Below are 57,671 nucleotides of genomic sequence, written 5' to 3'. Positions count from 1 at the left end.
GACTGAGGTAGTTCCATTTGCACCGATCAACATAGAAATCGCCAAAGCTATTTTCAAACTGCATCTGAGCCGTCTGCAGGAACAGTTAAGAACGATCAAAAATATTTCGTTTGATTTATCCGATGCGGCTTTAGAATATCTGACCAATAAAGGATTTTCTAAAAAATATGGTGCCAGACCTATTGCGGGAACCGTACGAACTTATCTGAAGAAAACCATTTCAAAACTGATTATATCCGAAGCTATTTTGGAGAACGAAAGTATTGTTCTGGATATAAAAGAGGATGAATTTATCTGGGAAAAGAAATAAGATATGGAACAGGATATCGCAGTTTTAAAGCAGCAGCTTAACTTTAATTTGAGAGGAGAAATTCTTTTTTATGAATTGCAAAATATTCTTAAAAAGGAAACCGAAGTCTTTGTCAGACACAAAGGCCTTTCAAAAAGACACAATTCAAGAGACGCTATTGATCTTTCGTCGATGCTGTATCAGGAAGATTCCAGATATACCAAAGAAGCGTTGGTGCTGCATTTGGCTAAAAACAGCATCTACCATAATTTACCCGAATTACTTTTTCATCCCTTATCGGTTAGTAATTCTACGATGTCGAATAAGGAAATTGTAGAGGCGGTAAGAGAAAACAAAAAAGCAGAAAATAATGCTTTAGACTTTTTTATGCCTTTTGACAATGAGCTTTTTGCGGCAAATTCAAATTATGCAATCAGAAGTCTTCACTTGTTTAATGATAAGATTGATTTGTTTCTGAAAATAGTAGATGAATTAGTTGCTATTGATTTTGATTTGTCCAATACACAAAAAAAGAACCTCTTCATTTACCTGTGTGAAGCTGATAAACTGAAAGAGAATCTTCCGGAACTGGAGAAAGTACTGGAAACTTTATTGGGTAATGTGGTAAAATTAAAATACAAGAAGCATGTTTTTACCAATTCTCCCTTTTTAAAGTTAAGTGAGGGAACATTAGGATTCAATCTGGGACTTTGCGGAGCGGTAGAAAGCGAGATAGACGATGTAGAAGTTGCGCTATATTTTGAAGGAAATATAGACTATAAGATACTGGAACGCAAGATGAACCTCACTCGTAAAGTATTAGAGTATTTCATCATTAGTAACAGAAAAATTGATATTGTCTTTTTTAATAATTATCAGTTAGGCATAAAACTAAACGAAAACTATTTAGGCATAAATACCATTTTATAATTTTTAAACCATAATAATGAGATAACATTCAGATATGAATACAATACTACCCTTTTTCTTAAAATACCTATTAGCTCCGTTTTTGATTTTAATCATAACGCTGATTATGAGCCAGTTTTCGAATGTAAAAATCAAAACAAAAGCGGCTATAATATTTACTTTATGTTTTTCGATTATAGCAGCTTTACCCTGTTTGTTTGCTTTCTTTAACAATGAATTTATCTGGTTTGGCTTATTGTTTTCGGTTATCTACTACATCGTACTTGGAATCGCATTGGTGTATTTTATGAATACAGCTTTATTTCAAAAAGTGGGAATACAGAATAATGTTGCGGCAAAGGTGTTTCTGTTTTTAATCATAGCGATTCTCTCTTCGTGGATTTATTATCTCGTTTTCAATTATATCGCCATATCGAGTTATGCGCACATCAGTATGCTTAATATTTTGTGGCTGTTTGTACCGATCTTTTTTCAGGAATCAAAAAACAAATACCTGCAAATTCCTGAACCTTTCTACGAATACTGGAGAGTGGGTAAGGAACGCAAGGATTTCGAATATTGGGATAATATCGATAAGTTCCGCCTCATGCAGGTGTCTATACACATCCGAAAAAAAGCCAATTCTGAATTCTTTTCCAAATTTGATGTAAAAATTGCTCAGGACGTCAATCTGGGGAGCTGGTTTGATAAGTTTATCGAAGACCAGAATTACAGATTCCCTAATGATGCTATCGAATCCAACGCAGAAAATGAAGATACCGGTTGGACTTTTTATACGGCAAAATACTTCAGCTTTCCTTTGTTTATCAAAAATTTGAGTCCTTACAGAACTATTTCTGAAAGTAAATTGAAAAATAAACAGACCATTTTTGCTAAAAGGGTTGCTTTAAACAGACATGAAAACGGTCTGGAAGAATAATTAAATACCACATCTTTTTCTTTAAAACCATTTTTAGGAAAAAAGAAAAAGAGATTAACAAATACCACAAAACAAACTTCAGGATTATGAAATCAAACATTCATTTACCAATCAACTGGACAGACGGTGTAAAACTTACGAAAGACCATTTTATCAATAATTATTTCAATTACATTACGATTGTCAGCGATTATAATAAAGTTCAGTTAAACAATTTTAATTATGGCTGTATCCAGCCGGCGGGAAATAAATCAATAGACATTGAGATAAAAATTGAGGGAGGACAATTAGTTGCCTATTTGAAAAAATGCGAAGTAATTGCCAAAAACGGTCACATCATTTCTTTTAATCCGGATAATTATGGTACCAAACTTCCGGAAGTAAGTATTAATGCCAACGACTTAGATCGAAATTCTTTTGAGCATTACTACGTCATTGTTTCCGTTAATCCTTATGATTTAATTCCTGTTGGTATTCCTGACCCGGAAAGCATTCCATTGCATCATCCGCATGCCCTTCCGGAAATCAAATTGCACATCATCAATAAAAAAGAGGTAAATGATAATTTTTTATCAGGTTACTTTTTAATTGTTAAAAAAATAATATTCCAAAACGGAACTTTTATCGAAGACAACAAGTACATCGCGCCTGTTGTTAAGACTAAAAACAATGAAATTCTGAATCAGTTTATTGCGAAAGTAAATACTGAATTGTATCAGCTGAATGACTTCTCGATTAAAATTCATAAAAAAAATGTGCAGAACTCATCTAATAACAGACTGGTATCAAACACCTTTAGTTTGTGCACCAAAATAATCGGGTATTATTCAGAAAACTGTTTTTACCTTAAAAATGTTGCTCCGGAGGAATCACCTGTTTATATGTTTGACAGAATCATTGTTCTGGCGAATCATCTTATTTCGACACTGACGTTAATGGATGATAAAGAAAAAGAGGTGTTACTGCAATACTATTATGAATGGATTGATGTAAAACCTTCAGAGTTGTTAAGTGTATTGTTTGAAGCAAAAAGTGCTGTATACGACCACAACGATATCGCACAAACGCTTGAAAAACTGAATCAGTTTTTGGGGATTTTAAAGCGCTTATGGCAAAAATTAAGCGAATTGGAGTATATCGGAATCAGAAAAGAGAACATTGTAATTAGTGAAGAAACGAAAGTGGCAGCACCAAAGAGCAATACATGGTCAATATTAGATTAAATAAAGCGCTATGAAACCACTTAATTCTCCTAAAATAGCGACTAAAAAACGCAAGTTTTTAATCCTCTTTTTTACAACGTCTGCTTTTATTTTCGGTTGTCTTTATATTACGCTGATAACTGCAAACAAAGGTGCTGCCGAGTTAGAGCAAAAACACAAATACTACAATGATATTGCAGTAAAACAGGGCGAAATGAACTTGCTTCTGGGTGAAATTCTGATCGAAATCAATGACTTAAGATTTAAAGACAGAACTTTAAACGAGCGTAAAAACCTTCAGTCCCTGATCAACGAAAAAAGATTTGCAATCAACAATGAGATTCAAAAATCAAAAACAAATCTGACCAATTCTTTCGGTTTGTATGAAGAACTTTTGGTTGAATTGCAGCGCATACAAACTAAAATTGATGTTTTGAAAGAAGCAGCGACAAGCTACGAAATCAAAAGCAATCAGCTTAAAAATTGTATTGAAAAACATAAACTGGAAAATAAAAAAAACAGCACCAAATCATGAAGAAGGCGATAATTTTTGATGAAACCTACTGGAAGAAAGCAAAGTTCAATTTATTATTTATCATTAGCGCCTGTGTCATTTTTATTGGTCTTACCAAGTTTTTACTGAAGACACCGGATTTTAATAATACGGATATGCTGAACAGAATTAATGATTATGAAAAAATGCAGAAGATTAAGGTAGACTATGCCAATAAATCGAAGTTGATTTTCAAAACCATTGATACGATTAAATACGACATTAATCAGGTACAGCGTATCGATGAAGTAAAAAGAAATATTTCAGAGTACAAACAGCTTTATAAAGACAACGAATTTCATTCGTCTTATAATTTTTGCTTAATCGGCGGGAACTTATTAAATGTTTTTTTAGAGATAAACCTGGAAGAAAGTACGGTGAAAAAGAACGATACTCTTGTACAGACAAGTCTTAACGAATGTAAAGCAAATTTTAAAAATGAACATTAAAAACAGAACAGTAGTTATCCTTTTGTCTTGCATTGCGGTAATTTTAGTGATAATAGCACTGCTATTTCCTTATAATAAACGATTAAGTAATCTTGATTTTTCGATTGTTGATGACAACAGTAATCACCAGTATGAATTAAACGAGGAGTTATCTTTTAAAGTAAACGACAGTACTTTAATATCAGATAAAAAAGCCGTTTGGTATTTTGGAAACGGTGATTCGATTGTTAGCAAAGGAAGTGTAAATTATACGTATGACAAAGCCGGAAAGTATTTGGTGACCTTAAAAATCGACGACAAGTTTGATTTTTCTAAACAGATCAATATTGTAAACGGCAGAAGATTAACAGCAAGAGATTCTATCACCAAGATATTTTGCCCGGAGTTTGGTTATGTAGGTGAGGAAATTGTGTTTACCGGATATTCTCCAAGTTCTAATAACTGGTATTGGGAGTTTGGCGAAACAGGAACCATAGATTCTTATGAAAAACAGGCCATTTATATTTTTACCCAACCGGGAATTTACACGGTTAAGCTCGAAACAGACAAGACAAAGTATCCGATAACAAAAGAAATTGAAGTACTTCAATTGTACGAACCTTTCAAAGAACCGGAGGCTGTAGATTCTTCAGGTATTGTATTGAACGATATTAAAAAACGGCTTCAAACCATTGCCAATCTGGGAGCGAGAGATACCAGAACATATAAAGAGCAGGTTAATTATCTGAAAAATAAATACATCTGCAATGATTTGTCTGATGTTGTGGTAGTAGTCAACGAAGAAAAATACAACGATTTTTTAAGTTACTGTCAGGGACTTCATTATCTGGAAGGCAATGAAACCATAATTGAGGATGTAAAATTAGATAATATTAAGTGCTTTAAGCAGATCAATATTACTCAAAAAACTAAAAATAAAACAAAGTAATAGATGAAAAGCAGCATTTTACTTCGATATACGTCTTTAATTTGTTTATTGATCACAAGTACCCTTTTTTCGCAGGTTAAGAACAGCACAAACGTTCTGAAAAAAACAGGAGAAACCGTTAATACTTACGATAATCAGGAGCAAAAAGAAAAGAAAAGGCCGGAATTGAAAATGGTTTTTTCAGATCGAAATGAGAATAAAATTTATGAGGAACCTTATGGCGCTAAAGTAAAAAATAAGGCCGCTATTTTGGCTCCCATGTACGTTATTGATGAAGATAAGAATTATTATGAAGTTGTCGTTGCGGATAAAAAACTGATTGGAAAACCCAAAGGAACATTTTCTGCTTTAAGAAGTAAAGACAACCATTTTTCTAAAGCTAAAGAAGTACAATATCTGGGATGGATTAAAAAAGAAAATGTACTGGAATACGGCAGAGCGATTCAGAATCAGGTTAATTTAAAATATGTAAAGTATTTTGTGGCTTGTAATACGCTGGATAATTTAGTAAACAGTAACAATAACGTCAAAAAAAGTACCCTTCTGTTAAAAGGAGATCCTAACTTAGAAACTGCAACAAAAAAAGGGATAAAGCTAAATGACTTTGTGTATGTTTACCATATAAACAAAACGGCAAATTCAGCCTTTGTATCCAATTCTGATGATTTGATGCCAAAAGACACCGCTAATTTTAAGTTTGGTTGGGTTCCTTTGCAATATCTGAATCCCATAACAGACAATGTGGTGGTGAAACTGAATCCTGCTGATACGTTGAAGTTTTCTTCGGGTAAAATCAACTTTCATGCAAACGAACTGTACAGAAATACCTTTTTCGTAAATGAAAATCAATCCAGTGATGCTGTCGGATTCGATACCACCACTAAGATTTTATTACCAGTAAATGTCTGGAACCACGACAAAAATAAAATTACAAATTTAAAAGGAGACGATATTACCATAAAGACAATCGAGCAGATCGATGTGCAAAGTAAAACGATTAACTTTTTTTACGTTTTTGAGAACAACGGCAGTACCAAACAATACCTGAAAAAGACACTTTCGGCATTGCAAAATTTAAAACTAACGACTAGCAGTGACTTGTATGCCAATTATAATTTTACGTATTCGTTTATTGCGAAAGGGAAGTCTAAAAGTTATTATTTGCTTAGAACATCCTCTTTTTCAAAGTGGTTTGATTTAATTGAAAAAAGTATCAAAACACCGGAAGAAATTACAAAGGATAATATTTTACCCAACAATAACATAAACATCACTCAGTTTCTGAGTGCGGGACCAAATTACGAAAACAATTTTTTTATTCTCGCAGGATTAGACGGATCAATAAATACCGTTTTACAGGACAATCTGAGCGCATTGGCTAAGAATAATGCCAAGTTATTGTACATTCTTTTTAGAAATGAAAACAGTTCTGATAATCAGGATTTTATTTCGCAGAGTAAAGCCTATTTAAGTGATGCCAGTAATGCCAATAAAAAATACATTCAGAACTATTATGTAGATCCAAAACTGGTTCCTAAAAATGATGAATTTGTTTATAATGGTGAAGCGGATAATGAGTACATCTACAATGCTCCTTTAAAAAGTAATTTTAATGGCGGAATTGTATTTCCTAAGTTAAATGGGGAGCTTACTCCTGAAACGATCAACAAGGCCATTGATACCGTTATCAGTAAAACGATCAAGACTAACAATGCATTGCTAAAATCACTGAATCAGTATAAAAATGAATTTAGCTTTTTAAGAAGCCAGCCAAGTGCAACCGTTAAAAACATTATAGAAAATTCTCCTTTAAAAGACAGCACAAGTACAGATGTGCCTAAAAAGTATAAAAATGAAACCTTTGCGATAAATGCAAAAGATTCGCTGGATAATGATTTAGAAAGTAAAGTACACATTTTACTGACTGAAAATGAAATCAAACAGCTTATTGAAAATTATAGGGAGTTAGTAAGCAAGGAATATACCAATGAAAATATTGATAAAGTAGAGATTCTGAATTTTAAAGACAGGTGCCAGACATTTGCTTCAATTATCAGAAAGACTGAGCCATTGAGAAATAGAAATTCTTTGGCAGATCTGTTTTATTTTAAGACAAGAGTATTTGTAAACAGTTCTGATCTGCATACCATAAGAATTAAAGATATCAGGAAGTTTAAGAGAAAACCAGCCGATTTCAGGGCGCTGTTTATAGGCTTAAATGCTAAAGTGGAAGCCTTAGAGAAAATGGTCAGAAATAGTGCTTTTGAGGTTTTTGATGAGGAGTCTCAACTCAAACATTATTATATATCGAAAAATATGCTACTATAAAATAACGATTATGGAACTTATCAATACAATAGAAATGACGAAACCTTTGCATGAAATAATTTTAGAGTTATTTTATTTTGAAAGCAAAGGGAAACCGTGCGAGTTTACCAAAAAAGAAATTTTGTGGAGGCTTAAAAATCCGAGTATTACAGAATATCAGATCGAAGAAGTACTCAATTGGATGGTACATCATAAAAAACTAAATGAGAATTTAGGTTTGTACAGCCTCGATCGCTTTGAACTAATTGATTTAGAAGAAAAATTTAAAGCAGAGAGACAGCACAATGAAAAAAAACAAGAGCCTATTTTTTTCACCAATTACAGTACGATAAACAATATACACAATGCCGCAAAGCCTAAAGCGCTTGAGATATTTATTCATTACATCTTGCCTACGTTTTTGCTTTCTTATATTGTATTTATCTTTTTCTTAGTGAACAAGCTAAACGACAGTTTTGCGGTAAACAATAATAAAATTGAAGACGTTAGCGAACTGACACTAAAAGAGCCTAAAACGGGAGTGATTAGAAAAAAAAGAGCACTGTCTGATAAAGAAGTGAAAAGACTGTTTTCGAATCAGCATCAGAATATTTTGTATTTGAACAAGACAATAGATTCATTACAAAAGCAGGTGAACAAAATTAATGAAATTCATACCACAGCAACTTTAGACTTAAAGAACCAGGTCAATTCTTTACAGCCACAGGTCAATTCAATAGTGTTGCACATAACCGTTGTGCTGCTGGGATTTATACTGTTGTTTTTCATGAAGAATGTTACAGATTAAATTGAATCAGTAAAAAACAGAAAAAAAGAGGTATTCTAAAATTATGCAGAATATCTCTTTTTGCGTTTATAGGGGTTAGATGAAGAAGCAAAAAAGAATGTTTGGAAAAATATTTTTTAGTAATTAGATTTTTTTTTGAAGTTACTATTTGTTTTTTAAAACGGATGAATTTTCTGTCAACCCTTGCGAATGCTGGATTCTTACATTTTTGAATTTAAAATGTCACTTTTTTTTCTTGATTCTTATGAAAAAGATTACGAATTAACTTGTTTTTTAAAAATGTATTTGTATATTCGTACAAATATTGATTGCGAATCACTCTCATCTTCCTACAAGAAGCAATTCAAAAAAGTACGTTAGTACAAAAAGAGGTATTCTAAAATCATGTAGAATACCTCTTTTTTTTTGTTCATACTAGTCATACAAAAAGAAAGGGGATTCTAAAAAAACTTTATTTAACAACTTAAATTTTTTATTATGGCATTTAAATCAATTTTAGAATTCGAAGGAAACGAGTACCAAGTATTATTTTCAAAAGTGGATATGTTGAGACATACTGACGGTAAAGGAGCAGTTTCTTCTGAAATTAAAGGAGGAAGATTAAACTTAAGAGTAAAATCTACTGACAACACTACAGTTATCGAGCAGGCAGTAAACAGCCAGCACAAGCCGGTAAGCGGAAAAGTAAAATTCTTCAAAGCTGACTCTGAGCAGGTAATGAAAGAACTTACTTTTGAAAACGCATTTATCGTGTTCTTTAGTGAGCAGTTAGACGCTTTGGCTGAAACTCCAATGACTACTGAGATTACATTCTCTGCAGAGAAAATTACATTAGGTAACGCTACACTGGATAACAACTGGGCTAAAATTTAATTTTTCTCATAAAACAAGAAGCAGCACACAGCTGCTTCTTGTTTTTTTATTTTCAGAATATGACATCTTTTAGCTTAAAATTGAATTCGGCGCGAAGAACTTTACAATAAAGGGCTTTGACTATACTCTGTTTAAGTTAAAAATTTTAAAGAATTAAACTTAAAACTAGACAGATTTATGGTCATTCCTAAAATAATCTTTGGTATAGACGGCAAAGAAATTTCTCATTTTACTAAAATCGATTTAAAGCAAAGCATTAATACTCACCATGAGTTTTCAATAAGTATTCCACATTCTGTTATAGAACGACCTCGGGCCTATACGATGGAAAGTGCCCAGGAATGTCTTGGAAAAGTACTTCATATCAGGCTAAGCGGTAATAATAATTTTTTAGGAATTATAACAAACGTTCGCTATCAGCAAGAATTGGGGCATGTAGGCAGTCAAATTGTTATTTCAGGATATTCTAAAACTATTTTGTTAGACTACGGTCAAAAGTTACATTCCTGGGAAAATCTCAATTTGAAAGATATGGTGCACGATCTCATACAAACTGCCGCGGGAGAACAGCTGCAATATGAAATCGAGCCCGAATTTACTTCAAAAATTGAATATCAAACGCAGTATCTGGAATCGGATTTTAAGTATATCCAGAGATTGGCGAAACAATATAACGAATGGTTATTTTATGATGGAGAAAAACTTTTCTTTGGAAAACCACAACAAGAAAGTTCTCCCATAAAATTAATTTACAACAAAGACCTGTTTAATTTAAGCATATCGGTAGAAGCAAAACCCCATCAGTACAGTGGGTATACTTACAATGAAAATATTGATCAGCTTTATCAGGCACAAACAGATGACAGTATAGTAGAAGGATTACCGAAATTAGGTAAAGATGCCTTCGAAGCTTCCAAAAAGTTATACAGTACAGCTTCTTACGAGTTCGGACAATTTAGTACCGGAGATGACGTATATTTTGAGAGTATCCTGAAAAAGAAACAGGAGAGTATAGCGGCAGAAGGAAACTACATTTCGGCAACAAGCTCCAATCCAAAACTAAGGATCGGCTCTATTATTAATATCGAATCTCAGCAAATATTAGATAAATCAGAGGTACTGCAAAAAGGATTGAGTACAAATAAGACACAATTTGAATCGAATGAAATTGGTACTTATATTATTACCGAAATCACCCATAAAGCTACTGAAATTGGAGAGTACGAAAATAGTTTCAGAGCACTTCCGGCTAAAATAAAAAAACTTCCCGAGCCACAGGTAGGCATGCCAATAGCGCAGGAACAAAGAGCTGTGGTAGTGGCTAATGATGATCCGAGTGGCAATGGAAGAGTCCGTGTAGAATTATTGTGGCAAAAAAAGCAACAATCCCGAACACCCTGGCTGTATGTACTAACTCCTAATGCCGGAATCAGCGATGTGGTAAATAAAAATCGCGGATGGGTAACCATACCCGAGGTAGGCGATCATGTAATGGTTAGTTTTCGTTACAATGATCCTAACAGACCCTATGTGATTGGTAGTATTTTTAACGGAAAAACAGGTGAAGGCGGTAAGCTGGACAATCATATTAAAAGTTTCTTTACCCGTTGCGGAAGTACCATCACTTTTGATGATAAGCAGAAAAGTATTTTGATAAAAGATCCGTCAGACAACAGTGTTTATTTGGATGGTGAAGGTAATATTACCGTAAATGCACCTAAAAATATGACCATCAATGTTGGTGATAATCTGGATATTACTGTTGGTAAAAATATGACTGTAGGGGTAGGCGGCAATAAGAAAACCACTATTGACGGTAACAGCAGCTTAAAAGTTGGAAAAAGCAGTACAGTTGATATTACAGAACTCTACAAACTAATTACAAACATGTACGAGCAAAAAGTATCAGGGGACAAAACCGTAAAGATCAATGGTAATTTGAGTAAAACTACAGCGACCACAACTCATAAAGCCATAGGAGGAGATATTTTGATAAAAAGTTCGGGAATCTCAAAAGTGCTGGGTGCCATTGATGCCAAAGTAAATAAAGGATAATGCAAGCGCACTTATAATGGTTTATCCTTATTGAAACGATCGAGACAGGCAAAGAAAACGTAATTGTAATATCAAATCAGAATGAAGCAGTTATTATTTTTTATTTTATTATTGATGAGTTTGCCATCTTTCGGACAAGCAGAAGAAATACAAAAAGCAGAAATAGAAGGCGGTACCTTATCAAAAAAGTATATTGACGGAAAACTGGAAAGTTTTATGGTAGAAATGTACGCGGTGAATTATGGAAATATCTTCAGTTTTACTAAAGAAAAAGATACCATTACCGTTAGTAACGGAGAAAAATCAGCTGCTGCTATTAAGATCTATTTTAAAGATCAAATGCAAATAAGCGAACTATTGTATAAGAAGAAAATAGTAGGCTATTTTGAAGCTATAAATCTGAATATTGATCAGTTACCCAAAAGCAACAGCATCTATAGTTTTCTTGTCAATAACAAAATAAAGAGTTCTATAAGCAGCTTTGATCTCAAAGATCTCGACGAAAATTTTGATCAGAATCTGATAAAGCTTTTTACTAGTTTAAATCATGTTGCAAGTGCTGAAAATTTAGATTCCGCCTTTAATTCAATAGCCCATTTTTTTTCGAAAGAAGATGCTCTTTACAGAATCTATTTAAGAAGTTATGCCGAAAAATTTGCTCCTCCGGTAATTAGTTATTTAAAAACGAATGCATCCGGAAAGATTGAATCCGGAATTGTCTGGACAGGGAAAGAAACCGGAAACGGGAAATATGAAATCTATAGTAAGGAGAAAATAATACAATCGGGAATTCAAAATTTATCCAATTTTAAAAAAACTTTTAGGGAGTATTTTAATAAAAATGGAATTGAAAACTAGATGAAGCATTCTTATCATAATTGTAATAGAGTAAAGAGTTGACCACTATGTATGGCATACTGAAACAGGTTTAGTTAAAGAAAAAATATGAGATGTATCTTACTTTTGATATATTTACAAGTAGTTCATTAAGACAGTACCAGTATGCATAAAACTTAAAAAGCATGAAGAAAATAGCCCTTTATTTACTATTATTTCTTATAACAAATACGTTAACAAGCTCTTGCCAGGAGAAAAAGCAAACCGATAAAAAGGTTAACAGCTCCGCAATAAAAGCCCCTCTTAGTAATATGGAAACAAATTTTAAATGGCAGGAAGGTTTAAGTTGTCCTTCAGGATACCCAATTCAAGTATATAGAGGCTGGCTTGAAGGCCCGTTAGTATCAAATGGTGTAAACGAAGAACCTAACAGTACAACCAGTATATACGGTTTTGGTACAACCACTGGTATAGGAGAATGGGGAGAAAATTCCTCAGGGATGAGTCAGGGCGAAAAACCAATTCCACAAAGACTTAACTGTACGTGGTATTCGTATGTTGAAGATGTGATGTATCATATCGATACAGAACTGGACTATCCTAAAATGGTAAAACTATTCAACGAAGGCTTTCAAAGCAACGTTCAGAAAAAAGGAAAAGTAATGACGACTTACAAGTACATTACGGTAGGTTTTGCTCCCGGTGGTGTAGTAGTCGTTTGGTTGAAAGGTGGACAGAAAGATGTAGAAATAGGACGTTATCAAGGAAAAAAGACAGAGATAAGTGCTAAAGAAATAGCTTCTTTGGACAGTCACGAACGACTATTATTTGATCCTGCAGACAGAGAACGAACTTTAAAAAATCCGAAAATTATAGCACCTGAAGTTCAGGAAGCAAATAAAAACAAACCCATTCCTTACGGACTCTGGGACAGCTACCGCATAAAATACAACTGGCGTCCTACAGCAATATTAGTGAGAGAAGGAAAAGTGCAGGATGAATTGTCATTTGCCCTGTTTAATGGAGAGCGGGAGACGCTGTTAGAAAAAGAATTTGCTAAAAATGAGTATCAGGAAAGAGCAATTCCGAGAAGTTTAGGAGTTCGTTGGTGGGATAAAAATGGACAGGGCTATAGCGGTTCATTCATTTTTGATGAAAAAGAAATTTTTGATGCTTTCAAAGAGCTGCGTAAAAAGAATCCTGAGGCAAATATTGATCTGGAAGTTAAAATAAACCCGGGCAGTGACTATTTGGGAGCCGCATTAAAAAACGGTAAAGATGTTATACCATTGAAAAAAAGTAAAACAAACGTTTTTGAGTCAAGCATAGTTACAAGAGAATACAAATACAATTGGCATCCTGTTTTTTCATTTCCTGAAGGAGAAAAGATGCCCGATAAAATTTATTTTTTGAGTCATACTTTAGGGCAGTCTCTTGCGGAAAAAAAAGAGATGAATGTACCGCTTCAGGAAAATGCGGCACCCTCCAAAATAAGTTTTGATTACAGCAAAGAGAATGGAGAAACAGGTTATTTAGAGTTGATATTTAAAGACGAGGAAGTTCGCGAGACGTTTAGAGATATTGAAAAACTAAAGCCTGGAGCACCCATAGAAATGCAGGTGAAAATTGGTAAATCCTATAATTCTTCTACCATTACACTAAAAGGTAACGGAAAAGAATTACCAGTGAAATTCACTACTTATCAGAATTAGTCTTATACAGAAAAACACTAGTTTACGAATCGTATTTACTAAAAGAATATACAAAAACAGAATCATTGTTATGGGAAAAACATTTGTATACAATACAGGAGCAGCAGCCGATGATATCAAAAAAGAAGAATTACGTGTAAGTTTTGGAATTTTTATTGATGGTACACTTAACAATAAGACGAATACCGATATGCGCAACAAGCATAGCCGTGGTAAAGATGCAGATGGAAATATTGATTATTCAAAAGACAATGCGACGCTGGAAAGTGAAGACCAAAAAAAGTATAAAAAAATAAAAAACAAAGGACGGATAGAAGAACTTCTCTCCAAGAAAAATAAAACCCCTGCCGAGGAAGCCGAGTTTAGAGCCATCGATGAAAGAGACAAATACCTGGTGGCTTCCTATAGAGTTCCTTTAAACGAGTTTGGTCTGGATCGTATGGGAACAGATAACAGTTATAGTAACGATTACACCAACGTGGCTCGAATGTGGCAATGCTGTGAACAAAAAAAGTACGCCATTTACGTGCCGGGTATGGGAACAGATAATCTAATGCGCGACAGTACAGACGGTTTTGCCTTTGGTTCCGGACAAACAGGTATACGTGCCAGAGTGCGTAACGCCTGTGAACAGATTGCAGATAAAGTAGCACAGAAGATGGCAGAGAGTGATGATGCAACAAAACTTACTCAAATCACACTCGATGTATTTGGATTTAGTCGGGGCGCTGCTACGTCCAGAAATTTAGTCTACGAGGTAAACCATGACAGTGGTTATGCAAATGCAGTGAAAAAACGAATCCCTTGTGGGGTAGAATATATAGAAAATCCATATTCGGAATCCGGTAGCGTTCGCATACAAAAAATGCGAGATGCCTTTGTAGATGTCGATAATTACGAGATAGACAACAGTTATTTAATAAGAGATCAGTTGCCTAAGATGGGGCATTTGGGATACAGTTTGCTAAAAAAAACCAGCCTTGATTTTGATGATTTGAAAAATGTAGAGATCATCGTCCGATTTGTTGGGATTTATGATACCGTTTCCTCTTATTTTGAAGAAAATGGTGTTCGGGATCATTATGATGATTATGGAAATGTGAAAGACGAAGGAGGAGGAAAATTAATAAAAGAAGCCTGGTCGACACATTTTAACGATGATGTTAGCGAACTGCATCTGAATAATTTACACTGTCAGAAAGTAGTACACTTTACGGCCAAAGATGAGCATCGTCAAAATTTTGCCCTTACCCGAATCAATCAAATTCCCGGCAGATTTATCGAAAAAAATTTTCCGGGAGTACATTGCGATATAGGAGGAGCTTACATGACCGAGAAAGAGGTTATCGATGAAATCGGAACTCAGATGAAAGACAGGCATTATGTTTCTGTTTTTCCAAATGGTTTTTTTGATGATAAAATTGGGCTAGAAGCACTGAGAAGAGATTTGATCAGACAGTATTGGTATAAAGAAGATCAAATCGAAACAAAAATTCAATGGAGTTTGCCACCTTATCGTAAACTTACAGGAATCCGTGGAAAAAAAATAGAAGGAACAGAAGATCAGTATGAAGGAGTTAAAAAAGAGTACAGTTATATTCCGCTGCACTTTATGGAAACTTATGCCAGAAGTACTGAAATGAAGGAATATTTTGTAGAAGAAACCGCTGTAAAATTTCCATTAGATGATTTTCTAACACATGTGGAAAGCTATTTAACACCTTACGCGTTGGATGAAACTAATGAGGTGAAAGAATGGGATTTTGTGAGCGATGAAGTAATCGAACAAAGAAGACTGGAAAGGATAGAAAAGGAGAGGAGGGAAGCTGAAATACAAGAAATAGAGCAAAAACTCAAAAATCATACTTATGAATACGAAGAGCTCAAGATGCCAATCGATAATTTACGGGTAGAGCAATATAAACCTAAGTTAGATTTTGAGACGCTTAAAATACCCCAAAAAGAGCCTGAAATGAAAACATATACTATAGAGGGAATTACTGTTGTGGGTTACAGTGGACAAACCATGTTGAGAAAGTTAAGGAATGAATATCTGCATTGGTCCTCAACGAGAGATTGGTTCGGAATGCAGCCCAATGAAGGCAGAAAAAGAAAAATACATTAAAGTATGACCTATTTAGATTACGATGTTATATTCCCTGAGCTTGATAAAATAAATGAGTTCGTATTTGAAACAGTAACAACAGATTTCTCTAATCCAAAAAAGGTAAAAAAAATAAATTACACCCGAAAGATTGCTATCACGAGGTACAAAGACAACGGAAATGATAAGTTGTTTCAGTTATTTCTTTCGGAGATTGAAATCACAAGTAATTTATCTACAGAGAATATTATTTTTCTCAAAAGAATAGGAGCTGCTTTTGACGAAGTTGAAGTAGAAGTAAATAATTATGGTAGAATAATCAAAATAGTAAATTTTGAGGAACTGGGGAAGCGATGGGAAATGGTACGTGCCAAATTGGCTATAGATAATGTAGGTTTTGCTGTAGCATCATACCTGCAGGATATTAGCAGTTCGTTAGAAGATGAGCAAAAAATGATAACCTTCTTCTCCGATTATAAAATGTTTGGTTTGTATTTTTTCAGTTTATACAGAAACTCGTCCCCCGTTGAACGGCAGAAAAAAATAATAGATTGTGGTGGCACTGTAATGTTGGAACATATTCATCCAAAAGATGAAAAATTGGATGCCTACTTCATAAAAGGAAAACCTTTTGAAGAGAAAGCAGAGACGGATAGTATAAAATATGATGGTACTATAGAGTACAGAGAACATCAAATAGAATTGGCAACATTAGAAATAGAAAAAGAAAGATTGAGCATTTTGTATAACATTAATAAAACATCACTTTAATGGCAAAACCAGATAATACTCAAAAACGAAAAGAACGCGAGGAAAAAGAGGAGGCCGAAGATGGCTTAAAATTTGTTATCGACGGAGCCAAACTAAAATGCGATTTATGTACCGTTCCGGAGGGCGACCTAAAAGTAAATTTTGACACCCCTACCATACAAGACAAAAAAGTTGCAACGATTGTCGAGAAAGACAAGAAGAGCGTAATCTTTAAAGGCAACTGCAAAAAAAGCCCGCAGAGTTCAAGTCCATGTGCTTCAGTAATGCAGCTTGCCGACTGGAAAGATGTGGGAACAGTGTATTTTCAGGAAAAATTTCCATTACTTCTTAAAAGCACAATTAAATGCAATTATGGAGGAGTTGATATTAAAATCACAGATTCTGCGCAACGCAATGCACCGGAAAAGATTGATACTACAGCTGCGCCAGTGCCGGAGAATATTGTGTCTTCTTCTAAATTAAAATCATTTATAATTCATTTTCGAAGACCCTCAACTTATAAGGGAGAATATGGATTTGATTGGATGCGGGATGAGTATATTTATCCAATTACAAGTGTAGGCGGTACAAATAAGGAATTATCTCTGGATCCCGCAAAATTAAAAACTGAATATAAAACTACTGATGTAAGTGATGGTATCTCTCCTTACAGTAAAGATTATTATAATTCTTTTTTGAATCTTATGCTTAACCAGGAGGCTGAATTGGATATTGAGATAGAAGCGTTAGAAGCATTATCGTCTGATGCTACAGAAATCACTTTTGAAAGTAGTAATCCGGATTTGATAGTAACACCAGCAAACATTCCTTTAAACGGATTAATAGCAGGAGGAAAACAAACTAAAAATTTAGGAGGAACTACTACCAAAGATTTTTATTTAGCAAATAATCAGGTAAAGGTGAAATGTAATAAGGCATTTACTAAAAATGAACAGATAAAAGTTTTTGCAAAACTAAAAGATGCAGCTACAGGTATAGAAGAAAAGAAAGAAGTAGGAAAAATGATGGTTATGAAGAATAATGATCAAGCAAAATATACAATTAATGTTTATGTTATAAAAGCTTTTATAAGTGATAATCCTGCTTTTGGAGAAACTATAATCGATACAGAGTTTGCAAAAATTGGAGGGCTATCAGGTTTAGAAAAGTATCTAAATGAAAACAGTCTTAATCAGGGACTAATACAAGTAAAATTAATCGATAAAGATAGTTCAGGAAACTTCCTAAAAATGCCATTGAGTACTAATACATTTGAAACAGCAAATCTTGGAAAAAGCCCAAATCCCGCAGCAGTTCCAGATAGTAAATATTCAAGGATAAAGGATATAATTAGTAATAGAAGTACATTTGAAGTGCAATCAGGAAAGAGTGTAGATTTATTTAATATTCAATTTGGCTTGCTTTATGGAAATATGGTCAGACAAAAATGTATACTGCTTTATTTATGTCCGTTAAAAACTCCAACAGCTGGAGGATCTAGTTATAATAACCCTCTTAACAATAAACATTGTATTATTTTTAAAAGTAATTTAGCTCATTTACCTTCTTATGCGCATGAAATTGCTCATACTTTAGGGTTGGAGCATACTTTTAAAGAAGGACAAACTGTTCAGCAAAAAATTACTGATGCCCAAAACAAATTAAATGAGAATCGTGGAAAACAAAACCAAGAAAAAATCAATAAAACGAATCACTTAAGTACAAATCGTGCCTATTATGATACACATCCTACAGAAAAAGCAAATGCTATTAGAACGTTAGATCTTAATATTAATGCCTATAATGATATTATTCAATATTATGAAGATGAATTAAATATTTTAAGAAAAAATCCACATAAATTTGAAGATAGGAAAACAGAAAATATTATGGATTACGATTTGTCAAACCAAAAAACATTTGATAAATGGCAGTGGAAAATTATACAAGATGAAACAAAAACTTATTATCATTAATCTTTTCCAAAATGAAAAAACTATTTTCAATAATTATAACTACTTTATTAGTTTCAACTAGTATTGCGCAAGATAAAAATATACCTGAAAAACCAGTTCCTATATCTTTTTCAAAACCGCACTATAAAACAGCTTGTAGAGATTTAGGAAGCAAATTTAAGAAAACAGATAACTGGTATAATGATAATAACATAGCCACAATCAGAGACTATGATTTTAAACATTCCAAAAGCCTTGAAGTTGTCAAGAAACAATATAGTATGAAGAATGGAAAACTATACTATAAAAAAAGTAAAATTGATAGTCTTCAAATTTTTTATCGCTCAGACGAGAATATTGATTATATAGTTTATATTATTAAGGGGAAACCAACAGGTTATACAATAAATGTAAATAATAATCCTCGTCCTAGTATGTATTCTGTTTCATATAATAATGAAGGTGATATACGTTATGATTTTATTAAACAAAATGGTTTTCTTTTAAAAGGGAATGGTTTTTTGAAAAATTATTATTATGCTGAATGGAATGGTAAGACTCAGGATTATTCAGAAGAAACTTTAAAAGAAGAAGGTGAAGTAAAAAATAATTTCAAATTTGGAGAATGGAAATATTATAATAAAAATGGGTCAATAGAAAGTACAAAGACATATACTTTAAAAGATTCAGTAGATGTTCGTTTTCCAAATTGTATTTTTAATAAAAAAGAACCATGCTACTAAATGTAGTATCCTATTAAAAAAAACTTTCACTGAAACTCATAAAATTAAAATGAAAATAAAGGAAATTTGATTTTTATGAATCCAAAGAACTGGATAAATTCATAAAAAAAGTATTGAAAAAATAAGAAATAGCCCGATAGGATTTTTTTTATACGACTACTTTGGCTGTAGAAGAAAAAGATGAATTTTCTGTCAGCCCCCGTGAATGCTGGATTCTTACATTTTTGATTGGTGCAAAGCAGGATTTTTTCTTTATTTTTATGAAAAAGATTACGAATTGGCTTGTTTTTCAAAATTGTATTTGTATATTCGTACAAATATTGATTGCGAATCACCCTCATCTTCCTACAAGAAGCAATTATGAAAAGTACGTTAGTACAAAAAGAGGTATTCTAAAATCATAGTAGAATACCTCTTTTTTTTGTTCATACTAGTCATACAAAAAGAAAGAGGATTCTAAAAAAAAACATTTTTTAACAACTTAAATTTTTTATTATGGCATTTAAAGCAGTTTTAGAATTCGAAGGAAACGAGTACCAAGTATTATTTTCAAAAGTTGATATGTTAAGACATACTGACGGTAAAGGAGCAGTTTCTTCTGAAATTAAAGGAGGTAGATTAAACTTAAGAGTAAAATCTACAGACAACACTACAGTTATCGAACAAGCGGTAAACAGTCAACACAAACCAGTAAGCGGAAAAGTAAAATTTTTCAAAGCTGACTCTGAGCAGGTAATGAAAGAGCTTTCTTTTGAAAATGCTTTTATCGTATTCTTTAGTGAGCAGTTAGACGCTTTGGCTGAAACTCCAATGACTACTGAGATTACATTCTCTGCAGAGAAAATTACATTAGGTAATGCAACATTAGATAACAACTGGGCTAAAATCTAATTTTAACTAGTTGTGAAACAAGAAGCGATGTTTTTATCGCTTCTTGTTTCTTTCCTTAAAAATAAAAAGATCCGGATTTTTTAACCCTTAATTTTAGCGGTTCAGTTGAAGTAAAATCTTAAAAAGAGATTTTTGCTCGGCCTGTTTTTAATTCCGTTGTCAGGGAAGTTGAAATGTTTTTTTCTTTTTATGCAGTAGATAAGTGTATTTCTAAAAATAGACTTTTCTGAGGGATTTTATATTAAAGCAACTTTAATATTAAAGTCTTCTTAATAAAATAATACCCAAAACCCCAATGATACCACAAAAAAGAACCTACGAAATAAATCCCCAAAAGAGATATTGTTTTATGACTATTGAGGTATATCAATCTAATAAACAATCTCATGGCTAAATCTTCATCTTCAGGAAAACATAAGAACGCTAGTTCATTAGGAGTTAAAGGGCCCCAGTATAATAGACAAACAGGTCAGTGGGAAAATACGGATAAAGTGGGCGCAATGATGCAAAGAAGGAGCCCGCAAGGTAATCGTGTAGCCGAAGATGTTAAAGCTAAAGCTATAAGTGCGCCGCCTAAAAAAGAAAAACCTGTACATCATCAGTTTTTGACCACAATTGCAGTCGAAATATATGATTTTGCAAAAGCAAAAGGAGCATCATCTCAAGGAGCATTATTAGTATTGGCACAGGCAAGTTTAGAAAGTGGATACGGAGCATCCGCAATAAAACATGGGGACTATAACTTGTTTGGAGTTATGGGAAAACCTTTCAAAAGAAGTACCAGTCACGGTACAGTTAAAGATTACTCCAATTCAGGGGGGTATCAGGCTGCTTTGACGGATTATTTCAACAAAATAGACAAAAACTGGAGTCATTTTTCCAGTATAATAAAAAATGATACCATAACAGCAGATGATATTGACAAGGCTTTTAATACCGGAACATATTATCCCACAGCTAAAGAAAGACATGGAGGAAAGTACGCCTATAATGCTGATATGGACAGCAGCGGTGCCAATCATTACGGAGAACATCTGCTCAAACAAATCGGCGGAGTAAAGAAGCGTTTTAAAAATAGTTTAGACTTTCAGACAGAGGCTAATAAAGAAAGGTTAAAGGAAATAAATACAATCCTGACCGGCAATTCACTTTTATTTAATGATCCGGTAAAAAGTACACTGGAAGAAGAAAAGAGACAATTGGTGATTCAGAACGAAAAATTTAACACTATTTCAAATGAAATTAACTAGTGAACTTAAGCTGCTTATAATCGTAACTTTTTTTGTTTTTCTTGGATGTAATTCGAAGAATAAAGAAAATGTTATTCCGATAAATGAAATTAAGAAGGAACAGGTAAAATTTGAAATTGACAGTTTAGAAGTTAAAGACCGAAAGGGAGTTTTATATACCATTAAATATTATAAAGATAGTATTTATGTGAATCAGGGCAGAAATAATATTATTAGAATAGCATATCCAAATCGGTTCGATAATGTATTTCCCATAAATGGTCTTATTGCCAATGATAAATCGACAAATGCTTACATCTCAAATAATCATATTCTTTTATTGCCCCTGAGTGAGGTAAATAATAGAATAAATCTGATTGCGATTGATTTAATTCATAAAAAAGAAATTAATTATCAGTTCAAACAAAGATCTGATATTATTACAACCGGGATTAATTCTTTTTATTTTAATGAAAAAAACAACATAATTATAAGCGCGAACAGCTTGAATTATGAAGGAAAAACAACCGTTCATTATTACAAAATTGGTAAAAATTTAATAACACATCAAGGTACTAAAGAGCTGAATTTAACCTCCGAAATGTTAGAGGACAACGAGGCATTATTGAAGTTTTTAAATACAGCTAATAATAACATTCCTTAAATACAATAATCAATACAAGATTTATAAAAATTAAATAACACCACACTGATCTGATAGACATAAATAGTTAGTACTAACTAAAAAGATTAAAATAATGATACCACAAACCATAATTTTTGGAATAGATTCCAAGAGAATAAGTCATTTTACCAGCATAGAATTGGTACAAGTGATAAACGATCATCATCGATTTGAAATTCGTGTTCCCCATGCTGTTGTCGAAAGTCCTTTGGCCTATACTCTCGAGAATGCTCAGGCCTGGTTAGGTAAAGTGGTACACATCATCCTTGAGGACAAAAACAACTTTTTAGGAGTAGTGACCAATATCGATTTTGATCAGGAAATGGGGCATTCGGGTAACCATATTGTCGTATCGGGTTATTCTAAAACCATCTTGTTAGAATCGGGAGAAAAACTACACTCCTGGGAAGAAATGAATTTAAAAGATATTGTCAAAGATGCCATAAAAAATGGAGCAGGAGAGCAGTTGCAAAACGAGGTAAATCCAGAGTATACCAGCAAAATGGACTATCAGAATCAATATATTGAAACCGATTTTCAGTTCATTCAGCGATTGGCAAAACAATACAATGAATGGTTGTATTATGATGGTGAAAAGTTAATCTTCGGGAAACCTAAAAGTTTCGACAAGCCAATCTCTCTAACCTACAACAGTGATATCTCAAAACTAAAAATATCCGTACAGGCAGTACCAAATAAATTCAGTGCTTTTACTTACAATGAAAGTGCCGATAAACGTTATACAGCAAAATCGAAAGATACTGTAGGTGGTTTGCCAAAATTAGGTAATGAAGCTTTTGCCACTTCTAAAGAGGTATTCGCAACACCGGCATTTACGCACGGGATAGTGAGTACAGGAGATGATTTGGTTTTGGAATCCTTCTTAAAAAAGAAACAGGAAAGTGCTGCAGCCGATACCAACTATGTTTCGGCAACTACTAAAAATACAAAATTAAAAATAGGAAGCATAGTCAACATAAAATCGAGTGTTTTAGAAAACGAAAGTATGATAACACAAGAAGTGGGCTCTTATATTATTACCGAAATTAGCCATTATGCAACGCATTTAGGAGAATACGAGAATAACTTCAGAGCAATACCTTCAAAAGTACTGAGCCTTCCGGAACCGGATGTAGCTTATCCAATAGCACAAACACAGCAAGCTTTGGTAGAAAGCAATACAGATCCTAAAAATAAAGGAAGAATTAGAGTGCAAATGCTTTGGCAGCAAGGTACTTCTATGAAAACGGCCTGGCTTCGTGTTCTAACTCCTGATGCAGGAAGCAGTGGCAAAGTAGGAACCAACAGAGGAATGGTATTTATTCCGGATGTAGGCGATCACGTAATGGTTCATTTCCGTTATGGAGATCCAAACAGACCTTTCATTATGGGAAGTGTATTTCATGGAAAAAGCGGTGGAGGCGGTGGCCAGGATAACAACAAAAGGAGCTTTGCAACCAGAGGAGGAACTTCTTTAGTTTTAGATGAAGGAGATAATAGTTTTACCGCAACAGACCCAAGTGGTAATATGATAAAATTGAACGGTGACGGAACCATGACCATTTATGCACCAAACAAAATAGACGTTTTGTCTAAAGAAATTAACATTCTTGCTGACGAAAAGGTAAATATAAATGGTATAAATGAAGTCAATGTCGACAGTAAAAAAATAGTCGCTGTTGGTACGGATGAGGTGAGTGTACAAAGTGATACACAAATTGGTAATGAAGCACCAAGTATTAATATTAAAGGTAAAAATACCATTTTGGCAGAAGGGAAAGTTGTTGATATAGACGGTAAAACAATGACCAATGTTAAAGGTGGAGTGGTGAACTTAAATTAGAATTTAAAATGCATAATACGCACAATCCTGTCGCTGTAAGAGTCGAGAACATTCAAAAAATCTGGATTAAAACCCGAAAAGAAAAACCAAAAGCGAAAGTATTCAGCATGGTTTGTTTTAAGGAAGATTTTCCTTTATTGGATGCTTTCATTCACTTAGAATCTTCCGCCTATGGTAAATCCGAAGATTCGTTTGTTGCTTTTGTTGTTGATTTTGAAGATAAAAAAGATTTTTACATCTCTATCATAGAGCAATGGATTGTAACCTTTGAAGAGGACCTGAAAAAAAATCCCAATTGGAATTGGAAAGACTTTACCACTTTTAAAGAAGTACTTCCCGAAATTAATCAGCTTAGTATTGAAGGTCTTAAGGAATTCTATATCAAAATGCTCATTAGTTTTAAAGAATTTGAAGCAAAAACCGGAAATCTTCTAATCGTAAGTTTTTTGATAAAAAAAGTTAGCAATACCGATTTGTTGACGGAAAGCCTCAATGAACTGGCTGTTTTGCTACCGGAAAATATAGGTTTTCTGTTTTTGGATTATCAGGAAAGGCAGCAGTATCGTGATGTGATTCTGGCAGCAAAAGAAAAAGGAATCAGTATAGAAATTCCGAACCAGGAAATAAATAAAGCCTATCAACAAATTGCGACTCAGGGAAACCCAAACGATCCACAGGTGCGTTATCGAAAATGTTTGTTTGAAATTGGTGAGGCAGCAAAAAATAAAAAACAGGAGAAAGTTAAAAAACTGGGCAATGAGCTTATCGACATTAGTAAGAGTACCGGAGAAACCAGTTTTTGGGCTTCGTCTTATCTGATCTTTGCCAGCTTTTTGTTTCAATTTAAAGATGAGAAGGAGCTTATTCATCAATTGTTGGATAAAGGAATTAAAATAACAACTCCACTTTATAAGGAGAAAGAGGATGTCGCGGGAATTTTAATGCAATTATTAGTTTACAAAGGCTCGCATCACAGCATCATCGGAAATACCGATACAGCAATTGATTATTTTCTGAAACAAGTGGCCATCGCCAAAGAAATAGAAAACGGAATGCAGGTTATCAACGGGTATAATTATGCATTACTGCTGGCTGCCAAGAAAAAAGGCAGTCGCTATACCGAAATTTTAAACGATGCTTTTGAGTACGGATATGCGCTAACCGACGAAACTCTTAAAATCGTCAACTTTACTTTTATAGCAAACAGTTATCTGGAGAATGATCCTAAAATTAGTTATTCAGAGAAAGAAGCTGTTTTCGACCGAATGATACTCATTTTTGGAGAAAACTGGAACGACAATCCAAAACAGATAGCCAAGCAGATACAAGAGGAATATCAATTAAGCAACACCTATTAATTATGTTACTAACCGATAATCATTTGACCATTGTGGTAGGTATAGACATTCATTTTACCACCCTGCCGCCGTTTAACCCGTTTCATCCCTATATAGGTATTGTGATGGATCCTTTTGATTATGTTCCGTTTTTAGGTACCAACGTACATGTTAATGGTTTTAAAAGAGGGAATTCTGATACCAGCGGAATCATAATTCCATTGGTGCATATTCCGCTTTTTACACCACCCTGGCTTATGACACCTATCATAGGCCATGAAAGTATGAACTTTTTCGCCTCACAAACTGTTTTCTCAGACAGTACCAGAATGAGCCCGAAAGGACATATGCTAATGACCTGTAATGATATCGGCATCCCACTATCGATGTCTTTAGGAAAAACCAAAATAGGCAAGAAGATGCTACCGTTTGCCCCAACCCTTTTTGCCCCCACTTCATTTTCCTTGCCTATCCCAACGGGGAAACCCGTAATGGTTGGTGGACCCTATCCTCCCGATTGGGGAGGAGTCCTTACAGGCTTATTAGCTAGTATTGGTTTTAGCACCTTGATGAAAGTCGGAAAAAAAGCATTCAATAAACTTCTAAAAGGGGCTATAGGTCCTAATAAACTGAGTAGATTATTGTGTAAAGCAGGATTCGAACCTGTAAACCTTATTAATGGTGCCGTGATTTATGAAGGAAGCGATTTCGAACTGGCCAGTCCGATTCCTTTAAACTGGGAGCGCAGTTGGTATTCAGATTCTCCATATGTGGGATGGCTGGGTCATGGCGTACATTGTGTATACGACAGAGCTGTAGAGTTATATCCTGAAGATGATGCCCTTGGACTTCGTATGGATGACGGACGAGTTGTAGCTTTTCCAATGTTGTTGCCTGAAGAAGAATTTTATTTGCGTCAGGAAAAAATAACCCTGAAAAGAACACAAGAAGGTTATACGGCCTACGAACATAAAAGTAAACTTTTGTATGAGTTTACTCTTTTTAATGGTAAAAAATACCAGCTTACTAAAATTAACAATCCAAACGGACTTTGCATCATTTTTGAATTTACAGCTAACCGTTTGAAAAAAATAATCGATGCTGCGGGCAGAGAGATCAAAGTAAGTACTAAGGACGGATTTATTCAAAAGCTGGAACTTGTCGGACCGGAGCAGGATGAGCTATTGGTAGCTTACGAGTACGATCAGGACGGTAACATAAATGCGATCATCGACGCGCTTCAAAAACCAACAACCATTGAATATGAAAACCATTTGATGGTCAAAAAAACCGATCGTAACGGACAAACTTTTTATTGGGAATACGATAATGAAAACCGTTGTACACACACCTGGGGTGACGGAGGCTGGCAGGAAGGCTGGATGGAATACCATCCTGAGGAAGGTTACAATTTAGTAACAGACGCCAACGGGGCAGTAACTACTTATTATTACGAGCCTAGTCAATTGGTCACACAGGTAAAAGATCCAATGGGCAACAGTACCTTTTACGACTACACCGAGTTTATGGAACTCTATCGCGAGATTGATCCCGAAGGACGTATACTAGGTTTTAACTACGATGACAGAGGAAACAAAACCGGCACTGTTTATCCGGATGGTACCGAAGAAATCATGATTTACGATGAGGAGAACCGCCCGTCGATAGCCATAGATCCCGAAGGAAACAAAACGGTTTATCTGTACAAAGAAGACAGACCGGATCAGCTCAAAACGATTATCGCTCCGGATAAAACTACCAGTCATTTCACTTATAATGATGATGGACTATTGGCAACAGTGGCCAAAAACAACAACAAACTCGAATTGATTTATGACGATCAATTCAACCTTATAGAATGGCGTGAGAATAATGAAAAGCTAAAATCATGGGAGTACGACCATCGTGGACGGGTACAGGCGATTTACACTCCAATGCAAATGGCCGATTACTTTAGTTATGACGCATTAGACAGGGTAAGGCAAATTGTAGAGAAAGACAGCAATGTCATACAGTTCACGTACAACAATTATGATGAGGTAATAGCCCTAAAAGACAATAAAAACAGCATTAAGTTTAGTTATACCCCAATGGGAAGCCTTGCTACGCGTGAGCAAAATGGTGTAAAAGTGCGTTTTGATTACGACAAGATGGAACAGCTGCAAGGCATCAAAAACGAAGACAACGAAGTGTACTATTTTGCCCGAAACAAAGCCGGACAAATTGTAAAAGAAACTGCCTTTGACGGTATGGTAAAAAAATACCAGCGTAATCTTGCCGGGGAAGTCACCAGAATTGATCATGGCAACGGCAGATTTACCGAATACGAGCAGGATGCATTGGGACGCATCACCAGAGCCGACTACCACGATGGCAGTTGGGAAACCTACAGTTACAACAAAAACGGACTTTTAACAGAAGCCGTGAATCAAAATGTAAGCATACTTCTGGAGCGTGATGAAATGGGGCGTGTCGTAAAAGAAACCCAGAAGCAGCAGCTCGATACAAATGATAATGCCGTTACCCTTACCTCCGCTTACAACAAACTGGGACAGCGTATTAGTATAAATAGTTCATTAGGAGCAGAGATCAATACTCATTACGATTCAAGAGGACAGCTTGAGCGAATAGAAGCCCAAAGCAATGAGTTAAAAGAACAGCACCAGAAGTGGGAAACTACCCTGAAACGCGATGAACTGGGAAGAGAAATAGAACGATTTACCACCGGCGGACTCCATATCAAAACCAGTTACAACAACAGCGGAAAACAAAAAGAGCAGGAAGTATTTGCCAATGGCAAACGCACGGGATCACGTTATTACAACTGGGATACCAACCAGCAATTACGCAGTGCGGTAAACCAAATGACCTCCAGTATCACCTATTTTGATTATGATGATTTTGGTAATCTGGCCAAGGCAGATTATAATGGTAAAGAACAGCTTTACAAAACCCCCGATGCAGTAGGAAATCTTTATAAAACTCCCGACCGTAGCGATCGTAAGTATGGTAAAGGAGGAAAATTGTTGAAAGATGAAAAGTACCATTACAGATACGACGAACTAGGTAACTTGGTACACAAAAGTTCCAGAAATATTAATGAAGAACTAAAATTCGAGGAAGCCACCAACTGGATTGATAAACTGGCGGGTAACAAAACCGAAGAAACCAGATTACAGCAGGACCACCAACAGTGGCAGGATGGAGATACTACCTATAATTGGCTGGCCAACGGCATGCTGGAAAGCATTACCAATCCCGATGGGGAAACAGTATATTTTGAGTACGATGCCTTAGGAAGACGTACGGCAAAAATTGCAAACCAAAAAATAAATCGTTATGTTTGGGATGAAAACGTTCTGATTCACGAATGGAAATACGATTTAAAAGATCGCCCTAAATTAATTGCCACAGAGGATGACTTAGTCTATGATAAACTGGAACCGATTGAGAATTTAATCACTTGGGTTTATGACGAAGGTTCTTTTGTACCAAGTGCTAGAATTATTGGAGAAGAGAAGTTCTCTATTATTAATGACTACATTGGTCGTCCCGTACAGGCGTATAACGAAAAAGGTAAGTTAGTCTGGGAAACAGATTATGACATTTATGGAGATTTACGTAACCTAAAAGGTGATAGAAGTTTTATTCCTTTTAGACAGTTAGGACAGTATGAGGATATAGAAACGGGGGTATACTATAATAGGTTTAGGTATTATAATCCGGAAACTGGCAGCTATATAAGTCAAGATCCGATTGGACTAAAAGGAGATAACCCGAATTTTTATGCCTATGTTTATAATAATAATAATTGGGTTGACCTTTTTGGGTTAAGTACAAATCCTTCAAGTTTTATTACTTTTACAGATAGTGCAGGTACATCATTACAAGTAAATGGATATACTGATTTAAGTCATTTATCGGATAAAGAGCTGGAAAAGTTATATTATGCTAATAAAAGAAGTGGTTGGGGGCTTTCTCCTAAAGATAAACAAGGAAATACTATAGTTCTACATCATTACAAACAGAACCCTGCAGGTCCAATAGTTGGGATGCCCGCTAAACATCATGATAAACCACATACAAATCCTGGACAGCATCCATTTGGAAAGAAAAAAGGAGGCGGATTAACAAAAGCGGAGAGAGAAGCATTTGATAATTGGAGAAAAGAATATCATGCTCATTTAGCAGAAACGGAACTTAATAAGAGAGGAATAAAATGTAAATAAAGAATATGAAACAAGAACTAATAGATAAGATTAGATTGATACTGTCAGATAATGATTTGTTTGCAGGTGAATCTGTTGATGAAGAAATAATTAAAAGTGCTGAAAATGAACTTAATGTGAAATTTGATAAAGATTATGTTCAGTTTTTAAGTCTGTTTGGAGGCAGTTATACAGGTGTTCCTGTTTATGGTTTCAATAATTGTGAAATGCTATCGGAAGAAACTGTAGTAGATTTAACAAAGGATTTTCGAAGCAATTATCTGGTTGATAACAGATGTGAATTAATACAATCTAGTTACGTAATTTCTGTGAGTGGAAATGGTGATCCTGTATTTATTTCCCCTGATGATAAAGTTTGGATTTATTATCATGATGATGACGAAACAGAAGAATTAAATAAATCTTTTGAAGATTTAATCGAACAAAACCTGATGGATTAATTTGCTATGTAAATATCAAAAGTTAAAAAACTAAACCCCGCTCATTTCAGCGGGGTTTGTTTTGATTATTGAATTAATTTTTGATTTCTTTTACTGGACTAATAATGAGCATGTTTTTCATTATGGTAATGGTAAAATGAAACCTATATGGATTATGTTAAAATACAACATAGTTTACTTTGTCAATACCGGTATTCCCCGTTTTTGAATCATAAGCATACACGGTTATTTGGTAATTTCCCGGTTGTGAAATCAAGAAATCTCCTTCCAATAAATTGGTTGAAACCAACTTTAGATTCACTTCATTAAGCAGTTTCCCATCTTTACTGATTATTGCTTTTGTTTCTATTTTATCCGAATCCCAAATACCGCCTTTTTCAATAATACAGCCACACATCATGACAATATTAGCCTGTATTTGAAAAGGTTTTTCGTTTATTGATTTTAAAGCAATGTACTGGTGGGTTCTGGGTTTTAAAATATCAATAATAAATCCGGGGATTTCTAAAATGATTCCGTCACCCAGTATGTCTTTGCCCGGAATTAGCCAAATTTCAGTACTTACTAAAGTCTGTGCCTGTTTGTTGTTATTAGGAGAATGTACTTCAATGCTCACAAAGGTTGGCTCCTCGATATCTATAGAAGCCGTAAATTTTGCTGTTGCATCGTCTGTAATGACCGTATTTCTTTCTTTGGGAAACTTCATGATCAAATCTGTGTTTCCGGTACTTCCGCTTGTTTTTCCTTCCGCCAGTATAATGTTGTTGGTTTTATTGCGTATAATCACGTAAGCACCACCCAAAGAACTGCCAATAAACTTGGCATCCTTTGCTTTAGCTCTGACAATAATTTTAGTTTCTTTGGCATACCCCGAAAAGCAGCATATCGATAATAGGATAATGATTAAATTTTTCATTTTTAGGTTTTTAAAATTGCTTTTGAATATTCTTGTTTAAATCTGTAGTAAAATGTGGATTTGTCCAGAGCTTCATCGATCTCGTCCAGATATTTAAGAATACCTAAATCGTGATCCAATACACTTAATATAGTAGCCTCACAGCTGTTCCATATCAATTCAAATTGCGGCAGAGAATGAATTGATTTTTCAGAGAGAGAAACCATTTGTTTTCTTTTGTCCTGCTGGTCTTTTTCTACAATTAAATAGCCTTTTGAATTCATATTTTTTACGGTCATCACCAGAGTGGGATGCGCGTATCCCAGACTATCGGCTATTTCAGCGATGGATAGTTTTCCTTTATCCCGCAGAAGCATAAAAATCAGGTACCAATGCGGTTCAATTTCAATGTTGTTTTCTTTATAGAGTTTTTTTACACTATAAGACATTTTATCACTGATTCTTTTCATTCTCGAATCTAGCGCTTTGTATCCTAAATCTTTTAAAAAGTCTGAATTCATGTGTTTCTATGTTTAGTACTAAAGTAATAAAAAAAATATATTTAAAACTATATAGTTAGCTATATTTTTTGCAGTATGTAAATCGTTAGTTTTGAAAAGCAGAGGGGACTCAAAAAAACATTGGGGACATGATGGAGTTCATCAAAAGATTCTAATTTAATTTTATTAGAAAAAATGAATATTACTTTTTTTCTAATAAAAGAATGAAAAATAGTACTTAAAAGTATCAAAATAGGGTTGTTATCTAGAATAAATCAAAATAATTTGGTTTGATTTGATACAAATAATACATTTGCGTTATTAAAAATAATTCTAAATAACATGAAAGTAAAAGTACTATTGCCACTTTTGGGCTGTTTGATGATGCTGCTTACGGCTTCTGCATCATTTGCGCAGACTGGTACAATAAAAGGAACGGTTTCATTGTCTAATGATGAGGCAGCGGATAATATCTCTGTAACGCTAAGAGGAACAAAAATTGGAACTACTACTGACGCTCAGGGAAATTATGAAATCAAAAACATCAGACCCGGAAATTATATTCTGAAGGTTTCGGTAATTGGGTTTTCCTCTAAAGAAAAAAATGTTGAAGTTTCAGCAGGAAGTAATCTTGTTGAAAATTTTACACTGCTTACTACATCTGAGGCACTTACAGAAGTATTTGTAAAAGGGAATGCTAATAAATATACCAAATCTGAAAGCCAGTATGTGTCGAGGATGACGATTAAAAACCTTGAAAATGCACAGGTTTATAATGTGGTTACAAAAGAGTTAATCAAAGATCAGTTGGTAACCAATCAGGACGAGGCATTAAAAAATGTACCGGGTTTATATCAATTATGGGCAGCTACAAACCGTGCCGGTGACGGAGCTTCATGGTATTCTTTACGTGGATTTACGACTCAGAGTTTAGTAAGAAATGGTCTTGCCGGAAAAGTTAACAGTAACACTGATGCGGTAAATTTAGAAAGAATTGAAGTGATAAAAGGGCCATCAGCTACACTTTTTGGAAATGTGGTTTCTTCTTACGGAGGATTAATCAACCGTGTAACTAAAAAACCTTACGAAAATTTCGGTGGAGAAATTTCATATCAAAACGGAAGTTATGGTTTTAACCGTTTAACTGCCGATATCAATACGCCAATTAATGACGATCATACAGCATTGTTCAGATTGAATGCTGCTTTTGGAAATGCGAATACTTTTCAGGATTTCGGTTACTCAAAGAGTTTCTTCGTAGCACCGTCTTTTGCTTATAAAGTAAATGATAAATTAACGATCTCTATCGACGCCGAAATTGGAAATCAGGACAACTCCGGGATGCCTTTGATTTATCTTCCATTTGGAGTTTCTATTGCCGACTTAGGCGTTAATAATGCTAAAAATCTGGATGTTAATTTCAAAAGATCATTTTTAGGAGATGAATTTATGACCAACACCAAAACCTTAAACGTTTTTGCACAGGCTCTTTATCAAATCTCAGACGAATGGACTTCTCAAACGGTATTCAGCAGCAGTTCTAATAAAGCCAGTGGTTTACAAACATGGTTTTACCTTTTACCAAATCAAGAATTTTCAAGAAATGCATGGGATGCAAACGGAAAAGATAATGCGATCGAATTCCAGCAAAACTTTAATGGTGATTTCAAAATTGGATCCATGAGAAATCGCTTTTTAGTAGGGGCTGATATCTATTATGGTTCAAACAAATTATTATTCCAAAGTGCACCGGGTTATGCTGCATACGATAAGATAAATTATACAGGAGCAGCAGCTAATTATTACGATTTTAATCCAACAAATGTAAAGGAGCAGCTTAAAGGAAATGGGAATCCTCCTTATACAACTAACAGTTCTATAGCGACTTACAGCGCATACGTTGCGGATGCAATCAATGTTACGGATAGATTAATTCTTTCTGCAGGGGTTCGTTTTGATCATTTTGAAAATCAGGGATCATTTGATGCGGCTTCAAATAAAAACACGAACAGTTTTTCTCAAAATGCTTTCTCGCCAAAATTTGGTGCAGTGTATCAAGTGGTAAAAGATCAGGTATCTGTTTTTGGAAATTATCAAAATAGTTTTACGAATAAAGGATTCTTAGATGCTAATGTGGGCGGTAAGCTTGAATTGAAACAATTTGATCCGGAAAGAGCAAATCAGCTTGAAGTAGGGGTGAAAGTGAATGCTTTCCAAAATAAAGTGAGTGCAACTTTCAGCTATTATGATATTAAAGTGAAAGATATTGTAACTGCCGATCCGAATTTACCAAATGCAAGCATACAAAACGGAACGCAATTTAGTAATGGTTTTGAAGTAGAACTTACAGCTAATCCAATTCCGGGATTGAACCTTCTTGTGGGGTATTCTAATAACAATTCTAAATTAAATGATTTAAGACCTGTAACCGCAGGACCAGAAAATCTAATCAACTACTGGTTCAGTTATAATCTTCAAAGAACAAAATTGAAAGGATTAGGTTTAGGATTTGGAGGGAATTACGGAGACGCTACTTACATTTACAACAACGGACCTGGTCAAACTTTTGAGCTTCCGTCATATGCTGTGGTTAATGCTGCTTTGTACTACGATCAGCCAAAATACAGAGTGTCTTTAAAAGTAAATAACTTAACAGACCAGTTGTATTTTAATGGTTATACCACAATAAATGTTCAGGCTCCACGTACCCTTATGGGAAGTGTAACGTATAAATTCTAGTTTTTTTTAGAATACTGAATGCAAAAGGCTCGAACGTAATGTTCGGGCCTTTTTTTGTTTTATGTAGTGTCGCAGAAGTTAGTTATTTAATTCAGCAGATTGAAGTTTTGTTATTCTTTCCTGAAGAATTAGATCTTTCAAAGTTTAATAACGGTCAGTCCAAATGACTATGTAACAGCTATAAATAACTTTTACCTCAATTTTAATTTTTATATTTGAATGGTCTGATACAGAACCAATTGTTGAATTTTAATCATTACTTATGTTATTAAATAGAAGAATATCACTTATGTACTTTGTGAATGAGATTCGATCACAGATTGTACTGATCGTACTATTTGCGATATTAATTGGACTGCTCGACATGCATCCCTTATTTCAACAGGTATCTCTGCCGTTAAGTATTCCTGCCTTAGTGGGTACTGCGGTTTCGCTTCTGCTTGCTTTTCGAACGGCACAATCGTACGAAAGATGGTGGGAAGCCCGAACCGTTTGGGGAGCAATAGTAAATGACTCCAGAACTTTTATCCGGCAGATCATCCAGTTTACTCCAAAAGAAAATAAAGAAAGTGTTGATGCTTTTACAGAAAGACAGATTGTCTGGCTTTATGCCTTGGGAGAGTCATTGCGTAAGCAGCAGTTTTCATCAAGGGTGCAGACTTACCTTGATACTTTTCAGATCAAAGCCTCTAATATTCCTAATGCTTTGTTGGATAAACACTCCGTGGATGTTGCCGAAATGGCTTCACAAGGTTTAATTTCAGATTTTAAACAGGTGCAGTTAAATGAAACACTAGCCAGGCTTTGCGACAGTATGGGCAAATGTGAACGTTTAAAAAATACCGTCTTTCCAAAATCATACAGTGTATTGGTTCATACGCTGATCTATGTATTTGCGGCTATACTTCCTTTTGGACTCGAAGATTCACAGCTGGTCGTAGAGATTCTTATAACGATATTGATTCCTGTTCTGTTTATTTCCATAGAAAAGACCGCTATTATAATGCAGGACCCATTTGAGAATACACCTGTTGATACCCCAATGACTTCACTTGCAAAGACCATAGAGATCAATCTGCTTGAAATGACTGGGGCAGAAAATATACCGGTAAAGGAAAAAAATGATTTGTATTACGAAATGTAATAAGTTTAAGATGAGGCATTAAAAAATATTTCATTATGGATATAGAATTTGAACTGTTACTTTCTGCTAAATTACTTTTGGCGCTTTTATTGGGAGGAATTATTGGTGTTGAGAGAGAAAGGGAACAGCAGAATGCGGGTGTTCGGACTTTTGCCTGTATCTGTGTAGCTTCTTGTCTTTTTGTTTCTATTGCTGCCCATCTCACCGAGGATAAATCCGCTATTGCCAGAATGCTTGCGGCTATTGCAACCGGACTTGGTTTTATAGGAGCAGGACTTATTTTCAGGGATGAAAAAAATCTTCTTAAGGGATTAACCACCGCATCGGGTTTATGGACAACTTCGGCTGTTGGTATGGCCATTGCACTCAATATGTTTGTTATTGCAATCTGTTCTACAGCCATCATCCTTTTTATTTTTACCATTAATCAATTTTCATGGTACAGAAAGTTTGTCGGGAAATTATTTAAAGATAAAAATCTGAAAAAATAATATAACGAAATAGGCAGATCCTCAATGTGAGATTATTAAGAACAACACAAAAGAGATTTTTTTGAACAATGTAAATTTGTATTTTTAATTCATCTATAAGAGAGTAAGAAATTAAAAGAAAAAATTGGCATTGATCACAAAAATTAAAACATATCATTTTCTTCCCTATAAGTATGGTTCGGAGTTGTTATTGGATATCGGACGTATTGAAACATTGGAAAATTATGTATTAGATGCTACGTTGCATCAGCTTAGTTTTTACGAAGTTATTTTTATCGAAGAGGGAGCGGGCACTATTGCATTGAACGAAAATAAGATAGCTATAAACCCGCGGACTATTATTTTCACAAGTCCGGGACAAGTCCGTCGTTGGGATATTGAGGAAGCAGTAAAAGGGTATACGCTTTTCTTTGAAAAGGATTTTCTCTATCTTTTTTTTTCGGATGAACTATTTCTGTATCGATTTCAATATTTCCATCAATATTCTCGTCCAACCGAGATGCAGCTATCAGAGACATCATTTGCAAAATGTCTTGAACTTTTATATGGAATTGAACAGGAGTTTGGTCAGCTTCAGAATGACAGCAGTCATTTAATCAGGTCGTTATTGTATCAATTGCTTGTCATTCTCAATCGATACTATGCAAAGGTTCACAATGTTCAGAGAGATACTTATGTTCATTTAGATTTTTATAGGTTTCGATCTTTGCTGGAAAAGAAATTCACAGACGACCATACTGTTGAAGCTTATTCAAAAGCCCTTAATGTCAGTTCGGGATTTCTTAATAAAATTTGTAGACAATTTAGCGGATTATCAGCCCAGCAGATGATTCATTACAAGCTGATTTCGGAAATAAAGAAACAACTTGGCCAAAATAAATCCGCAAAAGAGATTTCATACGAGTTTGGTTTTTCAGATCCCTCTAACTTTAACCGCTTCTTTAAAAAAATAACGGGGACTACGCCACAACAATATCGAAAGAAGCAATAATTGACCATTTTAAAGATAAAATGATCATTTTGACGCGATGTGAATATTCTAATTTTACAAAAAAAAAAGATATGACAAAATTCACACTTAATTTTCTATTGTTGGTAATGAGTGTATTCTCCCTGCAGGCAGAACAGCTCTACGTTAATCCTAAGACTGGTAACGATATAAATTCCGGACTAAAAACGCATCCGCTAAAAACACTTGCAGAGGCCGCAAAGCGTGTAAATTTAAACCAAGAACAGGGAGCAACGACCATTTTCCTTTCAGAAGGGGTACACCTTTTAACAGAAACAGTTTTATTCACAAATGATAAGTATACTTTAAAAAACCGTCTGATCATTCGGGCAGAGATTATGCCTGACGATACTGACTGGACTCCTCAGAAAATGCCGGTGGTGGTTACGGCAGTACCGCTTTTACCGGGAGTGGGAGGGGAAGAGGCCAAAGGGATACAGCCCGAGGTGAGCCATGTGACCATTGAAGGTTTACGATTTACAGGCAGTCCCGATTATTCTTATATGGATGGCAGTAATCTGCGTCGTTCTTATCCGATATGGCGTAATGGAAAAAAATTGGACGATTTGCTCGTAACACAGTGCCTGTTTGCAGGAGATGTTGATGTATTACCGCTGCATGTAGGAGTTATAGCCAACGGTTATGGACTGGTTATCGATCATTGTGTTTTTTTCAACTGTAAAAACCCCGTTGTCTTTTGGCAGACTGATGGAGGTGCAGGCAGCCCTAACGCTATGCGTTATTCACTCGTCTATGGCAGTTATTTTAGTGGCGTTTGGACGACACAAAGTACCAATGGAGACAGTTTCGATTTTCATCATAACGTAATAGCAAACAGCAGTACCGTATGGATAAGAGAAAAAGGAAGCACGCGCCGTTACAAAGCTTCAGACTGCCTTTTTACAAATTATACCAATCTGGCAGGATACGGAAGCGGTCCGTTAAGTGGTAACGATGCAACTTCAACAGACTTTTTAAAAATGGAAAACGTACAAACTACCGGAACTGTAAAAATTGAAAAAGATCAGAGCAAACGGAACTATCTGCAATTGGCTGAAGGTTCAGCTGGTTCAAATTTAAAAGCGGGACTTTTCAAAAAAGAGCAATAAGCCGTTATAAAATTAGGACCATAAAACTAGTTAATTTGTACTATGTTAACCCTAAATTGGAGTATATTATCTGATTGTGCATGAAATAGTATTAAGATAGAATAATCTTCTATTTTTAATGAAATTTCAACACCAAACATGGAACCAATAGCACTTATTTCAGATCATTTTATTGAAGGAAAATGTAATTTTAAAGAACTCATAGAAAGACTTCGGGCCGGGTTTTCGAATTCGGATATCAACGTGCCTATGCGCCATCATCATGATTATCCTAATCCGGAAGAAGGCAAAGATTCTACACTGCTGCTAATGCCAGCATTCCAATCGGGTAAAGATTTAGGCGTGAAAATAGTGACGGTAAGTCCTAATAATGGTAAATATGACCTTCCTTCTATTCAGGGAACTTACATTTATCTCGACGGACACAAAGGAAATATCAAAGCCATTCTCGATGCAAAATCACTAACCGGGAAACGTACTGCGGCAACATCTGCTTTGGCGAGCAGTTATCTTTCGCGAAAAGACTCCTCGTCTATGCTAATGATTGGCACGGGAGCATTAGCCATCAATTTAATTCAGGCCCATGCCAGTGTAAGACCTATAAATGAGGTTTATGTTTGGGGAAGAACGATAGAAAAAGCGCAACTGGTTTGCGATGCTCTTAAAAACACTTCGCTTATTTGTAAACCGGTTTCAACGATAGAAGAAGTTATTTCTCAGGTTGATATCATCTCGTCAGCCACTTTATCACCCGTTCCGCTTGTTTTTGGAAAATGGCTCAAAGCAGGACAGCATTTAGATCTTGTTGGGGCATATAAAAAAGACATGCGTGAGGCAGATGACGAAGCGGTTTTAAAATCGAGTCTGTTTTTGGATACCTATCAGGGTGGATTAAAGGAAAGCGGTGATATTTTTATTCCGCTGACCACCGGTATTATTACAAAAGAAACCATCAAAGCCGATTTGTTTGAATTATGCAGTACGACAAAATCAGGCAGGACATCTGAGACTGAAATCACTTATTTTAAATCGGTTGGACATGCTTTAGAAGACCTTGTTGCGGCCGGATATTTTTATGAAGAGTATAATTTAAAAGTAGAAAAGAATGTCTAATACCTATCAAAATATTTGTAATAATACTGTTTATAAAGCAGACGCTTCCGTACTACAGATCCAAACAATTGATATGCATACAGGCGGTGAGCCTTTGCGTGTAATTGTTTCCGGTTTTCCAGAATTGAAAGGAAATAGTGTTCTGGAATACCGAAGAGATATCAAAGAAAACTACGATTATCTAAGAACGGCACTGATGTTTGAGCCTCGAGGTCATGCGGATATGTACGGTTGTATTTTACTTCCGCCAAATGATGAGGAAGCTGATTTTGGTATTCTTTTTATGCACAATGAAGGATACAGCAGTATGTGTGGTCATGCCATTATTGCGATAAGTTCTTTGGCAGCAAAAATGAAGTGGATCACAGTAAAAGAAGGCGAGAATGAATTAAAAATTGATGCTCCGTGCGGTAGGATTTTTTCGTTTGTGACGGTAGTAAACGGAGAAGTAACAGGAGTTCGGTTTCATTGTGTGCCAAGTTTTGCCGTAGGTTTAGATCGTGTTGTAAATGTTGAGGGGATTGGTGATGTCGTTTATGATTTGGCCTATGGAGGTGCTTTTTATGCTTACGTTGATTTGAGAAAAAATACACATTTGAATTTTGGATTAACGGAAGAAAATTACCGAACCATTATTCAAACCGGGGTCGATATCAAACATGCCGTAATGAAGCAGGATACAAAAATTCAGCATCCGTTTGAGGAAGATTTAAGCTTTCTATACGGCACTATTTTTATCGATGAACCCTTAAATATCTCTAATCATAGCCGAAATGTCTGTGTTTTTGCCGACGGAGAAGTGGATCGTTCACCAACAGGTTCCGGTGTTTCGGGAAGAATTGCGATTGAAAAAGCCAGAAATGCTATAAATCCGGGTGAAGTTATCACGATAGAAAGTATCACAGGAAGTACTTTTAAAGGATCACTGGTCAGAGAAGAAAAATTTGGTCCTTTCGAGGCTGTAATTCCGCAAGTGGAAGGAACGGCTTTTGTAACAGGAATCAATACATTTTTAATAGATCCGAAAGATCCTATGAAGAATGGTTTTATACTGAGATAAGGATCAATTTTAAAAAATATTCAGAATCTCAATGGGCATAAGATTGGGAATTTCTAAAAAAAAATCTCTAAATAAGTTTCCAAATCAGGAAGCTTATTTAGAGATAAGATTATTTAAGTATGATTTAGAAATTAAAATTTGTAGCTGTATCCAAATCGTACAACCTGTGTTTCATAAAAATCTTTACTTCTGTAATTAAAACCTTCACCCTGAATATCTTTTCGTATGCTTAGCGTGTTGAAAATATCTGTAGCATTTATAAACACTTCCCCTTTTCCTTTTTGTACTGTTTTCTTTAGTCCGAGATCAACAGAAAATCTGGAGTCGATTTTTCCTTGTGGAATAATGTCCGGAGCCAGATAAACAGCAGAAATTTGACCTTTTAGTGTTTTGCTTAACTGAAGGCTGTTGTTCCATTTTAAATTTCCGGAGACCATTTGCTGACGTTTTCCATAGTAAGTACTTGGCGTCGGATATAGATTTGTTACGGTAAATGCATCAATGGTATTTTGATATAGATTTCCATTCAGGTTGAAAGAATACCAGGGTGTTATTTCTTTTGAATAAACAGCTTCGATTCCAACAGATGAACTTTTATCTGCGTTTTGAAAAACATTATAGATCAGAGAACTTCCGGGTACAGTAGTGGCAATACGGGCAATAGTTCCATTAATGATTCTATAATAAACAGAAGAAGTAAAATAGCCTTTTTCCATCGTTTTTTTATACCCTACTTCAAAGGCACTTGTAAATTGCGGACGTAATGCAGGATTTCCAACTTTGATAATTTCGGCATCATCATATTTTGGAAAAATACGGATGTCAACCTCTGCCGGTCGGTCTACCCGACGGTTGTAAAAAGCTGTAATTTTATTTTTGTCGTCAATTTTGTATCCAAAACGTACATTCGGAAACGGTTCTGTATAGTTGTATCCGTCACTTTTGTAAGTGGGATGATTGGGATTAACATCGTACTGCAGTTTTACATATTCAAGTCTTAAACCAAGTTCTGCTTCAATTCTGTCCGTTTCGAAAATATAATTGGAGTAAAGAGCAGGAATGATTTCTTTATAATTGGCCCATCCTCCCGCATTGGCGTCAATAGGAGAGTTCGCGCCCGGGAAGAATTGCATGTTGGTAGGGATTTCTCTGTTTCTGAATTTGAAACCTGTTTCAAATCGCCCATATTTTAATGGCCTTATGTAATCAACATTAATATCTACAACTTTTTCATCCGAAAGCAGTTTAAAAGCATCCTGTCCAACCGAAGCTGGCAATGTATTGGTAAAGAAGTATTTTTCATCTTCCCTGTGATAGGTATAGTTGATACCGGCATTTAATTTATGCCCGGGCTGTTTGAATTTATGTTCATAAGAAGCGCTGGCCATTACCGTTGTTTTGAGCTCATCTTCTAAAAACGACCACAGGCGTAACCTTTGAGAATAATCCTGATTGAAGAAAGGCTCATCACCGTTGTCAATAATTTTTTCACTTCCAAAAAGTGCCGAAAAAGAAAAACTGTTTTGTTCATTGTAGTTCCAGTCTATTCCGGATTTTAAAGTGGTAAAATGAGTATTGCGGTTTCGTACCGTTTGCTGATTGATGATGGTGCCGTCATCATAAGTACGGGTTACAAATTCATTTTTATTGAGTGTTTCGGTATACAGATAATCGGCCTGTAAATAGGTATTTATTTTTTCTTTCCTATAATTCAGAGACAGGGAAGGATTGATTTTAGGGGTCATCTGATATTGCGGACGAATGGTTGGTAAATTGGTCTTGCGTTCCCATAAAGCACCGTATCCTGAGCTGATTCCTATTTTACCGTTTAGTCCTTCCTGTTTGTTTTTTTTGTAAATAATATTGATAATACCTGCATTTCCATTGGCATCAAACTTGGCCGAGGGATTGTTTATGATTTCAATTTTTTCAATGGCAGATGCCGGAATATTGTCCAGACCCGATTGATTTCCAAAACCGGTCAGGGCAGTCTGTTTTCCGTCAATCAGAACCATTACTTTATCATTGCCTCGAAGCTGTACCTTCCCTTCATGGAGTGTAACGCCGGGAAGATTCTGCATAGATTGTAAAACTGAGCCTCCGCTTTGGGCGATGTTGTCGGATACGGAGAAAACTTTTTTATCCATTTTGGCACTTACCTCAGATGATTTAGAAGTCACAACAACTTCAGACAATGTATTGATGTCCTCCTCAAGTTCAATGGTGTTGAGGTCCAGGAAATCGGATAGCGTCCCTACAAAGATTTTTTGAGATTTGGTTTTGTAGCCAACAGAAGTAATTTCCAGCGTATAATTTCCGCTAGTTACATTGGTCAGGTTAAAGCGCCCTTCTTCATTCGTTAGAGTGCCGAACAGCATTTTTTGATCTTTGGCCGTCTTTAAAACGACATTTATATAGGGTAGTGGAGATTTTGTTGTTTTGTCTTTAATTAAGCCCGAAAGTGTTGCGGAGCTGTTTTGCGCCGTTGCATTGAATGTTTTAAATACAAGTAAGGCGAATACTAAAAATATCTTTAATTTCATTGGAATGGTTTTAATCTGCTATGCTTTTAAGGTAAGTTCCTTGTTTGTCAAAAATCAGGTCGATAGCGTTAACCTGTGCTTCAAAAGTTATCGTGCCTTGAGCATCAGTGATGACAGCAGCTTCTTTTATCTGTTTGTTTTTATAATTTTTTTGAATGTAAGCCAACGCTTTAGCCGGAAGTTTTTTCACGCTGATTTCTTCTTCCGTTTCCAAAATACTACCGTTGGAATCTAAGAGTACCGCGTGTTCTGTTTGGACTACTGTAAAAGAAGCTTCGTAATTGTTCTTTTCTTTTTCCCAGTTCACATTCTTTTGATTGGGATAAGATTTTAAAAAGGCTGATTTTACAATATGTGGAATGTCTTTTTCATTTACTTTTTGCGCTATGGCATAAGAAGAAAAAAGCAGGACCAAACATGCCAGAATTGAATTTTTCATGAGTACTATTCTTTTAATTAAAAATTATAGTACAAATGTTATATATGAATCTGTAGGAAGTTTGAATTTTTAGAATTTAACGATAAAACGGTGCATATTGTCAGAAAAAATATAGTTTATTTCCCATCGATTCAGTTCCGTAATTTTTTTGATGATTGCCAGTCCAAGACCATTACCGGTAGCGGAAGGGTTGTTTTTATAGAATCGGTTAAAGAGTTTTTCGATTGTCAGGGAAGTGGTTTGTCCGGTATTTGAAAAAACTAATTCCTTCTCAGTAACTTGGATAGTGATTTTCCCGTTTTGTTTGTTGTGGCGAATTGCATTCAAAAACAAATTATTAATCAGGACTTCCGTAAGAGCCGGATTTCCTGTGATGGTTAATGTCGATACAAATTCAGTAGTGATTGTTATGTTTTTGGTATTTGCCTGCTCGGTAAAAAAGTCCAAATGTTTGGTAATATAATCAGTAAGGACAATTGTACTTTTTTCAAGAAAACTTTCATTGTCAATTTTAGAGAGCAGCAACAAGTTTTTATTCAATCGGTTAAGTCTTGCGACATCAAGATTTAAGGACGAAACCAGATTGGATTGTTCCTGGTCTAAATTCAATTGTGTCAGTGTATCTATTTTGGTTTGAAACAAAGCCAGTGGTGTTTGAAGCTCATGGGCTGCATTTTCAACAAATTCTCTCTGATTTTTGTAAATAGCCGTGTTTTTTTCAATCAGTCTTTCAAGGCTTTTATTCAAACGGTCAAATTCATCGATATCGGTAGGCAGAAAGTGAGGCGCTTTGTTTTTGTCTATTTCAAAATTCTCAATCTGACGCAGCGTATTATAAAAAGGACTCCATATTTTGGCCGCTGTGGCTTTTGAAATCAAGATGATTCCGATTAACAGCATAATGATGATGAAAAGAAAGATAAGAGCAATGCTAAATACCATCCCCTCCATTTCCAGCAGATTTATTTTTTCGGTGTAGGTGTATTTCCTGCCGTTTATAGTTACAGGGGCATAAAGTACACGGAAGGGCTCTTTTTCTTTTGCAATAGAATCATACAGCATTTTTCCAACAATAGAATCTTCTTTAACGCCCATGTCCGGAACAATCATTACTTCATGGTTGTACTTGTTCCATAAGTCAATATCTTTTTGTGTAAAATCTTTATGACTTTCTTTGATAAAAGCACCTTTGTGAAAATGCAGTACTTCATCGGTCTCATAAATATAAAGCTGCTGGCTGATAAAGTAGAATAATGGCGCTGCTATTACTAAAATGATAATAGCATAAGTAAGAAAACTGCTGGTTGTTTTTTGGAGTAATTTTTTGCTATTCATTTTCCCATTTGTATCCCAGTCCGTAAACTGTTTTTATATAATCACCGCTTCCTGCCTGACTGAGTTTTTTCTTTAAATTTTTAATATGCGCATAAATAAAATCATGATTGTCCAGCATATCTGCCATATCTCCGGAAAGATGCTCGGCAATGGCGGCTTTCGACAATACTTTATTGTCATTTGCAATTAAAAATAACAACAGATCGATTTCTTTTTTGGTAAGATCCAGTTTAATATCGTTTACCATTACCGATTTTGAAAGTATGTCGATTACAATTTCATTAAAAATGATAGTATTATTTCCCTTAAAATTTTTGCGCCGTATGAGAGCCTGCATGCGCACCAATAGTTCAGAAAGGTGAAATGGTTTGGTCAGAAAATCATCTGCGCCAAGGTTAAATCCTTCAATCCGCGTTTCGAGTGTTTCTTTGGCAGAAATGACAATAACACCGTCCGTTTTATTTTTTCTTTTGAGTTCCCTTAAAATATCAAAACCATCACCATCAGGAAGCATAATATCCAAAAGGATACAGTCATAGTCGTAAGAATCAATTTTACTAAGTGCCAGGCTGTAGCTTTCGGCTGTTTCACACTGAATGCCGTTTGTTTTAAAATAATTCCTGATGCTTTGAGCAATTTGCTGCTCATCTTCTATGATTAAAATTTTCATGCTGCAAGTATAACCTGGAATTTTGTAGAAAAATTGAATCTTTAAATATTTCTATTTTAAAGTAATTGAATCTATTCTGCTTTTTCTTTTTGATATTCAATTTAAAAGTAGTGATTATAAAAATAAAATGAAAAAAATGCCAATAGGTCTTATGTATAGAGTTTGAATTTGGAGAAATAATACCGTTGTTTGTATCAGTATTATCAGGTGTCAGGATGTTTTTGTAAGGTTTTTACCTTTTTATTTAGGTGTAATATCGAATTTAAATCAAATGAAAGAAATTTATTACGTTAATAAAATGTTATGAAGTACTAATTATTTTAAATAAAGTATTTATTTTGGCTCAAAATTCTAAATTTCTTCTAAATTGAATCATTACTTTACTTGCCATTAAAGGTTATTATATGAGAATCGAAAAAAAATTAAACAAAGTTTCGCAAGACGGATTTTATAAATTATCCGCTTTTTCGAATGTTTCTGTTTTTTTTTCGTTTTTCTTTCAAACCGCTTTTTATTATTGGTACTCAAAAATTATCAGTTTTATTTCAATTTGCTTTTTTAAGATTTTATTTCCCTTTCGTAAAGGGCTATCACTTGTGTTATTCTACTTATTGTATCTTTTACTTTTCTCTAAAAGATGGATCGGTACATAAACTGTTATGGATTTTTTAATCTCCTCTTCATTTTAATTACAAAACTTTGCGGACGGAATGAACAGTGATAGTTAAGTTGCTTTCCGCTTAAAAGAAATTCTCAGCCTTTAAATTTACCATAACAACAACACAATGAATACTAGTATTATTAAAAATTATTCTAAACTTAAGTTCTCCTTATATTTTTTGCCCTTATTCTGCTTAGCTGCTGTTGTACTGTTTCTGTATTATGAGAATGCTTTAAGCGTTTATAATTATGCACAAATTCAAAAAAGCACCTTTCTTTATATTAATTCCCATTTGGGGCTTTATCCTAATTTACAATACAATCTTACTCAATTGGGAGATGCTTCGATTTTTTTATCCTTTTTAGCTCTTTTTGTAATCTATGGACCCAAGTTATGGGAAGCTTTGCTGTCGGGTTTATTGTTTTCGTTATTATTATCCTGTCCGTTAAAAGCAATATTTGCTGTTCCGAGACCTGCTGTGATTTATAATAGTGAGATTACATGCATCATGGGAAGAAAATTATGTGGCTTCAATAGTCTGCCTTCAGGACATTCGATTGTAGTTTTTACCGTGCTGACCATTATTTTATTTGCCTTTATGCCACAGCGATTAAAATTTAAAATTCTGTGGTCGGTATCGATCATTACCATTGGACTTATTTTAGCATTTACAAGAGTAGGTGTAGGGGCGCATTATCCTCTTGATGTAATTACAGGGAGTATTCTGGGGTATATTTCCGGTATTACAGGTATTTTTATTAGCAGAAAATATAAAATAGGGGCCTGGATCAACAATGACAGATACTATCCCATTTTTATGGCATTGTTTATCATTTGTTGTATTTGTTTGATCGAGAAAATTATTAGAGAAAATTTGATCATATATTATCTTTCGTTTATTAGCTTAGCAGTCTCACTTTATAAGATCACTTATGTTTACCTTAAAAAAAAATAATTTCAAAATAACTCATTTTGTTTTATTGATGAGTTTTTTGATTTTTTTATTCTTCCACCTGCCATTTTACACCTTTGTTTTTAACAATGTCGATTATAAAAGTCTGAACGGTATTGTTTTGATTGTGAGTTTGGTAATTTTAATGCTGGTGCTTAATGCATTTGTTTTATACCTCCTGTTTTCGCTCTCTCGACGTGTTGGGAAATTTTTGCTGATCTTGTTTTTTATGATCAGTTCAATTGCAGTTTACTTTGTGAATACCTATAGCGTCATCATTGACGAAAGTATGATCGGTAATATTTTGAATACGAATTACGAAGAGTCCAGCAGTTTTTTTTCCTTTAAAGTAATTTTATATGTAGTTTTTCTTGGAATTATTCCGAGTATTTACATCGCAAAAGCCAAAATAACAAAGGTACCATTGAAGGAGTTTTCAATTACCGCTTCGGTGACTTTAGTATTTATTGCCGTTTTGGTATTTGTTAATGCCAGTAATTGGCTTTGGATTGATAAAAATTCGAAACGACTTGGAGGTCTTGCAATGCCCTGGTCATATTCGGTTAATACACCGCTATTTTACATTCATAAGTTCAAGAAAAATGAAAAGGAAATTTTGCTGCCAAATGCGGTTATAAAAGACAATGAGAAATCGGTTGTAGTTTTGGTTATCGGAGAATCGGCGAGGAGACAAAATTTTTCTCTTTACGGTTATAAGAAAAACACCAATCCGTTACTTTCCAAAACAGAAAATGTATTTCATTTTAATGCCAATTCTTGCGCTACTTATACTACTGCTGGTGTAAAATGTATTTTAGAACATAAAGACAGTAATGATCTCTATGAGATTTTGCCTAATTATTTGTATCGCAATAATGTTGAAGTGATTTGGAGAACAACCAATTGGGGAGAGCCGCCGGTTCATATCAAGAACTATCAAAATAAAGAAGCATTAAAAGCGGATTGTAAAGGGGAGGAATGCGAATATGATGAGGTTTTACTAAGAGGATTGAAAGAGCAGATTCAGGCCAGTAAAAAGAATAAAATACTAATTGTGCTCCATACCAGTACAAGTCACGGACCTACATACAGTAAAAAGTATCCACCAAAGTTTGAGACTTTTAAACCTGTTTGTAATAGTGTTGAATTGGGTAAATGTTCTCAGGATGAACTTCTTAATGCTTATGATAACACGATCGTGTATACCGATTATATACTTCATAGCGTGATCGAGGATTTAAAAGAACTAAAAGAATATAAAAGCACCATGATTTTTGTTTCGGATCACGGAGAATCTCTTGGAGAAAAAAATCTTTATATGCACGGTGTGCCAATTAGCATTGCCCCTAAAGAGCAATATGAGATTCCGTTTATTGTTTGGGTGTCCGATCATTCAAAACAGCTGAAGCCTAATGAAACATTGACTCAAAACCATGTTTTTCATAGTGTTTTAAAATTTCTTAATGTTGAAAGTCCTGTTTATGATGAGAAGATGAACATTTTTAAATAAGAAGTATTGATGGTTTTGTCGTATCTAATTCATTTCTAATTTAGTTGGACAGCTGCGACAAAACCAAATTTTAACTGTAAGCATAATTTCTGAAGACTTATTTTAACCCGATAGGTGTGATTATTTTTAAGCATAGACTTTCTTTCTATAAAAAAAATATGCTTATAATGTATTAAATATTTTGACATGCAGATTGCTTCGCCTGTTCGCTATCGCTCGGGTCTGCAGATTTTTTGGATCTTTTTAGTTCGTTAATTTGTAGCTATTCTTCAAACATATAAACATAGACTTTCTTACTTAAAAATGGGACGTTTGACATTTCACTTCTTACTTTTTTCAGAAAATCTATGTGTTAAATATTTTTTCACACGCAGATCTTGAAGATTGCTTCTTCTTTTCGCTATCGCTTGAGTCTGCAGATTTTTGGATCTTTTTAGTTCGTTAATTTGTAGCTATTCTTCAAACATATAAACATAGACTTTCTTACTTAAAAAGGGACATTTTACATTTCACTTCTTACTTTTTCACAAAATCTATGTGTTAAATAATTTTTGTATCAAGCACCCGAACTATGCTTATTTAAAAATTTTTTGACCAGAGGGATAAAAAATCTGCTTTCTACTAATTAAAACAGGTAGAACTACGCTTAAAAATCACAGTTTTAGTGAGTTTATTTGTTATGACCAATAACATATCAAACAAATAAACTCCCTGATTATGGAAAACTACTTACACGGCTTACTCGACGAAGAGAATGACCCAATTATTCAGCAATATTTAAAATACATAGACGAAGGAATTCCGCATACGGATAAACCAAAAGATGTATTGATCATTGGTGCCGGAATGGCCGGAATGGTTGCGGCCGCTATGTTAAAGGAAGCCGGTCACAAGGTTACAATAGTGGAATCTAATACCCGTGTTGGCGGCCGAATTAAGACATTTCGAAATTCTAAAGACAAAAAGTATTTTGAAGACGATACTGTTTATGGCGAAGCCGGAGCAATGCGTATCCCGACCATACATCAGATGGTACTCAAATATATCGATAAACTTGGGCTGAAAACAGAGCCTTTTTATTACCTGTCTGTCGATAAAGCGCAGGCAATTGCCCATCAGGCAGATCCTTCCAAACCGGAACCCGAAGTTACAAGAAATTCTATTTTCTATATTAACCGCAAACGTGTAGTTCAAAATGAATATATTCCTAAGGACAAGAACAAAACGGTTGATGTAAACCAATTGCTCGACTTTCATTTGGGCAGCAGCGAAAACATGCGTGCAGACCAGTTAATGGCTAATCTGATCAATCCGCTTAAAGCGTTTATTGCAGAAGATCCGGAGAAGAACTGGCCGGTGCTGATTGAACGCTACGGAGAGTATTCGATGCGTCGTTTCCTGAAAGAACATTCCATGTATTCAGAAAACGCCATTGAAATGATTGGTGTTCTCCAAAATCTGGAATCCAGAATGGCTTACGACTTTATTCAGAGTTTTATAGAACAAAATATTATTAAGGACTCTACACGATTTATGGAAATTGTAGGCGGATGTGACAAGCTGCCGAATGCCTTTTTTAAAGCCCATAAACTCGAAGAAAACACCTATTTCGATTGTAGGATGACCAAAATGATGCTGGTCAATGATAAGGTAAAAATAGAAGTAGACATTGAGGTACAGCGCGATCCTCAGTTTTATGAAGATGCAGGATTCAAAGCATTAAAAACACCCGTAAGCGAAATGGAATTTGATGAGGTAATTGTCAGCATACCATTTTCGGCACTAAGACACGTTTATGTAACACCACAATTCAAACAGCAAAAACGAAAAGCAATTCGGGAACTGCATTATGATTCTGCTACAAAAATATTACTTGAATTCCGTGAAAAATGGTGGCAGGAAGCTCCGTATAATATCGTTGGCGGTGGCACCATCACTGATTTCTCTAACCGTTTTACCTATTATCCGAGTAATGATTTAGGAAGTAACGGACATGGTGTCGTTTTAGCTTCTTATTGCTGGTCAGACGAAGCAAGCCGCTGGGATTCTATGGATGATGATGACCGATATTTCTATGCACTTAAAAATCTGGCCATCATGCACAGCGATGACGAGAAGGAACAGCAGCGTATTATCGACCTTGCCGTAATCAGTTCAAGTATCAAAGACCGCAGAGGCAAAGCCGGAAAATTAGTTGGTGCTGCAACACAAAGCTGGATGCGTGATCCTTATGCTTTTGGCGAAGCGGCAATCTTCAATCCGGGTCAGTTACAGTTATTGCAGCGTCATATTATTTCTACGGAATGGAAAGGAAAAGCGCATTTTGCAGGAGAGCATACTTCTCTGAAACACGCCTGGATAGAAGGCGCTATTGAATCGGGAATTCGTACCGCACTGGAAGTCAACGAAAATATTGGTAATCTTAATAACCCGATTTAAGATGGCCGATAAAAAAATATCAGTAGCAAAATACCTGCAGATACGCCTGGAAGAATTAGGACTTACACATTTATTTGGTATTGCAGGCAATTATACCGCTCCGTTTTTAAATACAATCCTCGAGGATAAAAACGCGAAAATTAAAGTTGTTAATGATACCAATGAAATAAATGCCGGACACTGTACGGATGCTTATGCACGACAAAATGGTTTTGCAGCAGTTGCAGTAACCTACGGTGTGGGAGCCTTTACATTGTTGAATTCGGTTGCGGGCTCGTATGTAGAACATTGTCCTGTTTTGGTTATCAATGGAGCGCCAACTAACAAAGACCAGCAGCGAAGCCTTGTTCAGGGAATGCTGGCCTCACATATGACGGGAGATATGTACAGTAATATCAATGTGTTCCGTAATGTTACCGTTGCTGCCGAACAGATTACAGGTTCATCTGATGCTCCTTATAAGATTGATGCGGTACTGAATGCCTGTCTTTTATACGGAAGACCGGTTTACCTTGAGGTTTTTGAAGATGCATGGCGAATGGAATGTGATGCGCCTGTTACTCCATTGGTAGAAAGAGGAACATCAAAATGTAAAACAAGTGCCCGCAAGGCAGCTCAGAAGGTTGCTGCAATGGCTCGTGGAAAAGAAATCATTTTCTGGGGCGGAATTGAAATTCAGCGCTACGGCATTCAAAAAGAATTTCTGGATCTGATTGAAACTACCGATACAGAATTTGTAACTTCCATACTCGGAAAATCAATTGTTTCTGAAAACCATCCTAAATTCAAGGGTGTTTTTAATGGCAAAGCATCTCCAAAAGATGTTAAAGAGCAATTTGAAAAGGCTGAGTTAAAAATTGGTCTTGGAGTATGGACTACAGGTAAGAATCTGGGTGGTTTTGATGTTTGGAAAGACGACACTGTACTCGCAAACCACAGTGGTGTAAGGATAGGAGCTTCTTATATAGCTAATGTATCGCTAAAGGATTTTATTATTTTTCTAAAAGAAGAACTCACTAAAGTTACCTTTAGCGCCTACGAAATGTATGACACAGAAAAACTGCCGAAATCATTTTTCGTTGCTGATGTTAGCATAGCAAAAAATGAAAAACCGCTTTTGACCTATGATACTTTTTTCAAACGGATCAATAGTTTTATAAATAGCAGTCACATCGTAGTTGCTGATGCAGGGTTTCCTTTATTGGGTGCTCAGGGCATTCGTATTGCAGAACCTAACGGATTTGTGGCACAGGCATCATGGCTTTCTATCGGTTATTCTGTACCTGCTGCAACCGGAGTAAAATGTGCCAGACCTGATAAAAGGGCCGTAGTATTTGTTGGCGATGGTGCTTTTCAGGAAACCTGTCAGGCCATCTCAACACAGAATAAGTTAAAACATGATACTATCGTTTTTGTATTGGATAATGGTATTTATGGTATCGAACAAATGCTCGTGAATCCAAATCCTTTTCGTGGTGACGACAAAGTAGATTATGATATTCCTGATTTAAACAATGTTTACGATTACAATGAAATGCATCGTTGGAAGTATGCTAAACTCGTTGATGTATTTGGAGGTAAAGGTTTTGAAGTTAACACTCTCGATGAACTCGAAGAAGTTTTGCAACAACTTGGCACTATTAAGGAAAACACAATTATACATGTGAATATTCCTAAGACATCCATACCGGAAGCGATTGCTTACAAAACGGAAGAGCCCGGAGAGGATGAATTTTTAGATAAAGACTGGAATTTGTGTTAGGTTTAAAATGAAAGTGTGATTTGTAGTATTTAAAAATAAGCTTTTTATTTACTTAGAATTTTACAGAAATATTATAAAAGAGAAAACCTTCAAATCATACGATTTGAAGGTTTTTTTGAAAAAGCAGACAGTATACCAGGTATTCAGTAGCTATTTTTTTGACAAGCCTTTTGTAAAAAAGTTGGTTCCTGTTAAAGAAAATTATAGGTTTTCTTTGAAGAAGGGGATTACTTTTTCCAGTGCTAATCCCACAGGTTTTGGCTGATCGTATAATTCGTAATGCGAAGTATTTTTCAATACTACCAGTTCCTTTTTAACAGAAGCAGCACGTCTGACGATCTCATATCCGTCTCTGTATGCGCCAAAACCTCCTGGTTTATCTCCTACAATTACCAAAATCGGCTGTGTTAATAATGTTTCGGCCAGATAAAAGGCGTCCCAACCAAAACCAATACTCATGCGGGAATATACTGCACTGGTCGCTCCACCCGGAAACTGACCTCTAGGTGTTTTGTAATCTTGCGGAAAAAACGTGCAAAATAATTCGGGTAGTCAAACCCCAGACTATACGAAATTTCACTTACAGAAAGACTGGTATTACTCAGTTTGTTTTTCGCCAGCCGGATCACAAAATCCTGAATGTGCTCACTTGGGGAACTTCCGGTAAAGTGTTTGATCAGATCCCCGAAATAATTAGGAGACAAGTTTGATTTTTGTGCAAAGTAGGCTACTGACGGCAGTCCTGCGATGCTCTCTTCTTTATTGAAGAAATCTTCTAAATGACTGTTGAAATCTGAAATAACCTTATGATAGATTTTGCTTCGGGTATCAAATTGTCGGTCATAAAATACTTGTGTGTAAGATAATATAAGTGTAATATAAGAGACAATTATGTCTTTTGAATAATACTGTTTTGTAAATTCATCGTGCGTTTTTTTGTAAAGATCCCACAATAATGTTTCTTCCTCTTTGGTGAGAAATAATGCTTCATGATGACTGCCATAATGGGTAAAATTATAGTTTTTAGCTATTTTACTCAGGTATTTACTGCTCACCATTATGGTATATTCCGAAGAAGGAGGGGTAATATCCCATGCGATTGAATTGTGCGGACAATCTACATACATAAAAGAATTTGACTGGTCTTCTAACAGTTCCTGCTGAACCAAATTTTTATAAAAAGGAGGTTTTATGGCCAAAAGATAAAAATCGATCGTCACCGCTTCTGATTTTAAAAGCAAGTCTTCTTCATTTTGAAAGTTTACAATATGAAGATCTTCATTTTTTATATTCGTCAGATTCAGGTATTTTGTGAATTCCTGTATGTTCAATATTTTTTTTCCCATATCAATCTTGAATTAAGATTACGCAAATTTAGAAAATAGAATATTCAGTAAACAGATACAGATCAATGTAAAACGGATACATTTTACTGATTTTAATTGGTTTGCTTATTTTACAATTCTTTTTTGATACGATAGAGTAAAGAATGTACTCATAAAAATAAAAAAAAAATGAGCGACGAATTCACCTCTTTCGCTGTTGATTATACGAGCTTGCATTGAGCTTTCTGTCAATGGATATCAGCCTCTATCTGCACTCTTGAAATAGGTTTATAAAAATGTTTTTTTAACCTGTATATGGGAAGATAAGTAAACAATATCGAAAGTACACCTGCAAGAACAGCATCCAGAAGAGCCATAAGAGTTGGATCTAATTTATGATTAACCGTCAGGCTCTGCTGCGCAAGAAGTAAAACTGCTAATACCAGTAAACCGGTTATGATGCCGTGTAACAGGCATAATTTTGTTATAAACCTATTTTTATTCAGGTTATGATCTATTACCACTTCGATTAATTCCTGTTTGGAGGCAACAATAACCCGATTGATGATATCCATGGTCAGGATTACAGGCAAAAAGACAGCCATTGGTAACGTTAAACGTGCTAAGCTTTGAGGACCGGCAAAAAAATGAGTATACCCTAATTCCTGGAAACTGGCGTAAGCAATAATAAAATTGAAACATACGTTAGGGAGAATATAGTAAATGGCTCGCTTTCTTAAAAAGCGTTTAAGGGTTGTCGTTCTTGGCGGAGCTTCTGATTTCATAAGTAATTTATAGGGAAAAAGCCAGTATTTCCAGAGCCTTATCTTTGATTTTTGAAGCTTCCTGTTTTGGTAAGAAGTCTTCATTGGACATTAATGTAAAATCCATTTGTTCGTTAAAAGTAGTCGTAACCAGAGTGTTTGAATTTAGCCATGGAAATGCTACTGTTGGACTAAAAATATCTTCCAGAATGAAATTTTTGTAATCGTTCCGGATTGGAAGGTTCCCCATATTCGAAAGTGTCAGATCGTGTGAGCCCTGGCTTGATTTTAGGAGTTTAATCATGCGATCGACCAGAGGATGCATTTGTTCACCCATCCATAACAGTTCGCGGGCGTCCATTTTTTCTATTTTTTGAGTAAGATCCTTTTTGATGTGTTTCGCCTGATCCAGTATTTGAGTTTTTTCCTTTTTTAGTGAAAGTTCCACTGTTGGGGCAAAGGCAAACATTTGGTCTTTTTTGATTTCAGGAATAAAATGGCGGATATCAATGGGACTGATTACCTTTTTTTTCGCTGTTTCACCTTGTAGATCCTGAAAAGCCTGCATAAAGGCTGTACAAAGAATAGCATGAACAGAAATACCGTTGTCTTTGCATTTTTGCTTTATAAGGGCGGAGTTTGTCGGATCTAATTTCCAATGAATGGCATAATTTTTTCCGTGATTTCTATTTTTATTTTTCCGTTGCAGTAAAAAGAAAAATTTCCCTAAGAATAAATAAAGCTTCGCTTTACGTGCTTTTTTTTGAAGATCAAACTCTGGCGCAAGGAAATTGTTGGCCGATTGGAACAATGGATAAGGTTTTAGATCAAGAGCGGGATTATCTATTAAAGCAAGTAATTCCTGCATCAAAGTGACCATACTGGTTCCATCGCAGATACAATGGGGTACAACCCATAACAATTCAGAGAATTTTTGACCTTTGATCCATACCAATTGAGCCAAAGGGAGGCCTTCGCCTTTAAACTGCCGATACCATTCCTGTTCAGATTCCGCTAACCAATGAGTATCGGTTTGACGTTTTACAATGCGAAGTGGAATAGGTTTCATATTTTCCTTAATGACGTAAACCGGATGTTGTTTATCCTGTAAATCAACCTCTGCACGAAGCAGTGGATGCTTGTGTTGGATTCTTTCCAAAGCAATTTCGATCTGTTCTTTTAGAATTTCACCTTTAATTTTTGCCGTAAAGACACAGTTTAGAGGTGTGGCAGAATCCACATACATGATTCGTTCCACTAATAAGAGTTTTCGCTTGTTCATGAGGCTGCCTGATAATTTAGTTGGCGTTTAATAGAATCAATTATTTCATCACGAATGGCTAAAGCTTCATGATAAGGCAAATAACCTTCGCTTCCCATAAACGAGAAGTCGATCACACCCTGATAAGTAGAGGTAAGGATGGTGGTTGTATTGCCAAGAGGTCCAACGACCGATGGACTGAAAATAGTTTCCAACGCAAAAGATTGGTATTGATGAGGTATCTGAATACGTCCCAGGTTGGAAAACATACAATCATTGGATGACTTGCCTCGTTTTAGAAGCTTTGTAAAGTTATGTAATGCTTTATGGGCAGATTCCATAACCATCATGGTGATATAGGGATTAAGTTTGGCTGTTTTACGGTCTACATGATTTTGTATTTCACGTAAATTGTCTGAGAAATCAAGTTTAGGATTTGATGACAGGACGATCATCAGGCCAAAGGCGAAAATATGATCTTTTTTTACCTGAGGTGCAAAACGTCTGATATCTACCGGGCAGGAAACCTTATTAAAGGCTTTGTTCCCGCGTACTTTTTTAAAGGTATCCAATACGATAGCACTTAAAAAAGTATTAACGGTGATGTCTAGTGACTGGCAGTGTGAAACAAGCTGCTGACTCGTGGCTGAATCTAATTTCCAGTGAATCAAATAGTCTGTCTGTCGATCAATCGCTTTTTTGCTGACGGGAATGCATTTGATGGCGAATGTTGCCAGCCTGCCAATCAATTTTGCCTTAAACTTTTGCTTGCTACTATTTAAAATAGAAGAAGGAACAACGTCGTGGATGCCTAAAATAGGATTCTCAATGCCTATATCTGCTGTTGGATGATCCAATACCTTTAGAAATTCATGAATCAAATTCATCGCAGAACCACCATCGCAGAGGCAGTGATGAAAAACCAGCAGTATGTCTGAGCTGTCATTTCCTCTGATCCACACCAAACGAATCATAGGTTTATTTTTATAGTCAAAGAGTGTCTGTAATTCTTGCATAGATTCTCGTTTCCAGTCTTCTTCGCTTTTTTGCTCTACGAGGCGAATGGGAATTGGATTCGTTAGTTTAGGCACTTCAAACCATGGGATATTCTTCTCATCGAGGTGGATGAGTGCCCGTAACCAGGGATGTTTTTTCTGAAGTCTGCTTAAAGCGTACTGAATGTCTTTTTCCTCAAATACACCGCGCAGACGGAAAGGAATAACAACATTAAAAGGTTCTTTTCCTTCACCTAAAAGCATACGCTCTCCAAATAACAATCTTCTTTTCATATCTTATACTGAAGCTAATACCGAACGTTCTTGTTTTACAAAATCTTCTAATAATGCAACTGCTTTGTCATTGCCACCCGCTGTTAAGAAAGCGGTTTGCACTTCTTTGGCTGCATTTCTGTATTTAGGGTTTTCTAAAAGCTCAAAGACAGTTTTTCTAAGGTCGTCTATCCGAAGTCGTTTGTATCGAATACTAATGCCACAGCCGGCCTGTTCAATCAATTTTGCAGTATGAAAATGATCGTAAGCGATTGGTGTAATCAACATTGGCAGACCATTAGTAAAGGTGTCATTCACAGTATTGAAGCCACCATGACAGATCACCATATCCATTTGAGGCATCAATGCAGCTTGTGGGACAAAACCATTTACGATAAAATTATCAGGCCATTCGTCAAATATCTCGGGCGGTGTTGCCGCAATAATTGTAACGGGCTGGTCGGCAAATGCTTCAATGAGTTTACCAAAAAAGTCTTTACGGATATCCACTAATAAAGTACCCAATGATACAAATATTTTAGGTGTGGTACTGGCTGCTAATCGGTCCCAGTCAAAAGGACTATTATTCGGACGGCCTTTTACAGGACCAACAA

47 protein-coding genes (2 of these 47 cut by a window edge) are annotated in these 57,671 nt (G+C 35.3%); 35 read left to right on the top strand and 12 right to left on the bottom strand.

The features are described from left to right. The 24 genes from ACAM30_RS21945 to ACAM30_RS21830 all read left to right on the top strand — a co-directional run. A protein-coding gene (locus ACAM30_RS21945) for an AAA family ATPase (protein ID WP_369616638.1) crosses the window boundary here: on the top strand, positions 1-310 show its 3' end. The gene continues 2,123 nt to the left of window position 1, outside the view; 310 of the gene's 2,433 nt are visible here — the last part of the coding sequence; its start codon lies off the left edge, out of view; it ends in the stop codon at positions 308-310. A 3-nt stretch (positions 311-313) separates the two neighbouring features. Then, complete coding sequence (locus ACAM30_RS21940) at positions 314-1,219, top strand: hypothetical protein (protein ID WP_369616637.1); 906 nt, start codon at positions 314-316, stop codon at positions 1,217-1,219. A gap of 34 nt (positions 1,220-1,253) precedes the next feature. Next, a complete protein-coding gene (locus tag ACAM30_RS21935; protein ID WP_369616636.1) occupies positions 1,254-2,138 on the top strand; it encodes a TssN family type VI secretion system protein in 885 nt (294 codons plus the stop codon). Between the two features lie 86 nt (positions 2,139-2,224). Continuing rightward, positions 2,225-3,361, top strand: coding sequence for a hypothetical protein (locus ACAM30_RS21930; RefSeq protein WP_369616635.1), 1,137 nt, complete (start codon positions 2,225-2,227; stop codon positions 3,359-3,361). A gap of 10 nt (positions 3,362-3,371) precedes the next feature. After that, a complete protein-coding gene (locus ACAM30_RS21925) occupies positions 3,372-3,875 on the top strand; it encodes a hypothetical protein (protein ID WP_369616634.1) in 504 nt (167 codons plus the stop codon). After that, positions 3,872-4,342 (top strand): type VI secretion system TssO, encoded by a 471-nt coding sequence (tssO, locus tag ACAM30_RS21920; RefSeq protein WP_369616633.1) that lies wholly within the window; start codon positions 3,872-3,874, stop codon positions 4,340-4,342. Before ACAM30_RS21925 ends, tssO begins: the two co-directional genes overlap by 4 nt. Then, positions 4,332-5,270, top strand: a complete 939-nt coding sequence (locus ACAM30_RS21915; protein WP_369616632.1) for a PKD domain-containing protein — start codon at positions 4,332-4,334, stop codon at positions 5,268-5,270. Before tssO ends, ACAM30_RS21915 begins: the two co-directional genes overlap by 11 nt. Positions 5,271-5,273: 3 nt before the next feature. Then, positions 5,274-7,598 (top strand): type VI secretion system protein TssR domain-containing protein, encoded by a 2,325-nt coding sequence (tssR, locus tag ACAM30_RS21910; RefSeq protein ID WP_369616631.1) that lies wholly within the window; start codon positions 5,274-5,276, stop codon positions 7,596-7,598. A 10-nt stretch (positions 7,599-7,608) separates the two neighbouring features. Continuing rightward, the gene (locus ACAM30_RS21905; protein ID WP_369616630.1) at positions 7,609-8,385 is read left to right on the top strand and encodes a DUF5457 domain-containing protein; all 777 of its coding nucleotides are present in this window, start codon (positions 7,609-7,611) and stop codon (positions 8,383-8,385) included. Positions 8,386-8,862: 477 nt separating this feature from the next. Next, positions 8,863-9,258, top strand: a complete 396-nt coding sequence (gene tssD / locus ACAM30_RS21900) for a type VI secretion system tube protein TssD (RefSeq protein WP_017496361.1) — start codon at positions 8,863-8,865, stop codon at positions 9,256-9,258. A 177-nt stretch (positions 9,259-9,435) separates the two neighbouring features. Next, positions 9,436-11,313: a type VI secretion system Vgr family protein gene (locus ACAM30_RS21895; RefSeq protein ID WP_369616629.1), complete on the top strand. Its 1,878-nt coding sequence runs from the start codon at positions 9,436-9,438 to the stop codon at positions 11,311-11,313. 81 nt (positions 11,314-11,394) lie between these two features. After that, positions 11,395-12,171, top strand: coding sequence for a hypothetical protein (locus ACAM30_RS21890; protein WP_369616628.1), 777 nt, complete (start codon positions 11,395-11,397; stop codon positions 12,169-12,171). Between the two features lie 290 nt (positions 12,172-12,461). Then, positions 12,462-13,862, top strand: a complete 1,401-nt coding sequence (locus ACAM30_RS21885; RefSeq protein ID WP_369616627.1) for a DUF2931 family protein — start codon at positions 12,462-12,464, stop codon at positions 13,860-13,862. A gap of 70 nt (positions 13,863-13,932) precedes the next feature. Beyond that, positions 13,933-15,987 (top strand): DUF2235 domain-containing protein, encoded by a 2,055-nt coding sequence (locus tag ACAM30_RS21880; protein WP_369616626.1) that lies wholly within the window; start codon positions 13,933-13,935, stop codon positions 15,985-15,987. 3 nt (positions 15,988-15,990) lie between these two features. After that, positions 15,991-16,737 carry a hypothetical protein gene (locus ACAM30_RS21875; protein WP_369616625.1) on the top strand — a complete coding sequence of 249 codons (747 nt, stop codon included), beginning with the start codon at positions 15,991-15,993 and terminating at the stop codon, positions 16,735-16,737. Further along, positions 16,737-18,692 carry a DUF4280 domain-containing protein gene (locus tag ACAM30_RS21870; protein WP_369616624.1) on the top strand — a complete coding sequence of 652 codons (1,956 nt, stop codon included), beginning with the start codon at positions 16,737-16,739 and terminating at the stop codon, positions 18,690-18,692. Before ACAM30_RS21875 ends, ACAM30_RS21870 begins: the two co-directional genes overlap by 1 nt. Before the next feature lie 11 nt (positions 18,693-18,703). Beyond that, positions 18,704-19,414 carry a hypothetical protein gene (locus ACAM30_RS21865; RefSeq protein ID WP_369616623.1) on the top strand — a complete coding sequence of 237 codons (711 nt, stop codon included), beginning with the start codon at positions 18,704-18,706 and terminating at the stop codon, positions 19,412-19,414. A gap of 495 nt (positions 19,415-19,909) precedes the next feature. Further along, on the top strand, positions 19,910-20,305 hold the full coding sequence (tssD, locus tag ACAM30_RS21860) for a type VI secretion system tube protein TssD (protein WP_017496350.1): 396 nt from the start codon (positions 19,910-19,912) through the stop codon (positions 20,303-20,305). Positions 20,306-20,691: 386 nt separating this feature from the next. After that, a complete protein-coding gene (locus ACAM30_RS21855; RefSeq protein WP_369616622.1) occupies positions 20,692-21,555 on the top strand; it encodes a glucosaminidase domain-containing protein in 864 nt (287 codons plus the stop codon). Further along, on the top strand, positions 21,542-22,198 hold the full coding sequence (locus ACAM30_RS21850) for a hypothetical protein (protein WP_369616621.1): 657 nt from the start codon (positions 21,542-21,544) through the stop codon (positions 22,196-22,198). The genes ACAM30_RS21855 and ACAM30_RS21850 overlap by 14 nt, the downstream gene beginning before the upstream one ends. Positions 22,199-22,292: 94 nt before the next feature. After that, positions 22,293-24,062: a type VI secretion system Vgr family protein gene (locus tag ACAM30_RS21845; RefSeq protein WP_369616620.1), complete on the top strand. Its 1,770-nt coding sequence runs from the start codon at positions 22,293-22,295 to the stop codon at positions 24,060-24,062. 8 nt (positions 24,063-24,070) lie between these two features. Beyond that, positions 24,071-25,420 (top strand): hypothetical protein, encoded by a 1,350-nt coding sequence (locus ACAM30_RS21840; RefSeq protein ID WP_369616619.1) that lies wholly within the window; start codon positions 24,071-24,073, stop codon positions 25,418-25,420. Positions 25,421-25,422: 2 nt separating this feature from the next. Then, on the top strand, positions 25,423-29,628 hold the full coding sequence (locus ACAM30_RS21835; RefSeq protein WP_369616618.1) for a DUF6531 domain-containing protein: 4,206 nt from the start codon (positions 25,423-25,425) through the stop codon (positions 29,626-29,628). Positions 29,629-29,633: 5 nt separating this feature from the next. Then, complete coding sequence (locus ACAM30_RS21830; protein ID WP_369616617.1) at positions 29,634-30,068, top strand: SMI1/KNR4 family protein; 435 nt, start codon at positions 29,634-29,636, stop codon at positions 30,066-30,068. 157 nt (positions 30,069-30,225) lie between these two features. Here ACAM30_RS21830 and ACAM30_RS21825 read toward each other — a convergent pair whose 3' ends face one another. Both ACAM30_RS21825 and ACAM30_RS21820 read right to left on the bottom strand, forming a co-directional pair. Beyond that, the gene (locus ACAM30_RS21825; RefSeq protein ID WP_369616616.1) at positions 30,226-30,984 is read right to left on the bottom strand and encodes a hypothetical protein; all 759 of its coding nucleotides are present in this window, start codon (positions 30,982-30,984) and stop codon (positions 30,226-30,228) included. Positions 30,985-30,986: 2 nt separating this feature from the next. Next, positions 30,987-31,484, bottom strand: a complete 498-nt coding sequence (locus ACAM30_RS21820; RefSeq protein ID WP_369616615.1) for a MarR family winged helix-turn-helix transcriptional regulator — start codon at positions 31,482-31,484, stop codon at positions 30,987-30,989. 321 nt (positions 31,485-31,805) lie between these two features. On the opposite strand from ACAM30_RS21820, the gene ACAM30_RS21815 reads away from it, so the two are divergent. The 7 genes from ACAM30_RS21815 (at position 31,806) to ACAM30_RS21785 (ending at position 40,128) form a co-directional block, all read left to right on the top strand. Continuing rightward, positions 31,806-34,202, top strand: a complete 2,397-nt coding sequence (locus ACAM30_RS21815) for a TonB-dependent siderophore receptor (protein WP_369616614.1) — start codon at positions 31,806-31,808, stop codon at positions 34,200-34,202. A 262-nt stretch (positions 34,203-34,464) separates the two neighbouring features. After that, the gene (locus ACAM30_RS21810; protein ID WP_369616613.1) at positions 34,465-35,346 is read left to right on the top strand and encodes a bestrophin family protein; all 882 of its coding nucleotides are present in this window, start codon (positions 34,465-34,467) and stop codon (positions 35,344-35,346) included. A 35-nt stretch (positions 35,347-35,381) separates the two neighbouring features. After that, complete coding sequence (locus ACAM30_RS21805; RefSeq protein WP_369616612.1) at positions 35,382-35,837, top strand: MgtC/SapB family protein; 456 nt, start codon at positions 35,382-35,384, stop codon at positions 35,835-35,837. A 130-nt stretch (positions 35,838-35,967) separates the two neighbouring features. After that, on the top strand, positions 35,968-36,828 hold the full coding sequence (locus ACAM30_RS21800) for a helix-turn-helix domain-containing protein (RefSeq protein WP_369616611.1): 861 nt from the start codon (positions 35,968-35,970) through the stop codon (positions 36,826-36,828). A gap of 71 nt (positions 36,829-36,899) precedes the next feature. Continuing rightward, a complete protein-coding gene (locus ACAM30_RS21795; RefSeq protein ID WP_369616610.1) occupies positions 36,900-37,955 on the top strand; it encodes a hypothetical protein in 1,056 nt (351 codons plus the stop codon). 138 nt (positions 37,956-38,093) lie between these two features. Then, positions 38,094-39,068, top strand: coding sequence for an ornithine cyclodeaminase family protein (locus ACAM30_RS21790; RefSeq protein WP_369616609.1), 975 nt, complete (start codon positions 38,094-38,096; stop codon positions 39,066-39,068). Continuing rightward, positions 39,061-40,128, top strand: coding sequence for a proline racemase family protein (locus ACAM30_RS21785; RefSeq protein WP_369616608.1), 1,068 nt, complete (start codon positions 39,061-39,063; stop codon positions 40,126-40,128). The genes ACAM30_RS21790 and ACAM30_RS21785 overlap by 8 nt, the downstream gene beginning before the upstream one ends. 131 nt (positions 40,129-40,259) lie before the next feature. Here the strand turns inward: ACAM30_RS21785 and ACAM30_RS21780 are convergent, their stop codons facing one another. The 4 genes from ACAM30_RS21780 to ACAM30_RS21765 form a co-directional block, all read right to left on the bottom strand. Then, positions 40,260-42,671, bottom strand: coding sequence for a TonB-dependent receptor (locus ACAM30_RS21780; RefSeq protein ID WP_369616607.1), 2,412 nt, complete (start codon positions 42,669-42,671; stop codon positions 40,260-40,262). Positions 42,672-42,681: 10 nt separating this feature from the next. Next, positions 42,682-43,110: a PepSY-like domain-containing protein gene (locus ACAM30_RS21775; RefSeq protein ID WP_369616606.1), complete on the bottom strand. Its 429-nt coding sequence runs from the start codon at positions 43,108-43,110 to the stop codon at positions 42,682-42,684. Between the two features lie 69 nt (positions 43,111-43,179). Further along, complete coding sequence (locus ACAM30_RS21770) at positions 43,180-44,445, bottom strand: sensor histidine kinase (RefSeq protein WP_369616605.1); 1,266 nt, start codon at positions 44,443-44,445, stop codon at positions 43,180-43,182. Beyond that, complete coding sequence (locus ACAM30_RS21765; RefSeq protein WP_369616604.1) at positions 44,438-45,115, bottom strand: response regulator transcription factor; 678 nt, start codon at positions 45,113-45,115, stop codon at positions 44,438-44,440. The genes ACAM30_RS21770 and ACAM30_RS21765 overlap by 8 nt, the downstream gene beginning before the upstream one ends. 785 nt (positions 45,116-45,900) lie before the next feature. Between ACAM30_RS21765 and ACAM30_RS21760 the strand changes: the two genes are divergently transcribed. The 4 genes from ACAM30_RS21760 (at position 45,901) to ACAM30_RS21745 (ending at position 52,439) form a co-directional block, all read left to right on the top strand. Beyond that, positions 45,901-46,731 carry a phosphatase PAP2 family protein gene (locus ACAM30_RS21760; protein WP_369616603.1) on the top strand — a complete coding sequence of 277 codons (831 nt, stop codon included), beginning with the start codon at positions 45,901-45,903 and terminating at the stop codon, positions 46,729-46,731. Continuing rightward, positions 46,709-48,238 carry a phosphoethanolamine--lipid A transferase EptA gene (eptA, locus tag ACAM30_RS21755; RefSeq protein ID WP_369616602.1) on the top strand — a complete coding sequence of 510 codons (1,530 nt, stop codon included), beginning with the start codon at positions 46,709-46,711 and terminating at the stop codon, positions 48,236-48,238. The genes ACAM30_RS21760 and eptA overlap by 23 nt, the downstream gene beginning before the upstream one ends. A gap of 717 nt (positions 48,239-48,955) precedes the next feature. Then, entirely contained in the window at positions 48,956-50,677 is a 1,722-nt protein-coding gene (locus ACAM30_RS21750) for a flavin monoamine oxidase family protein (protein WP_369616601.1), read from the top strand. Between the two features lies 1 nt (position 50,678). Further along, positions 50,679-52,439 (top strand): alpha-keto acid decarboxylase family protein, encoded by a 1,761-nt coding sequence (locus tag ACAM30_RS21745; protein ID WP_369616600.1) that lies wholly within the window; start codon positions 50,679-50,681, stop codon positions 52,437-52,439. Between the two features lie 201 nt (positions 52,440-52,640). Here the strand turns inward: ACAM30_RS21745 and ACAM30_RS21740 are convergent, their stop codons facing one another. From ACAM30_RS21740 to ACAM30_RS21715, 6 genes are all read right to left on the bottom strand, one after another. Beyond that, positions 52,641-52,898 carry a hypothetical protein gene (locus ACAM30_RS21740; protein ID WP_369616599.1) on the bottom strand — a complete coding sequence of 86 codons (258 nt, stop codon included), beginning with the start codon at positions 52,896-52,898 and terminating at the stop codon, positions 52,641-52,643. Further along, positions 52,895-53,785: a helix-turn-helix domain-containing protein gene (locus ACAM30_RS21735; protein WP_369616598.1), complete on the bottom strand. Its 891-nt coding sequence runs from the start codon at positions 53,783-53,785 to the stop codon at positions 52,895-52,897. The genes ACAM30_RS21740 and ACAM30_RS21735 overlap by 4 nt, the downstream gene beginning before the upstream one ends. Before the next feature lie 227 nt (positions 53,786-54,012). Continuing rightward, complete coding sequence (locus tag ACAM30_RS21730) at positions 54,013-54,549, bottom strand: hypothetical protein (protein WP_369616597.1); 537 nt, start codon at positions 54,547-54,549, stop codon at positions 54,013-54,015. 7 nt (positions 54,550-54,556) lie between these two features. Further along, positions 54,557-55,810, bottom strand: coding sequence for a condensation domain-containing protein (locus ACAM30_RS21725; RefSeq protein ID WP_369616596.1), 1,254 nt, complete (start codon positions 55,808-55,810; stop codon positions 54,557-54,559). Continuing rightward, a complete protein-coding gene (locus ACAM30_RS21720; protein ID WP_369616595.1) occupies positions 55,807-57,078 on the bottom strand; it encodes a condensation domain-containing protein in 1,272 nt (423 codons plus the stop codon). The genes ACAM30_RS21725 and ACAM30_RS21720 overlap by 4 nt, the downstream gene beginning before the upstream one ends. Before the next feature lie 3 nt (positions 57,079-57,081). Then, on the bottom strand, positions 57,082-57,671 hold the 3' end of the coding sequence (locus tag ACAM30_RS21715; RefSeq protein ID WP_369616594.1) for a glycosyltransferase. It continues 1,816 nt past the right edge of the window; only the last 590 of its 2,406 coding nucleotides appear in the window; its start codon lies beyond the right edge, outside the window; the stop codon is at positions 57,082-57,084.

The organism is Flavobacterium sp. CFS9, assembly GCF_041154745.1.
Classification (GTDB): domain Bacteria; phylum Bacteroidota; class Bacteroidia; order Flavobacteriales; family Flavobacteriaceae; genus Flavobacterium.
The sequence above is the reverse complement of the archived record's forward strand: the minus strand, read 5'-3'. Positions and strand labels throughout refer to the sequence as shown.

Excerpts from the sequence above, each read along its gene's own strand:
- ACAM30_RS21940 (WP_369616637.1), top strand. The coding sequence starts at position 314 with ATGGAACAGGATATCGCAGTTTTAAAGCAGCAGCTTAACTTTAATTTG.
- ACAM30_RS21935 (WP_369616636.1), top strand. The coding sequence starts at position 1,254 with ATGAATACAATACTACCCTTTTTCTTAAAATACCTATTAGCTCCGTTT.
- ACAM30_RS21930 (WP_369616635.1), top strand. The coding sequence starts at position 2,225 with ATGAAATCAAACATTCATTTACCAATCAACTGGACAGACGGTGTAAAA.
- ACAM30_RS21925 (WP_369616634.1), top strand. The coding sequence starts at position 3,372 with ATGAAACCACTTAATTCTCCTAAAATAGCGACTAAAAAACGCAAGTTT.
- tssO (WP_369616633.1), top strand. The coding sequence starts at position 3,872 with ATGAAGAAGGCGATAATTTTTGATGAAACCTACTGGAAGAAAGCAAAG.
- ACAM30_RS21915 (WP_369616632.1), top strand. The coding sequence starts at position 4,332 with ATGAACATTAAAAACAGAACAGTAGTTATCCTTTTGTCTTGCATTGCG.
- tssR (WP_369616631.1), top strand. The coding sequence starts at position 5,274 with ATGAAAAGCAGCATTTTACTTCGATATACGTCTTTAATTTGTTTATTG.
- ACAM30_RS21905 (WP_369616630.1), top strand. The coding sequence starts at position 7,609 with ATGGAACTTATCAATACAATAGAAATGACGAAACCTTTGCATGAAATA.
- tssD (WP_017496361.1), top strand. The coding sequence starts at position 8,863 with ATGGCATTTAAATCAATTTTAGAATTCGAAGGAAACGAGTACCAAGTA.
- ACAM30_RS21895 (WP_369616629.1), top strand. The coding sequence starts at position 9,436 with ATGGTCATTCCTAAAATAATCTTTGGTATAGACGGCAAAGAAATTTCT.
- ACAM30_RS21890 (WP_369616628.1), top strand. The coding sequence starts at position 11,395 with ATGAAGCAGTTATTATTTTTTATTTTATTATTGATGAGTTTGCCATCT.
- ACAM30_RS21885 (WP_369616627.1), top strand. The coding sequence starts at position 12,462 with ATGGAAACAAATTTTAAATGGCAGGAAGGTTTAAGTTGTCCTTCAGGA.
- ACAM30_RS21880 (WP_369616626.1), top strand. The coding sequence starts at position 13,933 with ATGGGAAAAACATTTGTATACAATACAGGAGCAGCAGCCGATGATATC.
- ACAM30_RS21875 (WP_369616625.1), top strand. The coding sequence starts at position 15,991 with ATGACCTATTTAGATTACGATGTTATATTCCCTGAGCTTGATAAAATA.
- ACAM30_RS21870 (WP_369616624.1), top strand. The coding sequence starts at position 16,737 with ATGGCAAAACCAGATAATACTCAAAAACGAAAAGAACGCGAGGAAAAA.
- ACAM30_RS21865 (WP_369616623.1), top strand. The coding sequence starts at position 18,704 with ATGAAAAAACTATTTTCAATAATTATAACTACTTTATTAGTTTCAACT.
- tssD (WP_017496350.1), top strand. The coding sequence starts at position 19,910 with ATGGCATTTAAAGCAGTTTTAGAATTCGAAGGAAACGAGTACCAAGTA.
- ACAM30_RS21855 (WP_369616622.1), top strand. The coding sequence starts at position 20,692 with ATGGCTAAATCTTCATCTTCAGGAAAACATAAGAACGCTAGTTCATTA.
- ACAM30_RS21850 (WP_369616621.1), top strand. The coding sequence starts at position 21,542 with ATGAAATTAACTAGTGAACTTAAGCTGCTTATAATCGTAACTTTTTTT.
- ACAM30_RS21845 (WP_369616620.1), top strand. The coding sequence starts at position 22,293 with ATGATACCACAAACCATAATTTTTGGAATAGATTCCAAGAGAATAAGT.
- ACAM30_RS21840 (WP_369616619.1), top strand. The coding sequence starts at position 24,071 with ATGCATAATACGCACAATCCTGTCGCTGTAAGAGTCGAGAACATTCAA.
- ACAM30_RS21835 (WP_369616618.1), top strand. The coding sequence starts at position 25,423 with ATGTTACTAACCGATAATCATTTGACCATTGTGGTAGGTATAGACATT.
- ACAM30_RS21830 (WP_369616617.1), top strand. The coding sequence starts at position 29,634 with ATGAAACAAGAACTAATAGATAAGATTAGATTGATACTGTCAGATAAT.
- ACAM30_RS21825 (WP_369616616.1), bottom strand. The coding sequence starts at position 30,984 with ATGAAAAATTTAATCATTATCCTATTATCGATATGCTGCTTTTCGGGG.
- ACAM30_RS21820 (WP_369616615.1), bottom strand. The coding sequence starts at position 31,484 with ATGAATTCAGACTTTTTAAAAGATTTAGGATACAAAGCGCTAGATTCG.
- ACAM30_RS21815 (WP_369616614.1), top strand. The coding sequence starts at position 31,806 with ATGAAAGTAAAAGTACTATTGCCACTTTTGGGCTGTTTGATGATGCTG.
- ACAM30_RS21810 (WP_369616613.1), top strand. The coding sequence starts at position 34,465 with ATGTTATTAAATAGAAGAATATCACTTATGTACTTTGTGAATGAGATT.
- ACAM30_RS21805 (WP_369616612.1), top strand. The coding sequence starts at position 35,382 with ATGGATATAGAATTTGAACTGTTACTTTCTGCTAAATTACTTTTGGCG.
- ACAM30_RS21795 (WP_369616610.1), top strand. The coding sequence starts at position 36,900 with ATGACAAAATTCACACTTAATTTTCTATTGTTGGTAATGAGTGTATTC.
- ACAM30_RS21790 (WP_369616609.1), top strand. The coding sequence starts at position 38,094 with ATGGAACCAATAGCACTTATTTCAGATCATTTTATTGAAGGAAAATGT.
- ACAM30_RS21785 (WP_369616608.1), top strand. The coding sequence starts at position 39,061 with ATGTCTAATACCTATCAAAATATTTGTAATAATACTGTTTATAAAGCA.
- ACAM30_RS21780 (WP_369616607.1), bottom strand. The coding sequence starts at position 42,671 with ATGAAATTAAAGATATTTTTAGTATTCGCCTTACTTGTATTTAAAACA.
- ACAM30_RS21775 (WP_369616606.1), bottom strand. The coding sequence starts at position 43,110 with ATGAAAAATTCAATTCTGGCATGTTTGGTCCTGCTTTTTTCTTCTTAT.
- ACAM30_RS21770 (WP_369616605.1), bottom strand. The coding sequence starts at position 44,445 with ATGAATAGCAAAAAATTACTCCAAAAAACAACCAGCAGTTTTCTTACT.
- ACAM30_RS21765 (WP_369616604.1), bottom strand. The coding sequence starts at position 45,115 with ATGAAAATTTTAATCATAGAAGATGAGCAGCAAATTGCTCAAAGCATC.
- ACAM30_RS21760 (WP_369616603.1), top strand. The coding sequence starts at position 45,901 with ATGAATACTAGTATTATTAAAAATTATTCTAAACTTAAGTTCTCCTTA.
- eptA (WP_369616602.1), top strand. The coding sequence starts at position 46,709 with ATGTTTACCTTAAAAAAAAATAATTTCAAAATAACTCATTTTGTTTTA.
- ACAM30_RS21750 (WP_369616601.1), top strand. The coding sequence starts at position 48,956 with ATGGAAAACTACTTACACGGCTTACTCGACGAAGAGAATGACCCAATT.
- ACAM30_RS21745 (WP_369616600.1), top strand. The coding sequence starts at position 50,679 with ATGGCCGATAAAAAAATATCAGTAGCAAAATACCTGCAGATACGCCTG.
- ACAM30_RS21740 (WP_369616599.1), bottom strand. The coding sequence starts at position 52,898 with ATGAGTATTGGTTTTGGTTGGGACGCCTTTTATCTGGCCGAAACATTA.
- ACAM30_RS21735 (WP_369616598.1), bottom strand. The coding sequence starts at position 53,785 with ATGGGAAAAAAAATATTGAACATACAGGAATTCACAAAATACCTGAAT.
- ACAM30_RS21730 (WP_369616597.1), bottom strand. The coding sequence starts at position 54,549 with ATGAAATCAGAAGCTCCGCCAAGAACGACAACCCTTAAACGCTTTTTA.
- ACAM30_RS21725 (WP_369616596.1), bottom strand. The coding sequence starts at position 55,810 with ATGAACAAGCGAAAACTCTTATTAGTGGAACGAATCATGTATGTGGAT.
- ACAM30_RS21720 (WP_369616595.1), bottom strand. The coding sequence starts at position 57,078 with ATGAAAAGAAGATTGTTATTTGGAGAGCGTATGCTTTTAGGTGAAGGA.